Origin of the sequence: Vibrio sp. L3-7, assembly GCF_963898195.1 — a bacterium.
GTDB classification, from domain to species: Bacteria; Pseudomonadota; Gammaproteobacteria; order Enterobacterales; family Vibrionaceae; genus Vibrio; species Vibrio echinoideorum.
Genome location: NZ_CAWQUW010000023.1, coordinates 173,015 through 230,685 on the forward strand (window position 1 = coordinate 173,015; position 57,671 = coordinate 230,685).

The following is a 57,671-nucleotide window of genomic DNA, read 5'->3' on the forward strand; positions in this document are numbered from 1 at the left end:
GAAAGCTCTGGCAACAACGACTACCAATTCATTGCAGTTCGCCTTCCTTATGGCGAGCAAAAAGATGAAGATGAAGCACAACTTGCTCTGTCTTTCATCCAGCCTTCCCAATCTGTTTCTGTAAACATTAAAGCAGGCGTGGATGGGTTGCATGCGGCATCTCACGTGGCTTTAGAAGACACAGGTTTGCTTCCAACAGATTCTGCAAAAATCGACTTTGTAAAAGGTAATGTGAAAGCTCGCGCTCGCATGATCGCACAATACGAAATTGCAGGTTACGTTGGTGGCCTTGTGATTGGTACTGACCATTCAGCGGAAAACATCACGGGCTTCTACACTAAGCACGGTGACGGCGCATGTGATTTAGCACCTTTATTTGGCCTGAACAAGCGTCAAGTTCGTGAACTAGCAGCAACTCTAGGTGCGCCAGAGCTATTAGTTAAGAAAGTCCCTACTGCCGACCTCGAAGAGCTTGACCCACAGAAAGCCGACGAAGCAGCATTGAACCTTTCTTACGACCAAATCGATGATTTCCTTGAAGGCAAAGAAGTGCCTCAAGATGTATCCGATCGTTTAGTTGGTATCTACAAAGCAACACAGCACAAGCGTCAACCAATCCCAACGATCTACGATTAATCTTTTGAATTAGTCTCAGAATTTAAAAGGCCGGAAGTTCATTTCAATGATCTTCCGGCCTTTTCTATTTAATGCGTTTTTCTTTATGATCTAGCGAGCTATTAATCCACAACTTCGATATCAGTTTGCGGAACACTGCAACACGCCAGTATCTGCCCCATGTTACGCTCATGATCTTGCAACGCAGGTACATCTGGTTGGTGAACTTGCCCAGACTCAAGGGTCACTTTACACGCTCCGCAAAAACCAGCACGGCAGCTAGAAGCAATAGACACACCCGCCGATTCAGCCTGTTCTAGTAGCGTTGATTGGTTATTACCTTCAAACAAGTAACCATTAACACTCAACTGCAGTTGCTTCACTGTTTCTTCAGTTGATTGAGCCAAGCCAAATGCTTCTTGATGATAATGCTGAGGGTTGAGCCCCATTTGGATTAACAGTTTTTTTGCGTTATCCATAAAGCCGTCTGGGCCGCACACAAACGCTTGACGCTTGTGTAGTGCTTCAATTTTAGCAATATGCGACACGCTCAAACGACCAGATAAACCATCCCATTCTTTAGTTGGTTGGCTTAACGAGTAAATCACACGTAACCCTTTATGTTCGTTGGCAATCTTATCAATCTCAGCTTGATAAGGAATATCCTCTTCGCTACTGCATTGATGATAGAAAACCACATCATCAATTTGACCATGGTCGGCTAAGTAACGAAGCATCGACAACATTGGGGTAATACCGCTGCCTGCAGACAAAAGCAGTAACGGATGGGTTAGGTTTGCTTCTAAGTAGAACGCACCATCTGGGTTTTGAGCGACTAGAGTATCGCCCACTTGGAAATGATCATTGAGCCAGTTAGATATTTGACCATCATCCACTCGCTTCACTGAAATCGCCAAACGACCCGCTCGTGATGGGCTAGAAGATAACGTGTAACGACGCGAAATCGTCTCGCTATCAATCACCATCTCAATCGGCAGATGTTGCCCAGGCTGGTAACTTGGTAGTGAGTGGTTCTCTTTCGCAGGTTCTAACCAAAAAGTTGTAAAGTCACGAGCGATCTCTTCACGTTCAACACAGGTTAAATGCAATGATTCTACCCAAGTATCTTGGTAGTGCTCCTTCTCTTTGGTTTCTAGTACTTCAACAACATCACCGGCTTTAACTAAGCCTTCATTTTTAGCAACTAGATTTTGACCAAAGAAAACACCACCGCGCTCATTCGCTCTGAATTTAGAAAAGGTGTTAAGCGGCTCTTTTGTTTCTCTGAATTCTCCGCGTTCAACATCAACCGTTGTTAAAATACAGCGCTCACAAGGTTTAACGGCTTCGAATTCAACCTCACCGATACGGATACGCTTCCAGCTGTCTTCAGCAAAGGCTTCGGTATTAGAAACGACAAAGTTAGTGCGAAACTGATCCATTGAATGAGTTTCAGGGCTGCGGCGGTTTAACTCATCAAGCGATGCTTGGCTGATCACCAACATTGGGTAACCATCAGCGAAACTTACGTTGTGACCGAGCTTTTCACGAACACGATTCGATTGCTCACCTGAAAACAGGAGTTCAACTCGGACACCCAACACATCGCTAAACCAATCATCAGCTTCATCATTGGTGGTGTAAGCGGTAAAGCTGTCTTTCCAAACCGTTGCTGGTGCTTCTTGCATCTTGAAATTCGCATACTTTAGGCGTAAAGGCTCTTTGCCTTCATAAGTGAAGATCAAACCGTCTGGTTGCAAGCTTGAAGATACCTTCACCATTTTCGGATACTTACGCGCCGTGATCATTGAACCGTCTGCCAATGCCAACATAAAGCGTCTGTCGAAAGTTAGGCCTTGTTTTTCGACCCAAGCAGAAGAGAGTGAAATCCCGCCTACAGATTTAACCGGAAACACATTAATTTGAGATAGAGAAGACACTTGCTCTGAAGCCTTTTGATCTTGAGCTTTTTTATCTAAAGGTAGCTGCGACATAACGATTCCAATGTTTTGTTGTTTGTCCCAATGCTAACAAATGGTTATAAATAGATAAACTGGCAGGCATTAAACACTTGATACTAAGCTAATATCTTGAGATGTTTATCCTAGTGTCTTATCTACATAAAGACAGCAATGTATTAACACTCTCCATACGTTCTATAATTTGAACACGGTTACCGCATTGAACTTTCATTGAATAAAAAGGATTTATCATGAACAAACTTGTCATTATCATCTTATGTGTACTACTCCCTCCTGTTGGCGTGTTCTTCGCTCGCGGCGCAGGTAAAGATTTGCTGATTAACATCATCCTTACTTTCTTCTTCTGGGTACCAGGTATGATCCACGGATTATGGGTAGCCACTCGCTGACCCTTCGACCATCTCCGAGAATTAATACCGAATAAAATACTCATAAAAACAAGCTCCTAACCCTGAAGGGTTAAAAATAGGATGAAATGAAAGTGCTTTTCCACTATCATCCTGTCGCCTAAACGTAAGCGATTGCTTTCACAAATTTCGCTGAGTTTAGGCTCCAACTACACAACACTTCAAATGGTGGGAGCCTTCAATGACACAACTTACGATTACTCGTCCTGACGACTGGCACGTTCATCTACGCGATGGCGACGTATTAAAAGATACAGTGCGCGATATCAGCCGCTACAATGGTCGAGCGTTAATCATGCCAAACACCATCCCACCGGTAACCGATACCGAAATGGCGCTTGCTTATCGTGAACGCATCATGGCAGAGCAGCCAAGTGAACAATTCCAGCCTCTAATGGCACTTTACCTAACAGACAACACAACTCCTGATGAAATTCGTAAAGCGAAAGAGTCTGGCGCTGTTGTAGCGGCCAAGCTTTACCCTGCTGGCGCGACGACAAACTCTGACTCTGGCGTAACTTCTGCTCAAAAGATTTACCACGTATTAGAAGCCATGCAAGAAGTGGGTATGTTGCTGCTTGTTCATGGTGAAGTAACGGCTCACGATGTTGATATCTTTGACCGTGAAAAGCAGTTCCTAGACACAGTTCTAGCACCGATTGTTAACGACTTCCCTAACTTGAAGATCGTTCTAGAGCACATCACGACTGCAGATGCAGCGACTTTCGTTAAGAACGCTAACGAGAACGTAGCGGCAACCATTACAGCTCACCACTTGCTTTATAACCGCAACCACATGTTGGTTGGCGGCATTAAGCCACATTTCTACTGCCTACCAATCCTTAAGCGCAACACGCACCAATTGGCGCTTATCGAAGCAGCAACAAGTGGCAGCAAAAAATTCTTCTTGGGTACAGACTCTGCGCCACACGCAAAGGGCGCCAAAGAGTCAGCTTGTGGTTGTGCAGGTTCTTACACAGCGCACGCTGCGGTTGAACTGTACGCTGAAGTATTCGATTTAGAAGGCAAGATTGAGAACCTAGAAGCATTCGCGAGCCACAATGGCCCAGACTTCTACGGCATGCCACGTAACTCAGATACAATCACACTCGTTAAAGAAGAGTGGAATGTATCTGAAACAATGCCTTTCGGTTCAGACATTGTTGTGCCAATCCGTGGCGGCGAGACGATTGCTTGGTCTGTAAAATAAGCGCTTGGGCTGTTAAGTAAACGCCCTCCATTTAACGAAAAGGGTCACCATAATAATTATGGTGACCCTTTTTTGTTTCGATGAAAAGCTGTCTTATTACAAGAAATAGTTTAACGATTATTTACCACGAATTTTTCCAATAGCACTCCAAATCGCGACGACAATCAACCCTGAAAGAACACCAATCACACCATTTAATAGCGTTGGTACCACCGCGGTTGCAATCGAATGTCCACTGAAGTCCATAATAATCGGTTCAATTAAATGATGAATCGCAGGGACGTTGTGAACCACAATACCGCCGCCAACCAAAAACATCGCAGCCGTTCCAACCACCGCAAGCGTCTTCATTAACTTGGGCGCAAATGCGACTAGCCCGTTACCCAATTGGGTTTTAATGGCACTCCCATTCGATGTTCGCTGGAGATAGAAACCTAAATCGTCCAACTTCACGATCCCAGCAACTAAGCCATAAACACCAATCGTCATCACAACGGCTATCAAACTCACGACAAGAATCTGAGTAAGGATACTTGTACCCGTCACGGTGCCCAGAGCTATCACGATGATTTCCGCAGATAATATGAAATCAGTACGAATCGCGCCTGCGACCTTTCTCTTCTCATATTCCTCTATGGATTCGCCAGTACTCGTATCCTCTCCCTTTTCATCATCTTGATGAGAATGAGGAAACAGCTTCTCTAAGATTTTCTCCGCCCCTTCAAAACAAAGAAACAAACCTCCAATCAAAAGCAAAGGCATGATCAGCCAAGGAATAAAGGCACTGATCAATAATGCCGCAGGCACCAAAATCAACTTGTTTTTAAATGAGCCTTTTGCAACCGCCCATACCACTGGGATTTCTCGTTCAGCAGAAACACCGGATACCTGCTGAGCGTTCAGTGCTAAATCATCCCCCAACACACCAGCGGTTTTTTTAGCTGCCACCTTAGACATCAGTGCGACATCATCCAACACGGTTGCAATGTCATCCAGTAGCGTTAATAAACTTGCTCCAGCCATTTTATGGTCTCTTTTAAGGGATTAAACAATTGATAAAATGTAACACCATCAATCCACTCATCAAAGTTATGAGTCTGTAAAAAATAGAGTCACAAATTGTGTTTTCTATTGCTGTCTCTGTTAGACAGGAATAGTCTGTCTTCATCTTTCACGAACATAAAAGAAGAAGTATAGATGAAAAGTGAATACTCCTACCCAATCGGTGAGCCTGGAAAAAAATGGCAACAAGCAGAACGTCAAGCATGGTTCGCTCAAAGAACGGTTAAGCGTGAATATCAACAAGAAGTTGTGCCAAAAATCCAAGCATTGGCAGACCGCTTTGACATCGAGCAATACGGCGCACTGAGCTACGATGAAGCTCGTTTCCCGCTTTTTGCAATCAAAAGCAAAAACTGGGACGCATCAAAACCAACGATCCTTGTAACGGGTGGTGTTCACGGTTACGAAACCAGTGGTGTGCATGGCGCGATCAAGTTCGCCGCAACTCAAGCAGAACAGTACTCAGCACACTTCAACATTGTTGTTGCACCTTGTGTGAGCCCTTGGGGTTACGAAGTCATCAACCGTTGGAACCCAAATGCTGTCGATCCAAACCGCTCTTTCTACGATGGTACACCAGCAGAAGAATCAGCGAACCTACGTGCATTAGTCGCTTCTTTACCAGAAGTGTTGGTTCACGTTGATCTACACGAAACGACGGATTCTGACGAAACAGAATTCCGACCAGCACTCGCAGCGCGTGATGGCATTGAGTACATCGAAGGTATGATCCCAGACGGTTTCTACACAGTTGGTGATACTGAAAATCCACAGCCTGAGTTCCAAGCGGCGGTAATTGCTTCAGTTGAAAAAGTAACGCACATTGCGCCAGCAGACGCAGACGGCAAGATCATTGGTTCTGAAGTTACCCAACATGGTGTGATTAACTACCCAATGAATAAGCTTGGCTTATGTGGTGGTGTGACTGATTGTAAGTACGGCACAACCACTGAGGTTTACCCAGACAGCGACAAAGTGACAGACGAAGAGTGTAATGACGCTCAAGTTGCTGCTGTAGTCGGTGCTTTGGATTACGTAATTCAACATGAATTGAACGCGTAAGCTATTAGCTAATAGCTGCTCCCTAAAACTAAAAAGAGCCACAAGTGACGATTCACTTGTGGCTCTTTTTTTGTCTTATCTGCTTGTCTTTGATTTCTTCTTGGGCATAAAAAAGCTCCCTTGCACACAGTACAAGAGAGCTTTGAAATAATGCTTAATAAGGAGTAACTAGCGAACTATCTACTCCCCATACTTGATTACTTTATTTAGCGGTTTCGCTAACGTTTTCTTGTCCTTTATCTACTTCAGTCAGTAGACCTTTCAACAAGCTGAAACAACCAATCAGAAGAATGATCGTAAACGGTAGTGCAGCAATGATCGTGATCGATTGCAGAGCTTGGATAGATTGAGTACCACCAATCCACAACATCACCATTGCAATAGCGCCTGAGATAACCGCCCAAACCACTTTCTGTTTAACAGGAACTTCAAGCTTACCACCCGCTGTCATGCCATCGATAACGATAGAGCCTGAGTCTAGCGTTGTAACGAAGAACACGATGATCAGCGCGACTGCGAGAACCGACAGAATACTACCGAACGAGTAAGCATCTAGCATGTAGAACAAGCTTAGAGACACGTCTGTGATGCCTTGGTCGAGACCAAGTTGCCCTACATGATTAATTACTTGCTCGATAGCCACGCCGCCGAAGATAGCCATCCAAGCCGACGTTACCAATGTTGGGATAATCAGTACGCAAAGTAAAAACTCACGAACCGTACGGCCTTTAGAAATACGCGCTACAAACATGCCGAAGAAAGGTGCATACGCAACCCACCATGCCCAGTAGAACACAGTCCAGCCATGCAGCCATGTTGTGTCTTCACGACCAGAGCTTTGGCTCAACGCTACGATGTTATTCGCATAACCCGTCACCGCCGTTGCCACAGAATCAAGCACGGTTGTGAAGTTCAGAACAGCGATAAGACCAAGGAATACGAACGCAATAACCATGTTCAGGTTACTTAGGAACTTAACACCACCGTCCATGCCACGCATAACAGAGATGATCGCCAAGCCCATAATCAAAACGATAATAGATTGCTGAAGGTAGATGTTGTTTTCCAAGCCAAACACGTGGCTAATACCACTTGCTGCCTGCGTACCACCTAGGCCTAATGAAGTCGCAAGGCCAAACAGAGTAACCAGTACCGTTAGTACGTCGATCACATCACCTGTTTTACCCCAAACTCGTTCACCCAGTATTGGGTAAAACACAGAACGCATTGATAGCGGTAAGCCTTTGTTGTAAACAAAGTACGCTAGACAAAGCGCCGTCATGCCATAGATAGCCCATGCATGAAAACCCCAGTGGAACAGTGTCGCGCCAAGAGCGAGTTCACGGCCTGCTTCTGTAAAAGGTTCTGCACCGAGTGGCGTTCCGAACCAGTTCGTGAAGAACGCGGTTGGCTCTGCAACACCCCAAAAAATAAGTCCTATACCCATACCCGCTGCGAATAGCATTGCTATCCAAGATGACATGGAGTAATCCGCCGTCGCGTCTTCGCCACCTAGACGAATTTTACCCAAAGGTGAAAACGCGAGAACAACGGCAAACGCTAGCATGATGTTAGCTCCCCACATAAAGAGGAAGTCAAACTTTGATAAAACAGCACCCTTGATAGAATCAATAGCAGCTTTAGCATCTGCAGGAGGAAGAGCAAGAAGAGTGATGATGAAGAGAAGAGATAAGCCTACTGAGGCTACGAAGACTGTGTTATGGACATCCATGCCCCATTTACTGACGTTGTCTTGACCAACTTGATAGTCAGTAGAATCAATACTGTATTTTTTTGATTTAAAACTCATAAATTATGATGTTCGCATATCCGAATTAACGAATATAAGGACGCTCTCCATATCCAATTACTACTTGATTGGCTCGCCGCACCACCTAAATAAAAAGGCGATAAAAATCACAATGATTGGTGACAAATGGACTTATTGGCTCAATCCCAAGGCGCGGATTATAGCACAGCTCAAAGCATTTTGACTGAGTTTTAGCTCAATAGTCACCCAAACCACCGTCAATAGTGATAGTTAAGCCAATAAAAACAGAATAAAATAAACAAATAAAAATGTTTAAATACAGCACTTTAAATTAAAATAACGCACTGTAAAATCTCATTCAAACTTTCTAAAGATAAAATCAACAACAGCCTAATTTATTTATAGCTCTAACAAAAAAGCCCCGCTATAGGGGCGGGGAAATTACCAAAGGTAAAAGAGAAATCAGTATTCAAATGTCAGTGCTACGTCTAGCAGAGCAGCACTTCACATTTCAAGGACAGCACATTAGATCGCGAAGCAAAAACCTAGGTTATAGTCTTCGCCATTTTTTGCCGTGAACTCTTTATCTTCACTTGAAGCGTTCGGTCGACCGCTTTCATCGCCTTTCACTAAGCTCACCCAGTGACGGATGCCAGAAGAACGGTTCGCCTCTGTTTGGCCAAACGTAGTGCATGTCTCTAGTTGGATATCTTGAATATCAACTAATTCCAAGTGGCCAGTACCTTTGCGAGCACCGATTGTCACTTCAACGTGTGTACCGCTTTCGTCACGGAATAAGATTGCTGATGGTTTTGACTTATCACCTGTGTAAGCCACAAAGTGTTTAGCTCGTTTCAGGCCTGTGTGTTCACCGTTTTTGAAGTAAACCTGAACATGTCGATAATCAATCTCGTAGCTCACTGCATCTTCGTGTGAACCCGCCTCAAGAGGAAATAAAGTATCAAGCAACTGCTTCGCCATTTTCTGTTTTTCGAGTTGCTTGTCTGCTTTCACCATTTCGACGGCAAAGACAGCTTCAGCAATAAATGTTGAATGGTTTCTGTGAAGTTCTGTTTTGTCTAGTGTCAGCATATTCATAGTTTTTCCCTCTTACGGCTTTGAATTTCATGTAGGTCAAAAATCCTGATTGACCCTTTTCAAAATTGTTCTTTACTGTGTTGCTTCCATGTATTTCATACTACTTGTATTTTCTAAACAATTTCACAACAAAAATTTCACACTGTGAATTTTACTAAATTGCTTTTTTACACACACCGGCATTTTGAGCCCCTAGCCCTTGATTTCCCTGGGCTGAGGGCTCACTAGAACCACTATTACGTGTTGTTTGATTTTGTGTAATAACCGACACCAACCAACTTATTGTCGATTACTCGATAATAGGTATGCTTGGTTTCGACTTTGCTCGACAGCGGATTCAACCATCGGTAGGTATAAACTCCACGCCCGTTTTCTTTTGCGAGGTTCAACATCTCAGTAAGAATCGGTTTATCGTCAGGGCTTAGGATTTCGTTGTGTGATCGCCCGACAAGTTCAGGAGATACACCGTGTGCGAGCAGCTTTCCAGAGCTCATGTCCATCACGAACACATACAAGTCTCCTTCAACAAAGCGACCTTCGCTATTATTGAACTCGGTAATGCTGTCTTGTTCGGATTCGACTATCGCCGTCATGGCTCTTGCCAACAATCGCTTAGCTTCTGCGGCACTTGAGCGTTCAGGGTAGTAACCCACAGCCACAATCACATCGCCCACTCGTTCAAAGAAGGTGGTCTTAGGCTCACCCATGCGGTCAGTCGGATTTGTCCAATGGTACTGAACTTCGCCAAAACCGTTATGTACAGCCTTAGTGATCATTTCTCGGAAAAAAGGATTGCCATAAACATCTTGAGTGTCCAAAACGCTGTCGCCCACCAACACCATTGAAGATCCGCCACTGGCGAGGAATTGGCCATCAATCCCTAAAGCAAACACATAAAGCTCACCGTCTGTATATTCAGGGTCGCTCATGAAGTCACTCACACTCTCATCGCCATCCTTTTGCACATGTATCACCGCCTTCGCAAGCAGGGTTTTGGCTCTTCTTTCAGCGTCACTGACAACATGTGGTTCTGAAATGTCGAGCACATTGACTGGCTCGTTTTCTTTCGCTGTTTCTGAATGTTCGGCACGCAACCCAATGCCACTGATCACTGCAAATACGGCACAACCAATAAGGATAATTCTTGATATATTCATAGTGACCTCTCCTAATAGCCCACCAAGGACGGTAGCCAAAGTGTAATTTGCGGGAAGAAAGCGATAACGAACACGCCAATAACGGATGCAAGCACAAAGGGATGGATCTTAGCGGTGATCTGTTCGACCGTGGCTCCGCCTATCCCCGAGGCAACAAAGATATTTTCACCGAGCGGCGGCGTAGCAAATCCTATCGATAACGTACACACCACCACGATTCCTACGTGCGTTGGATCCGCACCGAGCATGTACATGATTGGCAACAAGACCGGCACGATGATCATGATCGCGGCCAAGGTTTCCATGAACATGCCAACGAAAAGCAGTAACACAATAGTCAATGCCCACACCATGTACATGTTGTCAGTGAACCCTAACAATGACTCCGCCACCACAACCGGAATTTTTTGTTCGATTAACAAGCGACCAAATACCGTTGCCGCGAATAGAATCAGCAACACACGTCCAGTGATCCATGTCGTTGTCGACAATGACTTAATCGTGCTTTTGAACGATAACTCTCGGTGAATAAACACTCCGACAAACAGTGAATAGAAGATAGCCACAACCGCCGATTCTGTGGGTGTGAACATACCGCTGTAGATACCTCCGAGAATCAAAAACGGAGCCAGTATCGACCATATACCTCGGCGCAACGAGTGTCTTACTTCGCTAAATGACCAGTTTTCAGTCAACCCTTTGTAGCCTTCACGTTTAGCAATAAAGTAGTTAGTGACGACGAGTGTCGACGCCATAATGAAGCCAGGCACAACCCCAGCAACAAACAGTTTTGGAATAGATAAAGAGGCAAACTGCCCGTGTTGAGCAATGGCCTCTGGCGGTGCCATTAATCCCATTGCGGAGATACCGAAAATAACCAAGGGAATTGAGGGTGGGATAATAATACCCAATCCCCCTGAAGCAGCAGTCACCGCGGAGGCGTAGCTCTTATCATAATCTCGCTTAACCATTGCTGGCACCATTAGCATACCTACCGCAGCTGTGGTTGCAGGGCCTGAACCTGAGATAGCACCAAAAAACAAACACGCCATCACGGTTGCAGCGCCAAGGCCACCCGTCACGGGTCCGGCTAAGCTCTCGGCTATATCCACCAACCGTTTCGAGATACCCGCCGCCTCCATTAATGCGCCAGCAAGAACAAAGGCCGGCAGCGCCATTAACGGGAAATTACCCACCGAAGTAAACGCGATCTGTACTAAAGCGATAGGATTTTTGTCGAGCAACATATAGGCCGCCATTGAAGCGCCGGCCAGTGATACGGTGATTGGTGCACCCAGAATTAACAGGGTTAAGAAGCCACCAAATAAAATTAGAGTTAAATAGGATTCCATTATTACATCTCTCTATTACGACTATTCTCTATGACGACTACTGTGATGATTTTTGTGCCGTCATTTTGCGCAGTTCTTTGACTTCAGGATCTTCGTTTTTAGCGCCTTTGAACAAACGCTCATAGTTGTTCCAGATAATTCGAATCATCATCAACGAAAACGCGATAGGCAAAATCATATAGAAGTATTTCATTGGGATGCCTGTTGTCTGAGACTTCCAAAACAGGTTCATTTTGTTGAACACGAAATCGTAGCTGAGGTAGACAAAGTAACCGTTGAACAGCAACCATAAGAAGTCAGCGATAGTTTCACAGACGGTCTGAACAATCGGTGGGAAAAACTTGAAGTGAAAACTGACTCGGTTATGCGCTGACATTTTTGCCGCCACAACGGCTCCTAAATAAGCAAACCAAACAAACATGTAAGTAGCCACTTCATCACCCCAAGGTATGGAGTAATCAAAAAACTGACGAGTAAGGATTTGTGTGAACAGCAATAAGACAAAGCTTGCTAACAACAGACAACAGGTATATTCCTCGATGTTGTTAAGGTGCTTTTTTATCGTTTTAGCGACTGACATATAACCTCCAATGTTGATTTCCACATGACAACCAATCGCTCGCGGTACTAAAAAGATCAGGTACTGAACAGATCAACGAGTAAAGCCATGTAAAGGCCCTATCTCACTGTTCTATCGCTAGGTGATTAAGTAGCGGAGAACAGCAGATAGGGCGTATCTAATCGTTACTTTCTACCTAGTAACTCAAGAACGTCGTCTAGCTTGTCTTTGCCACCAATGCTTGAATAGAACTTAGGCCAAACTGATTTCGTTACCTTGCTGATCCACTCTTGCTCATTGTCTGCTGGGTCTGTGAATACCATGCCTTTTGCTTGTAGCTCTTCACGGATCTTGTTTTCAGTATTCTCTAGATAAGCAAAGCTGTGTTCTGTTGCTTCCTGACCCGCTTCAAGAATGATCTTTTGCATCTCAGGTGTCTGTTGTTGGAAGACCGTTTCACTGACGATTAACGGCTCAAGTGAGAAGATGTAACGCAGGTTTGTTACGTACTTTTGTACTTCATTGAACTTCATCGCATGAACAGTGATATATGGGTTGTCTTGACCATCAACCACGCCTTGTTGTAGGCCAGTAAAGGTTTCTGACCAAGCCATAGGTGTTGGGTTTACACCCCATGCTTGGTACGAAGCAATCATGATTTCGTTACGAGGAACACGAATCACTAGTCCTTTTAGATCCGCTGGTGAAGCCACTGATTTTTTAGAGTTAGTCAGAACCCTAAAACCAGAATAAGCCCAACCTACGATGCGAACGCCTGCGTCACGGATAGTATTGTCGACAAGGTCTTGACCCACTTGGCCTTGAGTTAATAGCACCGCTTCTTCTGCACTTTGAATGACATAAGGCATGGTCAATAGACCAACCGTTGGAGAGAAAGGCGTCACGTTGTTGATCGCCAATACAGAGAAGTCGAGAAGGCCGATTGCCGCGTCGTTGACGGTATCTTGCTCATTGCCCAATTGACCATTCGGGAACAGGTCGATTTTGACTTTACCGTCTGTTTTTTGCTCCATCAATTCAGAAAATGATGTCGCTAGTTCCCACTGCGTACCACCAGCAGCATCGCCGATAGCCATTTTAAAATTTGCTGCTGCCGCGGTATGAGATAGCATCGCTGTTGCTACAATTGTGACGCCAGCAATAATTTTATTTTTAATAAATTTCATAGTCTTAACCTTTCATATCATACAGACTTCCTGCCTGTACTTTGCTCACAAGGTGACCTGGTACAACTTTCCTGGTCGTAGTTCTATTTCCCTATTTTGGAAACAATGTTCGAGTAGCTAAAGCACTTCATCCTTTAACGAATACCACTGATAAAGGAACTGTTGCCCTACTCTTCGAAATGGTGCAAACATCTCAGATTCCACCACTTCCCTTACGTTGGGGAACGGAAGTTTTGATTCAAATATTGGCAAGTCAAGCTTATGACCTTCACCTGCAATCCACTGAGCAAGGCGCTTGCCTGCTTGAGCGGAGTACATCACACCATTGCCGCCATACCCTAGTGCGTAGAATATGGATTGCTTTGGATTCGGCTGATAGATTCTTGGCATCATGTCGTGGCTAACATCTACCCACCCCCACCATGAATAATCGATTTTGATCTGATCGAGAGAAGGGAATTTTCGGGTTAAATCCGATCTCAACATATCTTCGTATTTCTTTTCAGGTGCGTTCTTGCCACTGATGGCACTGCGTGTACCTATCTGCACTCGGTTATCGGGTAACAAACGGTAGTAATGACGCAAGATCCTAGTATCAGTAATCACCTGATTGGTTTTGAAGTTGCACGCGGCGATTTCGTCTTGAGTTAACGGACGCGTCACCATCGAGTTAGAAAGTACAGGTAATAGGCGATTCTTCAGCTCTGAATGCAAACCTTGGCTGGTATACCCACCGGTACAAACACCGACAGAACGAGCCTTAACCACACCACCTGGTGTTTTCAGGTAATGCACACCGTTGCGAGTTTCCCATCCCATCACAGGGCTTGCTGGGTGAACTTTTACGCCGAGTGCTCTCGCCTTTCTTAGATAACCAAATGCCAGTTTCCCTGCATGAATGCCAATACCTTCTGGCTCATGCATTGCGCCTGCCGCTTCTTGGTCACCAACGTAATCACGCTTTACGGTTTCCGCATCTAAGATCTGCGCATCGTAATCAAACGTGTCACGCAGCAACTTGGCTTCTTTCTCAAGCGTTGCCATCACTTTTGGACGGTGAGCAACGTATAAGTGGCCACCCGGCTGCGGGTCACAATCAATGTCTTTGATTAGAGACTTAAACGTGTTCATGCCTTCGATGCACTCGCGGTGCATTTTCAGTGCGGTTTCGAGTCCCCAGCGTTCAATCCACTGAGAACGCTTCAAACGTCCTGACGCACACTGAGCCTGGCCACCATTTCGGGTACTGCAGCCCCAACTCAAACGGTTAGCTTCAATCACAGTCGCTTTAATGCCGTACATTTCAGCAAGGTGTATCGCGGTGCTTAAGCCTGTGTAGCCTGAACCGATTATCGCTACATCGACATCCATATCCGATGTAATTGGGCCATCATCTTCAGGTGGCGCGCCTGCGGTATCTACCCAATAAGTCGGGGCGTATTCCTTGCCGTGACCTGGGCTCTTGTCTTTAAGTGGATCGTATTTTGGGTCGTATCTTTCTTTTGCTTGGGTACTTTCTTGTGCTTGGGTGCTTGTCACCTTTGGCGGCACATCGGCTGCCGGTTGTTCCATTACTAAACTCATAATTCGACTCTCCTAGTCATAACACGTGGACTGATTTTGGTTTCGTGTCTAGCTCTTGGGAGTATTGCTGGGAGTCAAAAGAGGTCGTGTTTTACGGAAGGCATTTTTTACGCTGATTTTTCCATCTTTCAGGGTAAACACATCAACCATACGAGCTTCGATGACGGTGCCATCAGGGTTAGTCGCAGAGAACGTTGATTCGCTTACTGCGCGGTCACCACACACAAAGTGGACAGGGTCGCTCCAGGCTGCATCTGGAAAGTTCTGCCAAACCAATTCAAAGCTATTGCGAACGGCTTCGTACCCTTCGATAGTGTTTCCAAGTACGCCTTCCCCTGCCACGGTGTGGAAGACACAGTCTTCGGTCATAAACGACATTAGCGCTTCAATATCATGGTTATTCCATGCATCACTAAAAGACTGTAAAAAGGCGGTGTCGACTTGGTTTTCCAGCACGAATGTCGCTGCATTGGTTTGCATATTCATATTCCAGAATCCTTTATGTTTTCGTTATTGGTTTAAATTTCAGTAGCTTTGCGCCACTTTTTTATTAGAGTGTTTAAACTAGATCTGTGAAATTTAACAACTTGATAACAAGCTTCGCCACTCTAACTTCGAGTTACTTTATAAACAATCTTTAAGCTCACAGATTTCATCTTTTTATAAATTAATTAGTGTTCTAATTTTATTTACACAGTCACTCACTAGATTTATACGAGGTCTAAATAAAATAATTAGAAATATTAGACTTTAGTCGAAGTCAAAATCTTGATGGTACTTTCGGCCATACTGCTCAAGCTGGCGATCATGAGTATTAACTTGTAATTCGATATTACCCTCACCTTTATTAATTGCTTGATTACCATCTACATGGGCTTCATTTTTCAAATCAGCCAGTTTCTCTTCAATATATTCTGTCGGTTCATTTAAAACATTCATGGAGGTTAATTCCTTTATCAGGTTTACTTTCGCTGATGGAAGAATATGAACGGACACTAGACCGTTTGAATATTCTTTCTCATCGTACAAAGGCTGAATGGCATCATTGCCACCTTCCTTAAATGGGTGAATGGAATACCACTTATCCTTTCGTTGCTCTTGCTGATCACAATCAGCCACATTGAATATCTGAGTTCTACTCAGGTCACATGGTGAGTTAAAAACACTAACCTTATGATAATCAATGGCTTTAATAATATTGATACAATCTTTGCTTTGGCTATGACACACAGACCACAACGCATTGACCAGGTTATCTGTCCACTCAAGTAAACGGGTTGGAAACCCCTGTTTCTTGGCTAAACACATCAATAACCAATCGTTTATCTCGTGTGCACTCAACGAATGCCCGCCATAAACTCTCACGGTCGAAAGAAGCTCTTGTTCGACACGGCGAATATTCTTTCGATTTGAGCGACCTAAGCTTGGCATCAGGTTATTATTTTCATAATCACACACGTTATAAATCAAACCACGATGCCCACTACACTCTGTAATAAGTGAATCGATTATTTTATACAGCTCTTCGAGTGAGCTTATATAATGTTTATTTTTCACAACATGCATACTACGATTCACTTAATTTAAATTCGGTAAAATCCAAATATCAACAACCCTATCAATCGATGATAAAAACCAACCAATAATAACGATTGACCAATAGTCAACGAGTGTCGTTATTGTATTTTTCTAAAATGATAATAAGTATATATCTTCATAAACAAGTATCAGTATTAGAACCATTCACTAAGTAGCTATGAGTTAATGGTCGATTAATAATAACGAGTTAACAAAGTTTATATAGCTATAACCACTTATTTTCCTTATGAACATTTAATTAGTGTTCTAATGTTTAACTGGAAATTATTGAACTAAGCGTTTACGTTCTTCACCTAAGTCCTTTGCCAATACCCGTTGGTATTGCCCGACCACATTCTCGATAGCACTTTCTCTAACACTCTCGAGATTTCTGTGGCCGGACAAACTTCCTATGACTTATACGTAATCTTTGTATTTATCTAGGAAACGAACCGGTGTTGATAGTGCATCTCGGCGGAACGGGTCGCCCAACTCCTGAGTACACATGATTTCAATGATGGTTGTTTTGCCCTCGTTCATCTGCATGTCGATGGCTTTTTGCAAGGTTGGACCTACATCTTCAAGCTTATCAACCGTGATACCTTCAGCACCCATTGCTCGTGCAATCTCTGCAAAGCTTTGGTTTTCAAGTTCACCGGCAACAAAGCGTCGGTTGTAGAAGTCGACTTGGTTCTTCTTCTCCGCACCCCATTGACGGTTGTGGAATACCACGGCTGTCACTGGAATGTTATGGCGAACACATGTCATGGTTTCCATCAAGCTCATGCCCCACGCACCATCGCCTGCATAAGAAATAGCTGGACGATGAGGTGCCGCTGCTTTCGCACCAATGATGGTCGGGAATGCGTAACCACAGTTACCGAAACTCATTGCAGCAAAGAAGCTACGTGGTTTTTCAAAGCGTAAGTAGCTGTTTGCCACTGAGTTGATGTTACCGATATCCGTCGAGACCATTACGTCTTCTGGCATCGCTTTTTCTAGCTCACGCAATACTTGGCGTGGGTGTAGATATTCGCCACCAGAGAACGGAGTCTCGTGTGAGTTTTCCTCAATCATATCCAAGCTGAAAGAGTCACGTTCGTGTGTCCATTCATCAAGCTCTTTTTCCCAAAGTGCTTTCTCTGTTGCGACTGTGTCTTGACGAGCGCCTTTGTTGTCATCACACAACAGTGCACGACCTTCCAATCTTTCAGATAGAGCAACCGCAGCTGCTTTCGCATCACCACAGATACCAACCGAAATCTTCTTAACCAGACCAAGCATCTTGTTGTCAGCATCAATCTGAATGATTTTCGCGTTCTTCGGCCAGTAGTCCATGCCATGTTGAGGCAAAGTACCAAATGGACCAAGACGTGTACCCAAAGCGATAACCACATCCGCTTGAGCCATCAATTTCATTGCTGCTTTCGAACCTTGGTAGCCTAAAGGACCACACCATAATGGGTGACTAGCAGGGAAAGAGTCATTGTGTAGGTAGCTGTTCACTACAGGTGCACCTAGTCTTTCTGCTAATGCCGCACACTCTTGAACTGCATCAGCCATGACCACGCCGCCACCGGAAATGATGACTGGGAATTTCGCTTCAGCTATCAAGTCTGCTGCTTCATTCAGAGATTTCTCACCACCTGGACCACGGTCTAAGCGCGCGGGTTTAGGGATCTCGGTTTGTGTTTCACCGTAGAAATAGTCACGTGGAATATTCAGTTGAGTTGGACCCATTTCACTCATCGCACGGTCGAAGCATCGGCCTGTGTATTCCGCCATACGGTCTGGGTGCGTTACGTGTCCTTGATACTTAGTAAACTCTTGGAACATTGGAAGCTGGTTACATTCTTGGAAACCACCTAAGCCCATTGTTTTAGTGCCTGTCTCTGGCGTCACAATTACGACCGGGCTATGTGCCCAGAACGCCGCAGCAATTGCTGTTACACAGTTACTAATACCAGGGCCATTTTGCCCGATGACTACACCGTGGCGACCCGATACACGAGAATAGCCATCTGCCATGTGGGCAGCGCCTTGCTCGTGTACTACTGGAACCAATCGAATGCCAGCAGGAGCAAAGATATCCATTGCGTCCATAAATGCCGACCCCATGATGCCGAACATATCGGTAACATCATTAGCAACCATAGTTTCAACGAACGCTTCTGATGGTGTCATTGTTACTGTGCCGGAAACAACCGTACGTTTTTCTTGCTCGCTCATTCTTCCATTCTCCTTGAGTTAACCAAAATTTCATTTTTCGGAATGAATTGTCTCTTTTTCGAATTCATTTTCACCTTAGTAGTAGAATTTTTGCGCGTCAACTTTTTATATTAAAATGGAACAATTCATTCTAATTAATAAAACTGGATCACATTATTGGTAGTTTTTCGTACAAAAAGTGCCGTTAACTTAACTGGAGCTGTTAATAATCGATGACATATCGCGATAGCAGCGACAAGTAATGAGCTATATAGAGGGAAATATGATGAAAGAGGCGGAATTGGTACCAACGCAGCCGGTAAGCGTGAGAGAACGCTTTGGCATCGACAGCAACCTAACGGTGATGGCATTTGAACATCCGGGTGAATATGTGCCGAAAGTCGACCCAAATTACTGTTTTGACCCCGAAGTGACGCTGGCTATATTGGCGGGGTTCACCTCCAATCGTCGCACATTGATACAAGGCACACATGGAACGGGCAAGTCGTCTCACATTGAGCAAATTGCCGCGAGATTGAATTGGCCATGTTTGAGGATCAACCTAGACGGACACTTAAGTCGCTTGGATTTCATCGGTAAAGACAGCATCGTCATTAAAGACGGGATGCAAGTAACAGAGTTTAAAGAAGGCATTCTTCCTCAGAGCATTCAACAACCCATCGCACTGGTATTAGATGAATACGACGCTGGTCGCCCTGACGTGATGTTTGTGATTCAACAGCTATTAGAGCAAGACGGTAAATACACCTCTTTAGAACAAAACCGAGTGATCACTCCTCACCCTTCTTTCCGCCTGTTTGCTACCTGCAACACGCTTGGCTTGGGTAACTTTTCAGGTTTGTATTCGGGTACTCAAGTGCTTAACCACAGTCAGTTAGATAGATGGAACATCATCGCTACGCTCAACTATTTAGACCCACAACATGAAACCAAAATCGTGTTATCTAAGCTTCCAGAGCTGAATAATGAAAGTGGCCGACAACTGGTCGAGAAAATGATCGCAACCGCAGGATTAACGCGTAACGGGTTTCGGGCTGGCGACCTTTCGACTGTGATGTCTCCGCGAACAGTGCTCACTTGGGCTGAAAACATCCAAATATTCGACGATGTAGCGACCGCATTTAGGTTGTCATTCTTGAATCGCTGTGAAGACGAAGAGAAAGAACTGGTTAGCGAATACTATTTCCGTTGCTTTGGTGAAGCCTTGGAAACGCATACTCAAAACTATTCGCACTCGGAGTCGTAAACCATGGCCAATGTTTCTTCTCAGCAGAAAAAGATCCTCGATATTGGTGTGTCTGTCGCCAGAGCAATCAGTGGCGAACTCAATCTGAACTATCGAGGAGAACGTCTTTATAAAGGTAATAGGCCCTGTTATTACCAGTCCGCACATACTAACGATCTCACCTTTGTGTCTCGCCACGAGCTAAAAAACAGCAAGCTATCGATGCAGGGCAAGATCGATTCATCGGCACTGCGATTATTGCTTTCAGACGCTGACCTCCACTATTCACTACGCCCTCAAAACGAAATAGAACGTCTGCTTTACGACTTCTGCGAACAGGTCCGAATTGAATCTCAAGTCCCGCCTTATCTAAAAGGCGTGACCACCAATATCCAATTCAACTTTGCGTATTGGAGCGACCAATATCATCAAAATGGCTTTACCGAATCACGAATAGGCATGTTGCTGTTTACTCTGATGCAAGTCATCCACACCCGTTTAACTGGTGTTCCCGTTTCTGAGCCTATCGCTGAAACCATTGAATCGACTCGCGCCGGCATCGTGCCTACTTTTGGGCACAGCCTAAAACGTTTAAAGCAACATCGAGCCGACCAACAACTGTTTGCACACTGCGCCAACGAGTTGGCAGCCCTTGCACAAGAGCTCATCAACCAAGAGCAAGAGAGCGATAACTCGCCCACGCCAACCGTTGAAGAAGACATCAAGATCCTTGCGCAACTTGCCCTTATCGTTGATGGCGACATTCAAGATCAAGACGTCGATACTGACATCACAGGCAGTAGTAAGGTGTTCGAGCTTTCGGGCGCGAATTATCAGGTCTTTAATTCAGAATTTGATCAAATTGTCGCCGCAGATAAACTCGTCAGGCGCGCCCTATTACTCGAACTGAGGCAGAAACTCACCGATGACATCATGGCGAGACAAGTAAACACTCGCCGTTTAGCCGCGATGCTCACCAGCTTTGTCGCCACGCCACAAAGGAACCGACGTCAGGACCATTTAGAAGAAGGCATTGTTAACGCCACTACCATAACCAAGCTCATCACTTCGCCATTAGATCGCACTGTCTTTTATCAACCTGACATCGGCGCATCTCATCAATGTGCCATCACGTTTTTGATGGATTGTTCAGGTTCTATGCAAAAGCACAGTCACAAGTTAAGTTTGTTGATGGATACGATTCTCAAATCCGTAGGATTGGCTGATATCCCATTTGAGATCATTGGCTTCACTACCAACAACTGGAATGGTGGCAAGGTCTATCGACAGTGGCTTAAACAAGGCCAACCAAAGCACCCAGGCCGCTTGAACGAAGTTCGGCACATCGTGTTTAAGGATTTTGATACGCATTGGAGACGATCTCGCCTTGGTATTGCTAGCCTTCGTAAAGCAGACGTCTTTAAAGAAGGGATTGATGGCGAAGCGGTGCAGTTCGCTAGCCAGCGGTTGCAACAGCACACTGCTCAACGAAAGGTTTTGATCGTCTTCTCAGACGGCTGCCCAATGGATACCGCCACCAGCACCGCCAACGATCAGTTCTATTTGGATAACCACCTCAAACAAGTGATTGAACGTGAGTCGACCAAAAACGGAATTGAGATTCATGGCGTGGGGATGGGAGTGGATTTGAGCCCATATTACCGCAACAACATTACCTTGGACGTACAAGAGAGCTGCTTGTTCGGGCTATGTAGGAACGTATTTGAAATGCTAAAGCGTTAGGCTTTTTGTTTATGCGTGCACTCAATGAGAAGTGAAATTTCGGGGAGCAGTGAAGTATTGGCTAGCAGGCCGCTAGCCTTTTCTAGAGGATATTCTTAAGAGATAGCAGCAGCTAAGAGATAACAAGTAACTAGGAAATAGCGAGCAACTAAGAGATAGCAAGCAACTAAAAGACAGCAAGCAACGACCATGCAGACACAGCCATCAGATACCCACCAATCAACATCAGCACCGTAAACACCAGCTTTCTTAATTGGTCATTAGACAACGGTGGCGGGAAACGTCGAGCAAACATCGTGACAAGCGCCACCAAGGGGACAGCAATAGCGGATAGCCACAGTATGCTCGGTTCCATGTCGCCTGCAACGTAGACATTGACAGTACGCGACATCGACGTACAAGCGAACACCATCAGCAGTGTGCTTCGCACCAGATCGAGTGTAAAAGGTTGCCGATAGAGATGATAAACAATCGGAGGGCCCGCCATCCCAAATAACCCGCCCGCTAAACCAGAGCTAAATCCTGATATAAGGAATGATACCGTTGCCGAACGATCCTTTCTGGTTTTAGGTTTGAACATAAAACTCAAACCTGCGAATAGCACCATCGCACCCAATAGCCCTCGCAAGATATTGGTCGCAGAGTCACTCAACTCGTCCAGCAAAAACACCCCCATCGATACACCGGGAATAATACCGATGACTAACACCACCAGAATTTTGAGCTCCCCAAGCAGTGGCTTACCCATCAAAGCGACAAAGCAATTAAACAAAGTCACAATACTGACCACAGCAGCAATAACGGGTAAGGAAACCAGATTAAGACTGACCGTTAAACCAATTACAATGATCCCAAGACCAAACCCCGTGACGGTTTGGAAATAGGTACCCACCGCGATGGTGGCAAGAATGGCGAGTAAAACAGGTAACTCCATCAGCAATCCTAATTAGGTTGTTTAGGGTTTTATTTTGGGTGCAAGATTCAGTATTAACTTCGGGATCTAAATGTTAATACCTAAAATCAAACGTCGACTCTTCTCTTTCTTCAACATCAATATCAATATCAGCGTTAGAATCAGACACTTTCTCTTGCTGCGCTTGTACCGCGGTCACCGCGATCACATTAAAGATATCTTGCGCGCTACACCCTCTCGATAGATCATTGGCAGGTTGATTCAGGCCTTGTAATAACGGTCCAATCGCAACTGCCCCACCTAACCTTTCCGCAAGCTTATAACCAATATTGCCTGCTTCTAAATTGGGGAATATCAACACGTTCGATTGACCTTTCACCTCTGAATCTGGCAACTTTTTCGCGGCAATCTCAGTCACAATCGCGGCATCGAGTTGAACATCCTGATCGACGGCGATTCCGGGGCAACGTTGTTTAACTAACTGAGCCGCGTTACGAACCTTATCGACCGATTCATGCTTAGCACTGCCGTTGGTAGAAAAAGAAAGCATCGCCACCTTAGGTTGCTCCATCAGTAACGTTTGGGCACTTTTCGATGCGGCAACCGCAATGGATGCTAATTCCGCTTCATTGGGATCAATCACCAAACCGCAATCGCTAAAAATCAACCCACCCTTTAGATTATGGAAAGGCTCACACAGCATCATCAAAAAGAAACTGGACACCAGTTCGCTGTCTGGTGCTGGCCCGATGATTTGTAGCGCGGCCCGCACAACATCTGACGTTGTGTAAACTGCGCCATTAACTGTGCCATCGACCAGCCCCTCTCTGACCATCAAATTGGCAAAAACGAGTGGGTCTAGAACCAACTCTAACGCGTCATCGTAAGTCATACCTTTCGCTTTTCTTAGCGTATACAACCGCTCAGCGAGCACTTCTTTGAGTGATGACGCCTGTGGGGAAACAATATGAATGCCTACAAGATCAATGTGATGTAATTCTGCAGCAGCGATGATCGCTGGTTCATCCCCTACTAGGGTGATGTGAGCGAGCTGTTTGTCTATCGCCATTCTTGCGGCTGCTAGTACTCGCGGGTCCTCAGCTTCACTCAAAACCACTCGCTTACGATCTAAGTGAGCCTTATCAATAATCCGTTCAATCGCCTTCATCTTAAATTCCATTTATTGAGATCAATTGTTCCATAATTTATATTTATATTATTGGAATAATAAAAAAGGTCAAATTTTATTCAGATAATTGAAGAATAATGATTTGGTATGTACACTCTTAGGCATAGACATATCGCAAGGATGGATCATTATATGCAAACAGAAACACCACCAGTTCAAGGGGATACACCGACTCTCCGACTTTTTGCACTATTAGAGGTGATAGCGCAAAAAGACGAGTTTATTTCTCTTCAAGGATTAGTCGAAGAAACTGGACTACCAAAACCGACCCTGCACCGAATGCTTCAGCAGTTAGAAGCAGCAGGCATCATTCAAAGAGACGGCGATGAGAAGCACTACAGCTCAGGTATTCGACTCAGAAAGCTTGCCGAAAACCTACTGTTGAATAGCACCATGCACAGCGCTCGACGCACTATCCTTGAAAACCTGAGAGCAGAAGTCGGCGAAAGCTGTAACCTAACGGCGCTATCAAGTGGCGAGATCATCTATCTTGATCGTGCAGAAACTGAAGCCCCCCTTCGTTTTCACCTACACCCAGGCTCTCGCGTCCCAGTGCATTGTTCAGCAAGCGGGAAATTGTTTTTAGCGCACATGTCTAAGTCACAGCGTCGAAGACTGATTGAAAACGTGCCATTAACTCAATACACCTTAAATACCATTACCGACTATTCGACATTAGAGAAAGACATCGAAGAAGCGAAAATCCAAGGTTTTGCAATTGATGACGAAGAGTTTTTGCCGGGCTTAGTCTGTATCGCCGTGCTGATTCCGTCATCTACGGGTCAATCAAACCTCGGCCTCGCAATACAAGCACCTGTCATTCGATTAAGACCAGATGAAGCGATTAAATTCTTACCAGCGCTTCAAAAAGCGGCAAAAGCGCTCGCAAAAATAGAATCTGATAATTGGGGTTAGTTTTGATAATTTCAGCTTAACTGTAGGATCTGGCTTTAAGTACATATTGAAGCCTGTTGCCCCGTTGTCACTGTATTCGGCTAAACGGTATTCGGCCAAACGATGTTTGGTCGAAATCATTTTAACGCCCGCATTTATCATAAACAGCAACATACTTAAGTAATCACGACAAAGGAAACACGATGCTAAACATTAACAACAAGCACTTACTCTCTTTTATGGTGACAGAACCAACAAACGCTGTTTCGGTAACAAACCCGGCAACTGGGGAACTCGTAGGGCACGCACCTATTTTATCTGAGTCTGAATTAACAAGTGCTATCGAACGCGCTCACATAGCACAAAAAGAGTGGGCTCAAGTACCTGCTAAATCTCGCGCCGCATTACTTCATCGCTGGCATCAGCTGATCCTCGAAAACAAAGATGATCTTGCTCGGCTAATGACGATTGAACAAGGCAAACCGTTAGCCGAAGCAAAGGGCGAGATCGTTTATGGTGCGAGTTTTATAGAGTGGTTCGCCGAAGAAGCGAAGCGAACCTATGGCGATTCAATCCCGAGTACAGTCGCGGGCAAACGCTTAGTTACGATCAAGCAACCTATTGGAGTGGCTTGTGCCATTACCCCATGGAACTTTCCAACGGCGATGATCACGCGTAAAGCCGCACCTGCCTTAGCCGCGGGTTGTAGCTTTGTCGTGAAGCCGTCAGATGAAACACCGCTTTCTGCGTTTGCCGTGGTTGAGCTCGCTTATCAAGCCGGCATCCCCAAGGACCTACTTCAAGTCGTACTCGGTGAAAGCCCAGAGCAAGTGGGTGGTCTTTTCACCTCACACCCACTGATTAAAAAAATCTCTTTTACTGGTTCTACCCGAGTCGGCAGTATCTTGATGGCTCAAGCGGCGAAAGGCATTAAGCGTACTTCAATGGAACTGGGCGGCAACGCACCGTTTATCGTGTTTGACGATGCGGATATCGACGCTGCCGTTCAAGGCGCAATGGCTTCAAAATTCCGTAATGCGGGACAAACCTGTGTCTGTGCAAACCGATTCTACGTACACAGTAAAGTACACGATGAGTTTGTGGCTAAGTTCGACCAAGCAGTACAGCTGCTTAAAATTGGAAACGGTTTGGACGAAGGCGTAACGGTTGGCCCTGTTATCAATGAAGGTGCTAAGCAAAACATCCAAGGATTGATAAACCGAGCTATTGAACAAGGTGCTAAACCTGTGACGCCACTTCAACAACTTGATGGACTCTTCCTTCAGCCCGTTGTTCTTAAAGATGTAAAACACAGCATGGACATCGTTCAACAAGAGATTTTTGGCCCAGTCGCACCCGTGATGCAATTCGATACCGACGAAGAGCTCATCGAGATGGCCAACGATACAATTTACGGTTTAGCATCATACTTCTATAGCCAGAATATCCACCGTGTATGGAAAATCGCAGAAGCGCTTGAGTACGGAATGGTCGGCATCAATGATGGATTGATCTCTACCGAAGTCGCCCCTTTCGGTGGTGTTAAGCAATCAGGTATTGGCCGTGAAGGTGCCAAAGAAGGCATCGATGAGTACATGGACATTAAATATCTGTGTTTTGGTAGTAACTAGATTTTGGCAGTAACGAAGCCTTATCGACAATGAAGATTTAGCGACAAAGAACATTTAATGGTTACAACGTTTTAGTGGTAAAGAAGCTTTGGTGATAACAACGTTTTAATGACTACGAAACTTTGATATTAGCGATTCCTAATTCTTAAATCTCAAAAGCTTTAAAGCACCTACCCCTTCAAAAAAACTCAAAAAAAGCCGCGCTATAAAGCGCGGCACCTTGGGCTCGGTTTAAAAGGGTGTTTCTTTTCTTAGTGGTTTTATTATTTAGTGACGTTGTTATGTAATATCGTTTACTTTTTTATTTAGCTACTCAGCTATTCCAGTGTTGAACTATTTAGCAGTTTTGGTTATGTAAGTGCTTTCAACTTCAAACGCATCGCATGCAGCACTGGCTCGGTGTAACCACTTGGTTGAGCACAACCTTCGAATACCAACTGACACGCGGCTGAAAAGGCAATGCTGTTTTCAAAGTCAGGTGCCATATTACGGTAGCTCGGGTCACCAGCGTTTTGCTCATCAACCACTGCGGCCATACGCTTCATGGTTTTCATAACTTGGGCTTCATTACAAATTCCATGGCGTAACCAGTTCGCAATATGTTGGCTCGAAATACGCAGCGTAGCGCGGTCTTCCATCAAGCCTACATCATTGATATCCGGCACCTTAGAACACCCGACACCTTGGTCAATCCAACGAACTACGTAGCCAAGAATACCTTGTGTATTGTTGTCCAATTCGTTTTGGATGTCTTGAGCGGTCAGCTTTTGTTTGCCTAATAGCGGAATAGTCAGAATATCGTCGACGTTCGCTCTCACTCGCTCACGAAGCTCTTTCTGACGACTTGGTACACTCACCTTGTGATAGTGCAGAGCATGCAAAGTCGCCGCAGTTGGAGAAGGAACCCAAGCAGTATTTGCGCCTGCTTGCGGATGACCAATTTTCGCATCCATCATCTTCGCCATATTGTCTGGTTCTGGCCACATGCCTTTACCAATCTGGGCTTTACCTTGCAGACCACAAGCCAAACCAAGATCGACGTTTTGATCTTCGTATGCACCAATCCAAGTCATGGTTTTCAGCTGTGTTTTAGGCGCAAACGGGCCAGCTTCCATGCTGGTGTGAATTTCATCACCGGTTCGGTCTAAGAAACCGGTATTGATAAACACAACACGGTCTTTAGCCGCTCGAATACATTCTTTAAGGTTAACCGAAGTACGACGCTCTTCGTCCATGATGCCAACTTTGATCGTGAATCGATCTAAGCCTAATGCATCTTCAATGCGGCCAAATAATTCATTAGTAAACGCCACTTCTTCAGGGCCATGCATCTTAGGTTTTACTATATTGATGCTGTTCGCTGTCGAGTTTTGGTAAGCGCTGTTGCCTTTTAAATCATGCATTGCGATTAGCGAAGTGACCATGCCATCCATAATGCCTTCAGGTACTTCATTACCTTGATCATCAATGATGGCTGGGTTGGTCATTAAGTGGCCCACGTTGCGTATAAACAACATACTGCGACCTTTAAGCGAAATCTCACCACCGGTGACACTGGTGTATTGGCGGTCTGGGTTCAAACTACGAACGATGGTTTTACCATTTTTCTGTAACGACTCTTGCAAGTCGCCTTTCATCAAACCGAGCCAGTTACTGTAAGCCAGAGCTTTATCTTCACCATCGACTGCGGCAACGGAGTCTTCGCAATCCATAATGGTGGTGAGTGCCGCTTCCACTAGCACATCTTTAATGCCAGCAACATCAACGCTGCCAATTGGTGCGCTCGGGTCAATTTGAATTTCAATATGTAGGTTGTTGTGCTTGATCAGAATACTTGAAGGCGCACTCGCATCACCTTGGTAGCCAATGAACTGGCTATGATCAATTAGAGTGACTTCTTCGCCGTTATCTAGTGTCGCCGTCAGCGTGTTACCAATGCTCACGTTGCTGATACTGTATTTGGTCACGTCTTTATGAGAAACACCATTTAACGGCGCAGCATCATCAAGGAACTCGCGGGCATAAGTGACAACTTTGGCGCCGCGAACTGGGTTAAAGCTGCCACCTTTTTCTGCACCATCACTTTCGCTGATGACATCCGTTCCGTAGAGCGCATCATATAAGCTACCCCAACGTGCGTTTGCGGCATTAAGTGCAAAGCGCGCGTTCATAATAGGTACAACAAGCTGCGGCCCTGCTTGTGTAGCAATTTCAGGTTCTACGTTTGCAGTGGTGACTTGAAAATCATCGCCTTCAGGGACTAAGTAGCCAATCTGTTGTAGGAACTGTTTGTACTCTGCTGCATCCAATGTTTGTCCTGCACGCTCCTGGTGCCAAACATCAATTTGGTGTTGAAGGTCTTCACGCTTAATAAGCAATGCGCGATTCTTTGGAGCCAAGTCTGCAAGGATATCTGCAAAAGATTGCCAAAAGTCTTCTGCGATAATGCCCGTTCCAGGAATGACCTGCTCATTAATTAATTGGTAGAGGGTGCTATCAATGTTCAAGCTTCCCTGTTGAATACGACTGCTCATAAAATCTCTCTCAAACTAACTGATGACTACTCAATAATTCTACGTAACTGGCTTAAATTTACGTTACTAACTCAAATTTACGTTACTAGCTTAAACTTACTTAACGGGCATGAATTTAGCTAATTTATGCCGTTTATACTGGATATTCATATAAAAAATACCCTACAAACTGTGTTATTCCGTCACACCACTCTCTATTTCATTGGCAACACTTTTAATCAATCGACGCATCCACTGATGGTCTGGATTGGTTTGTAACAATGGGCTCCATGCCATCTTCACCTCAAAGGGTTCAATAGCGAAAGGTGCTGGTTTGATTAACAACCTAGGATTGTTGCGCTGTAACTGTGCCGCTTTGGTTGGAATGGTAAGGATCAGATTCTTTTGTTGAGCGAAGAGAATCGCCGACAAATAATGTCGAGTAAATACCGTAATATTTCGGGTTTTACCGATACGCATTAGTGCTTCATCAATCCAACCCAGCTTTTGTGCTTCGCTTGGGTTGATCCCAACACCTGTGCCCATCCCTGTCTTACTCACCCAAATATGTTGCGCCTTTAAATAAGACAAAATATCAAAGTTATCAGCAATCGGGTTATCACAGCTAAATAAGCAGGAGAACCCGTCGTGCCAAAGGCTCATCTGGTGAAACGACTGTGGAATATCATCAAATCGGTTGATGATAATATCAACAGTGCCTTGTTCCACATCCTTATAGCTCACATCACTTGGCGTCATGATATCCAATCGAATTTTCGGAGCTATTTCACTCAGTTTTTTAAGCAATGGCTGAATAATGGTCGATTCTGCATAGTCACTCGCCATGATACGAAACACGCGTTCGCTGTCTTCCGCATTAAACTCAGTTGTGGGTTGTAGCGTCTTCTCTACATTCGCCAATATATTACGGATCAGTGGTTGCAACTTATGTGCGCGCTCGGTTGGTACCATCCCTTCACTTGTTCTCACCAACAATGGGTCTTCAAACAGATCCCTTAATCGGCGTAGGCCATTACTCATGGCGGGTTGAGTAATTCCTAGCTGATTTGCCGCACGTGTTACGTTTCTTTCACGTAGCAACATGTCTAAATACACAAGTAAATTAAGGTCTATACGAGCAATATTCATATAAAAAATACCGAATATAATAACTATAAATTAACAAAATTATCACATACATGGTTATTCTTTGTCCATGGTTAGATTTAGTCCAAATCAAATGACCTCGCCAAATTGGCCAACATGTCCACGAGAAACTAAGGAATAGTTATGTCGCAAATTACACAAGATATCGAAATGATTGAAGTTGCAAAAAGCGCTGCTGGTGCTCCATGGGATGCAATCAACCCTGAATCTGCAGCTCGTATGCGAGCTCAAAACAAATTCAAAACAGGTCTGGATATTGCGCAATACACGGCAGACATCATGCGTGCAGACATGGCGGCCTACGACGAAGACAGCTCTCAGTACACGCAGTCTTTAGGTTGTTGGCATGGTTTTATCGGCCAACAAAAGCTGATTTCTATTAAAAAGCACTTCGATGGTAAAACCGATCGTCGTTACCTATACCTTTCGGGTTGGATGGTTGCTGCACTTCGTTCAGATTTCGGTCCACTACCAGACCAATCCATGCATGAGAAGACATCGGTAGCAGGCTTAGTAGAAGAGCTATACACCTTCCTACGCCAAGCTGATGCTCGTGAACTGGGTGGTTTATTTCGTCAGCTAGATGCTGCACGTGAAGCTGGCGATGTTAACCTGCAAGACCGTCTCCAAGATAAAATCGACAATCATGTGACTCACGTAGTGCCAATCATCGCTGATATCGATGCAGGTTTCGGTAACGCAGAAGCGACCTACCTAATGGCTAAGCAAATGATTGAAGCGGGGGCATGTTGTCTACAAATCGAAAACCAAGTAGCCGATGAAAAGCAATGTGGCCACCAAGACGGTAAAGTAACGGTTCCGCACGCTGACTTCCACGCGAAACTTCGCGCACTTCGTTACGCTTTCCTTGAACTAGGCATCGACAACGGCGTTATTGTTGCTCGTACCGATTCACAAGGTGCTGGCCTAACAAAAGAAATTGCAGTAGTGAAAGAGCCAGGCGACCAAGGCGATATCTACAACTCATACCTAGATGTTGAAGAGATCGATGTTGCAGATATGGCTGAAGGTGATGTTTGCTTTAACCGCGACGGCAAGCTAGTTCGTCCTAAGCGTCTACCATCTGGCTTGTACCAATTCCGTGAAGGTACTGGTGAAGACCGCTGTGTATTTGACTGTATCGAAGCTATCAACGCAGGTGCTGACTTACTTTGGATTGAGACTGAGAAGCCACACATTGGTCAAATCAAAGAGATGATGGACGGCGTACGTGAAATTCACCCTAACGCGAAACTGGTATACAACAACTCTCCATCATTCAACTGGACGCTAAACTTCCGTCAACAAGCATACGATACAATGGCAGCAGAAGGTAAAGACGTATCAGCTTACGACCGTGCAAGCCTAATGAGCGCGGAGTATGACGAAACTGAACTTTCTGCAAGTGCAGACGAGAAGATTCGTACGTTCCAAGCCGATGCGTCTCGTGAAGCCGGTATCTTCCACCACTTGATTACTTTGCCTACGTACCACACAGCGGCACTGTCTACCGACAACCTTGCAAAAGAATATTTCGGTGACCAAGGTATGCTGGGCTACGTTGCGAATGTTCAACGTAAAGAGATCCGCCAAGGCATCGCATGTGTTAAACACCAAAACATGTCGGGTTCAGACATGGGTGATGATCACAAAGAGTACTTTGCTGGTGAGAATGCACTAAAAGCAGCGGGTGAAGCGAATACATCAAATCAATTTGATTAATTGTTAACAGCTTTCCCCCAATAAAATCTCCCCCTCCTCATTCCCTGTTAGGTTTTCGGAGGGAGGAGGTTTTGAGATGAAGCTTGTACTGCCAGCTTCATCTCAAAGCCTCAGATTTGTGTTCCATACCACTGTTACGCTAGAAAATTCTGTTTAAGCTAACTATATTCATATTTTTTGATATTCCTGTTTATTGATATTCCTATTTGTTGAGAGTGCCTATGACTTCAATACCGACACACCTACAAGATGCAAAAACGTTGCTATCAGAAAATGGCTTCGCTACTGGTGATACTTGGTATCACGGCACGTCTTCTGCCTTACTCGCATCAATTCAAGGTCAAGGCCTCAAACGCTCAGGCGACAAAGCCCTCAATGAAGCCGCTTTAAAAACCATGTCAACCATCGGCAACAACTACACAGAATCAGTAGAGCCTGTATTTCTTACTCAGAGCAAAGAACTCGCATATTACTGGGCTCAACAAACCGTGAGAGAGCGTAGCGTTCGTTTCGAAGGCGAAGAGCACCCTATCGTGTTAGCAGTCAGTCTATCTGAAAAACAACAAGCAAAAGTAAAACCGGACGTAGGCGCAATGAGCCTATTAATGATGAGTGTTGGTGAGCAATTCATGGTTCATTTAGCTCAAGTCTATCAAGAGAACAACATCTCAGGTCCAGATATTGAACTGCGAACGGCTGACCGTATGGACTACTTGAATAAACTTGGAATGGCGTACATTGATGAAGACATCAGCCGTGCTTGTGTTCAAGAGTTATTGGAACCCGAACTGACCAGCTAATACCGTTCAATCAACCGACCTTAATTAGAATTAAAAATGGCTCCCAATACGGAGCCATTTCTACTTTCTGTATACAAACATAAGTTACCTAAAAATATAGGTAGTGAAAATATCTATACTATAGACACAGACGGCCTTGCTGCGCAGCTTGCATCATTTCGATATCACCTTGTAGCGAACGATAAACGACGGTATTCCACACCTCACCATTATCCATTTCAAACTCGATAGCATAGTTCAAACCAGCGACGACCTGAGTTCGAACACTCAAGATTTGTTTGAGCTCGGCAGCGGTATTCATTTGACCAAGAACCGCGTTTAAAGCTTGCTCAGCTTGAGGTGTGATATCACTTTTCGACCAACCGCCAGTAAGGTTCTGAGTACTACAGATTGGATTCGCCTTCTCTTGTGATTGAGTCATCACTTCGCCCTTCTGACTGCATCCAGCTAAAACTACGACACCTACCAAAGTAACCAATAATGCTTTTCTCATAAATCCTCACTAAATAATTCATTCAGCCATTAACGAGTGCTTACTCGCAAAGGTGTTTCATATGCCTTCAAGATTAAACCTCAAATGTCATCACTTCATCAGAAATCATGGTGTCGCTAACCCATAAACACAGAACAGTGTCAGAAAAAACAAAGCCGGACATTCATGCCCAGCTTTTATCCACCGGATATTGTGACCCTTTATAGGAGTAACGTTTTAGATGGTGTTATTTGTTAATGCCATTTTATCTAGTGCTATGTTGGTTAATGAAAGTACACCAACATCTCGACATCATCCCCTTGTTGTTCTGCACTCAGTAAGAAGTGTAAATAGCCTTCTTCTGTTACAGGGATTTGCAGATACTCATTACTGCCTACGTAGTTAGACGCATACTCGTGCTGCCCTGCGGTTGGCCAATATGTACTGCTAGCAAACAGATCGACATTACCAGTATCTGGTTGAGCGGTGTTTTTGTCCGTTAACCACACTCGCACCTCTTGCACACCTTCTGGAACATACACCGCAGCATAGCGACGTTGATGAACAGTCAGGATTTGAGCTTTACCAGATTCAAAGATCACTGGCGTTAAATCATCTTGTTCTTGGATTGGTGGTGTTGGCGTTTTCGTCTCTACGGATGCCACCAACGTCACACCACTAAAATCGGTGCGACCCGTGATGCTCATGTAGTAACGACCCGGTTTGATATAACCCGATGAACCAGGTTCGAACACCACAACTTCATTGCTGCCATTGCCGTATTGGCTAAACTCGAAGTCGTAATAATGCGCCTCTTTACCGTAACTCATATAGAGGTCAGCATCACCTTGGCTTTGGCCCAGAGCATTACCTTCAATCGAAACCTCAAAATGCGTGGTGTTCTCTGGTACATCAATGTAGAAAAGCTGTTCGCTATAAGCCGTGCCGGTTAACAGCACATCTTGGTTTGAGACAAGCACAGTGACTTGATCTGTCGGCTCTGTGGGATCAGTCGGCTCTCCTGGGTTAGGATCTGGATTTGGTATTTCTGATTCAGTTGAAACTGATTCTAACCAACGTTCAAACTCACCATTGTATTGCTGACCCAACACTTTTACCTGTTGCGCCCATTCGGAAAACTGGCCAGATCGAGACAGTGCCAACAAGCTCTGCACTTCTTGAGGATGTTCTTCCATCATAAAGCGCACCGCCAAGTAGCCCCAGCGATAGATACGATTAGAATCATGGGAGTAAGTGGTTGCAAGCACATCCGATAAGCTCATCTTCCCGCTGTTAATCAAGCTTACCGCAGCCTCGTAGCCTTGCTTGTAATGCATGTACTCTGCAAAACCTTCTAGCCACCACACGACGTAGCCATGCGCCAAATTGTCGTTAAACGAACCATATTGGTTAAAGCGGGCATCGAGATAGTGAGTGTACTCATGCTCTAAATTGAGAATTGAAAGGTCATCTCCGTTAGCGTAACGATAGGCGACGAAACGCGCCACGTTGCCTACCTCTGATGGGTTTCCTTCTAAGTACTGACCACCGTTGTCTGTGGTGTTACCAAATAAGAAAGCGGAGTAATCCACATAGCTGCCTTTGCTCCCGAACACCGCGACTTCTACTCGGTTGTTGTTATCGTCTGCGACGGGTTGTTGACCAGTATTTGCCACTTGATGAAAATCCGCCTCTTTCGTTGCCAACACATCACACGCTTCCATAGCTTGTGACTGGCTTAAATCTTGAGAACGAATAATCGCAGGCCCTTGGCATTCATGACGGTTAGGAAGTACACGCATGGCTAGATCGCGCTTGGCTTGCTCAATATTCAAGCCATTTAGACCTTCCGGTGCGAAATAGCTCATCATTTCTACTGCCGCTAACCAAAGTTTGTCTTGCTCACTGCCAAGCGGGTTTTGTACCATCACTTGCTGCATCACTCGCAGTGCTTTGTCTTTAGTTTCTTTGTTTGGGCTTGCAAGCAAGCGACCTGTTTCACGGACTGCGTTATAAACAAGGAAGCTCGCATCAGTATCTAACGCCCACGTGTTATCACGAGCAAACGCCGCAAGCGTATCGATATGCTGAGTATGACTCGCCATATAATCGTAAAAATCATCTCTAGCCGCATGACCTGCCATCGCTCGAAACAAATTGTTTAGCCCATCGACCCATTGCGAGTCTTGCGCAGTTTCTCGGTTAAAGTGGCGAAGTGCCGCAAGTTGCGCATCCATAGTCAGTGGCAGCTGCTTAACATTGTCGACCATAAGAGTCAGACTTTTCATTGCACCAGTTTGCTGTCGGCCTTGGTTTAAAGCATTAGGGTTAGCGAGGAACAAGTTGGTCGACTGTGCAAAACGTTGGCTCAGCACATCAGAAAAATCTTCCGCTTGCGCGTTATAGCGAACGTAATAAGCGGCGCGAACAAACTCGCCAAGGTTTTCGAGTTTACGAGCTTGTTCTTCTTCGCCTCGATAACCGGCAATTTCTAGGTTCAGCGTGGCTTGAATGCGGCTTAAGCTCGCTTCACTGTAAATATTGTTTAATGCATTTTCAGATGCAGAGAACCAAGAACCATAGCAACTGTAGTCCGCCGTAGAGACAGAAAGAGCGAGATCAGAGGCCAACTGAAGATCAGAAACATCACATTGATTTTCGGCAAAAGAGAAACTGGAAACACTGGCAAGCACACAAGCGATCGCCAAACGATGACGTGGGAATAAACGGGTATGAGACATACAACACTCATTAGTTAATTATATATTTTGGGTCGCCGTTATATTCCTTACGATTAACAAGGTGAATTCAGTTGCTTATGATTTATGAGGTTGGTTCAAAAAATAGATATTTTGCGTTATTTTATAAATTCAAAGGTTTATGCTCGACAAGAACTCATAAGCTCAAAACACTATCGAATAATACAAACTACTGATAATAAGGTAGTTTATTTGATCATTAATTGATTTAGATATGGCAAGGCTATGTTGTTAAGGATGACCGCAAGTAGTAAACTTGCGACCGATTATGCAACTTATCTCTCAAGTCATAGGCTCAAGTAACGTTACGGCAGACTCGCTCCAAGTAACATGACTCAAAAAATACTAAAAAATTTGTGTCCTGTAGACAGTGCAAATCGAATAAAAATAATTATATAAACCTAGGCTAGGTTCGGTTAATCAAATGAAAATAACGTCGTCTTTAGGCTCACTGTTGGCTAGCAGTCTGTCTATCGAAAAAAAACAGCGAGCGCTGATAGAGCTCGTTATCAGTACTTATCAGCCACAAGAACGCACTGCTCTTTTCCAAACCATTACAAAATATCGCACAAGCCAGCTGGAATTGCTTTTCCCTGAGCATCAAAATAACAGCTTCTCAGTGCTATTTGAATTGATGGACTATCGTGATCTCATCCAACACTATCCAAACACTTTATCGACAGAGATGACGTTGCTGGAAACGGCAGCCGGCGATTGTTACACACATTGGTTAGACTTTTGGTGTGAATGTGAAATTGCCGCAATAAAAGCGAAATCACCATTCGATGCGAGTGTATCCTCTCATATAGAACTCCCTATCAAAGACAGCGCTTACTACGGTGCCATCATTGAACAGATAGAGAATGATCAGCTTATGGTGCAAACACCCTGTCACCCTCAAGCCATGCCAATCAGTGATGCCATCGCGTTGAGTAATCTTGAGGTTTTTATCAAGGGAGAGAAATGGTTTGAGATGCTACCTTTACTCCACCTTTCACAAACGGGTAAGCACTTTATTTTACTCAAACACCCGACCGATGAAGCTTTCCCAACCCTAGTTTCTTCTGCGTTGATTCAAGATTGGTCTAAGAATGAAACTTGGTTAAGTTACGCGCCACCGTTCAGCAATGAACAGTGGCAATACTGTTTACCCGATCATGGTTACGATGATTTGGCTGGGTTACAGATATTCACACCGTCTACACTGTCAAAATGTCATTCTCTCCTAGAATTTGATAATAAGTTTCAGTTACAATTGTCTGACAAAAGTGCCATATGTGAAGTGCTCCGCCTGACAGTAAGCGGTAATACTCCACAAAGACTCTATTTCCTCTATCTCGCCCAAAAAGAACTAATGAGTGTATTGCACCAAGTAGGGTACAAAATCGGCTTCACCATTATCGAGCAGCCTTTCATGCTCCAGTTTTATCAAGCTATCGATCCCAAAGCGTATTTCCATTCCGGATATTGCGAGTTGAATGATGACGGTACAACCATTTATCGTGGATTGTGGAATTTCGAAGTGATGGTCAAAGTATTTAATAACACCGATTTTCGTCGCTACAAACGCGCAGTGCGTGAGAGTAGAAAGCTAGGCTCAGTAAAAAAAGTAAGCTCGATAGAAAAACTAAGTTCGGTAAAAAGAGATGAACATGTTTGATTTCGGCCTAGAGGCGATCATCTATGCCAAAGCGATAACGCTTCTTATGACGGCAGCAATCGTAGTGATGTGGTTACTCTACTATTGCTATCGTCTGAAGCAAAAAAATGAAGCCATCGCGGGCACGCACCATGTGCCTTACATTGCTTACTCGGTTTGCATTGTTGCGTGGATCAGCAGCAACGCGTATTTCCATACCGACTTATTACCTGAGCTTGGCGCTTCGGCCGCGGTGTTGGCGGCAAAATTTGCCAATCTCGCCTCTTTCTTTGCGTTTGCATTTGCCTACTACTTCTCGTGTCAGCTCGCAGCCGAGCAACGCAATGGTAAAGTACACATATGGCAACAGGCTATTTTTGTCGGATCATCAGTCTATGCCCTCTTTATTAATTTAAGTCCGGGGTTAACCGTTGAACACGTCGACATTGTCGGCCCAAGCCAATTCGTTATTGAGTTTGGTCCTCATACGCCATATTTCTTTATCGGACTGGTGAGCTTTGTTGTCCTGACCTTAACCAACCTTGTGGCCATGCGAGCTAATAGCAGCAAATTAATACTCGCCAAAACCAGTTACATGATTGCGGGTATCTTAGTTTTCATGCTTTCTACCGCAACCATTCACCTTGGCATGACATACTTCATGCATGATTTCTCACTAACCTGGTTACCACCAGCGTTGTCTATTAGTGAGATGCTGTTCGTTGGTTATGCTCTGCTGACCTCTCGCTTCTACAGTGTTAAATACCTAGCTTATATGAGCCTTAACGCGCTATTGGTGTGTGCAATTTTAGTGATACCTTTCGGCGCAATATTCATCCCATTGACCGACAACAACCAATGGCTAATCGCAATACCTATCTGTGCGCTTATCGGCATCACTTGGCATGTACTCTACAAACGCGTGAGCCATTACGCCTCTTTATTGGTTTACAGAAACAAGAAAACGCCTGTACAGCAAATCCTTGCTTTAGAAGAAGACTTCAAACTATCGATTGATGACGCGATGCGTCGCTTGGGCAACCTACTGCAAATTCCAGAGGACAAATTGCGCCTCGTTAACAGCAACTACAACGAGACCTTCTACGAAGACTACCTTTCAACAAATAAGTCCGTTTTGTTATTCGATGAACTTTCTGAAGAGTTAGATTACGCAGAGCCTACGAAAAGCTCGATCAGGGCGCTTTATGACAAGATGAGCTCGAATAACACTGCCTTAGTTATGCCTTTGTTTGGTCAAGGGCAGTCTGTCTCGCACTTATTGATATCATCACACAAGAGCAACGACCAGATGTTTTCTAATGAAGAGATCTTGGCACTGCAAACCCTGTTAACTCGTGTGCAAAGTACCATCGAAGCTGATCGACGCATTCGTCAAAGCCGTGCACTAGCGAACTCAATTGCTCATGAGATGCGTAACCCGCTCGCTCAAGTACAATTGCATTTTGAAGTACTAAAGCAGCACATTGATAACCAAGCACCAGCAAAACAGATACTGCTTGATATTGAGAACGGCCAAGCTGCCATTCAACGTGGGCGACAATTGATTGACATCATCTTGCGTGAGGTCAGTGACAGCTCACCGGAGCATGGGCCGGTTGCGATGACCTCCATTCACAAAGCTGTGGATCAAGCAGTAAGCCAATACGGTTTTGAAAACGAGAAGATTATTGAACGAATTCGTTTACCACAACATGCTGATTTTGTCGCAAAACTCAATGAGACCTTATTCAATTTTGTCATTTTCAACCTGATACGTAATGCGATCTATTACTTTGATTCTTATCCAGAGAGCCAAATTGAGATCAGCACTAAAACCGGCTCTTACGAGAACATTCTCATCTTCCGAGACACAGGTCCGGGCATTGACGAAACCATTGCTCATAAGATTTTCGATGACTTTTTCTCGTATCAAAAAAGTGGTGGTAGCGGCTTAGGATTAGGTTATTGCCAACGCGTAATGCGCTCATTTGGCGGTCGAGTTGAGTGCCACTCTAAACTGGATAAATTTACTGAATTCCACCTGTATTTCCCAGTGGTACCTAATGCGCCCAAAGCAGACGCGCTTCGTACGCCTGATTTCAATGATTGGAAGCAAAGCCAATCAACGAGTGAAGATAAAACCAAAGCGGATATACAAGCAGGTTTACAAACGAGTCAACATGCTCCAAGTAGCGTTCAAGAACAATTAGACCACCTCGCACCCACCGTGCTAATCGTCGACGACAAAGAGGTACAACGCACGCTTGTTCAGATGTACCTGAGCCGACTTGGCGTAAATAGCTTGCAAGCCAAAAACGGGGAAAATGCTGTCGATCTGTTCAGATCACACAAAGTTGATTTGATCTTAATGGACGTACAAATGCCAATAATGAATGGCTTTGACGCAAGCCAGATCATCAAGGCGCGTTCACCTCAAACACCCATCATTGCTTTGTCTGGGGAGTCGGGACAACACGAGTTAGATATGATCAGCAAACTGATGGATGGTCGCCTAGAGAAGCCAACCTCTTTGAAAGCACTGCAACATGTACTCGATAACTGGCTGAAGAAAGACATGAGATCGAACGTTTCTAAAGAAACACAAAGTGAAGACTAGATGCAATAAAGTCGCTAATCCTATGAGAACAACGACTCGATAAGTAAACCAGCAATTGGACAACCCAGTGATTAATTAAAAATCCCCGCAAGAGCCTTTCTTGAGGGGATTTTAAAATTCAAAGGGCTTGGTATCAATAATTGACTAAAGCTCTTTAATCTCGATTTGGCGCAATGCTTCCATGTACTCTAGAGTCTCGTTTACATCGATTGGTTCGTATAAGCGCAGTACTCCCGCCCAACCTTCAGAAACTTCAAAGTCATATTCAGCACCAGTATCACAGTTGAACGTGACCGAAACGGTACCATCACCGTTGTCACGCATGGACTCGCCAGACGCATAGAATTGCTCAGAATCAATCCAACCGTTTGCGCCATAAGTGGTCAAAGAGTAATAACCACCACGACCTTCAAAGTCTAGGTTCGGTGTTGGAATAGTCCACTCTTGGCAGGTAGTTTTACCTTGGCCGGGAACACGCTCCAAATATTGCGCTGTATCTGCCGGTAGCCCTGCATAGCCAAACGCCGTCACATATTTAAAATGGTGATCTTCCAAGTCATCTAACGTGGCGCCAAACCCTTTCAAGCCCTCAATCGGTGCGCCATGTTTCATCACGTTGTTGATCAGTTTTAAACGATAATCTTCAACGTCGCTTGGGTTGTAACCTTTGCCTTGATAAGGCGTGGCTGAGTTCGCTTTTATAGAGAGTAGACTCTGGCGACGCTTAGTATCTTCAATGGATTCTGCAATGCGTGTTCTCGCTAATACATGGACATGAGTACCGTTCGTCAGATCATCAGCGGTTAGAGTTAGCGTTTCGCCACGGCGAACCACTTTATGCAGAAGATGATTTTCGTCCATGATATGAATGATCTGGAAATAATCGTTATCTTCTTTTGGTACATGGAACGTTGCACCTTCTGATACGTCAACCACCATCGTCGAGTAAACGACATCACGATTTGAGCGAATCACCGTTTGTGCATCTTTGGATACTGGGTCTGCGTGCAGCCAATGGTTTACGCCCACTTTGTTTTGTAATCCAAGGAAGTTCCAATCAGACTCGGCTTCAGGGTAGTTATCCCAGTTAACACCACCAACGGCAGCATGGTCATAGGTAGATGAACGATTGTTGTCCTCTGCCGTTACACCAAATGCGGTTAATGCTAGTAGCGTCGCTAACGTCGTTTTATTCATGATGGTTTCTCGTGTTTGTTTCGATGAGCTCAGTATGTAGATGCGCCGTGATATACTCCAATTGATTATATGAAAACAAGATATACACTTTAGGTATATCTAATCATCTTTGTTCTGGATCCCACAATGATAATAAGTAACCGCTTTAAGCGCTTAGACCTCAACTTACTTAAAGTATTGAAGGTGTTGATCGAGGTAAAAAACACTCGAAAGGCGTCAGAACTCCTGTTTACGAGCCAACCCACAATCAGTCGTTCATTACAAAAGCTACGCGACTACTTTGACGATGAGCTGTTCATACGCTCACAACATGGTTTAGAGCCGACCGCTAAATTACTTGAAATTAAACAAACCTTGATGCCAGTGTTACTACAATTAGAACAAGTGCTTGAACCAGAATCTGAGTTTGATGTCGCTCAATTTGATGGCACCGTGAACATTGCTATCAATGGGTTCATTGCCAATAGCATCTCGGCGAAGCTGATTAATATTCTGTTAGCACAAGCCCCGAAGGTGAAAGTGAACATCGTCGATTGGGGAGTAAATACATCGGACTTGATGACCTCTGGTGAAATCGACTTAGGAATCAATTACTACCCATTAGAATTATCTAAGCAGGTATACCAAAAACGAATAGCGAGTGATGACTTTGTCTTGATCTGCCGCTCTGGGCATCCGCTTGCTGACTCATTATTACCACAAGATCAGGAAGAGCCGCTTCAATTAGCAAGCTTAGTAGTGAGTGATTGGAACGAGAATATTGCACTTGCCCCTAACGTGCTCGCGGACGTCGGAATCAATACTGAAGTGAAAATACGATCGACCTATCTACACAGTTTATTGTCAATCGTAAAACAGAGTGATGTGTTGTTCCCTTGCTCTAAATTACTAGCGAACTCACTATCTGATGAGTTTTCATTTGTGAAATTCCCTCACATACCCAATATGCCGAACAGTGATATTGGCATGACCATTGGACGTAAGCACCGTAACCAATCCAAAATACGCTGGCTTGAATCGTGTATTGAAGAAGTGTTCACAAGATAACGGTGTGCTTGTTATCACCGACAAAAACAAACCAGACTAGCTATTACGAGTGATTAGCATCCACCATCGAAGTTTCGATCAAATCCAGTAGCCATTTGTATTTTGAGGAATGTTGGTTTTTCTTGTGAAGATAGGCGAATACCTCCATTTCCTCAGCCCCCTCCTCTAATCCTTCAATCACGATTGAGCGCAATACTCCCTTATGTTGTTCAATCACTGGAGGCATACAAGGGGCAATAATGTTGGAGTGCTTGATCGTTTCGATGAGTCCAACAATTGACGTGGTTCGAAGCGCCATATTGATCGACTTGCCTTGGCTTAAAACTTCTTCTTCCAATCGCGAGTGCTTGTTTTGGTCGAAGTAAGCGAGGTCAACATGAGCGAATGGAAAGGACAACAAATCATCAATTGTAGCGATAGACGCCTTGAAAGGGTGATCAGCCCTCACGGCCAATACAAACTTTAAGGTCACGAGAGGCACGGCAATGATCTCGGCAGGCAAACTCTCCGCTTCAAAATGAATAACAAAATCAACGTCGTCACTTCGAAGTCTTTCTAACGAGTTTTGGGAACTAGTATGGCTTATCAGCCTAGAAAGCGGGCTTTCCATTGAGAGTTGATGGAAGAGAGCTGGTGTTAACCAAGGCAAAATATGAGGGTTCGCCTCTATCTTAAAATCTTCGTTTAGATCGGCAGGAGCAAACTGCTTGCCCTCCTCTATCGCCGTGACTAATCCGTCCAATAGTGGAAAAACACGTCGATACAAATCATCGGAATAAGGCGTTGGTAGAAACTGCTTATAAGACAAAACAAACAGCTCTTCACCTAACGATTCCTTGAGCTTTTTGATGCTTTGGCTTACCGCGGGTGTCGAAACAAACAGTTTTTCGCCGGCTTTGCGCAAGCTCTTTTCCTGATACACCACCACAAAAACTTTCAGTAAGTTCAAATCGACATTGTTCAGTTTCATAACACAACCATAAAGCACAGATTAACGAGTGGTTAAGTTTATATGAATTAACTTAACAATGTCCACTTTGTATAGTTATCCCACATTCACGAGTTACACGGACGTAGTGAGATAAATTTATGAGGCAACTATGTTATTACACCGTTCAATCCTTTCTCTTACTTCTTTCCTTTTCGCTGGTTTAGCTATCGCGGAAGAAACCGAAATTCAAGATATGTCCGACCCTCTGGCGGTGTATACACAAGGTGGCTTTGGTTACACAGATAAAGGCCTAAACCTAAAAATAGGCCAAACCTACGATACTGGTAGCGACACAACCATGGGCATGAATGTGTTCGAAATAAAAGGCATCGCCGGTGAAGCCGTTGGTTGGAACAACCGAGGCGCAGACGACAGTATTGATTCGATTCGTTTTAGAAACTTCGGTGTGGATTTAACCAATGGCCGAGGTACACAAGTCGATATGTCTTGGGATTTCGATAGTAATCAAGGTAGTGCGTCTTACAGCTTTATTCAGGCGCTACCACAGATGGGCATGTTTAACTTCTATCCGCTTGCTGGTCTCGGTATCGCTGCGGGTGAAGAGTTGGTTGAAGGGACGGGAGGCGACCTCGATGCCGCGCAGCTCAGCGATCGCTACAACATGCACGGTACTTTCTACGTAGCGGGGATGTACGCCAAGATGCAACTTACCGACAAAATTTGGCTGAACTATAACCCTATGTATTTAGGCACAATGTCTGGTTCTTCAACGTTCAAAGATCATGGCTTTGAAGGCAGTGATTCTGTACTCGCGCATGAGTTTGCAGCAAGTTACCAAATTAACCCAAGAGCCAACGTTCGTTATTTCGCAAACTGGACAGAAAACACCAGTATCGAAGACGGTGATCACCGTATCGAATTTAACTATCAGTTTTAAGCAGTAATTTTCTGTGCGGATAAGCTCTTGCAGCCTTAACCCATGATTTCTGTTTGACGAGCTATTTCAGTTTTAACGAACAATTTTGAGTTTTTGAGGACACATTATGAATATGATATCTAAAGCCTTTGTCGGAAGTTTCACTTGCCCATTACGATCTGCTGCCATGCTCGTTTCTGTAACGGCTTTATTTTCAGCAGCGGCGATAGCCGGAAACGATGACGCAACAGAAACGATCCAGACGCGTGCAGGTGACTTTACTTTCGAAACCGACTTTCTTCACGGCATTCCAACACAAGCAAGCTCAGAGAAGCTATTTGAATTAATGGATTATCAACGCGCGTCACAAGCGTACATTTGGTCGGTACCTTTAGTCTCGAACTACGCGTGGAAAAAAGCGTATGCAGATATGGGAGCAGAAGATGGCCAAATCACCTACGTTGAGTCTCATGAATCCAAGCTGGGCGGCTTAACTTACAATACCTCTACGCCTTATGCGATTACCTGGTTTAACGTAGAGAAAGAACCAGTAGTGATTGAGATCCCGACGGATGAGTTGCGTGGCGCAGCACACACCATGTGGCAAATTGGCATTTCTCAGATGACAGAACCGGGTGTCTATGTTGTAAAAGCGAAAGGTTCTGAAACGCCGAGCAACCTTCCAAAGGGTGCGAAGGTATTTGAGTCTGACACAAACAATGTTTTCTTCGGTGTTCGCTTAATGGCTAAGTCAGAACAACAACGTATGAAAGATTTAGAAGCGCTAAAAATCACAGACCTCAGTGGCAAACTACTTAGCAATAAAGGGGTGAACTTCCCTGAGCGTGGCGAAGATGCCAAACACCCACGTGGTATGGCATTTTGGGAAACGCTAAATGAAGCAATCCAATCTGAGCCAGTAGCAGAGCGCGATCGTATGATGCACGACATGCTGCGCCCATTAGGCATTGAGAAAGGTAAAGCGTTTACGCCATCAGCTCAACAACGTGAGATTTTAGAGCAAGCTGTCGTCATGGGTGAAGCTATGGTTAAGAACATCGACTTCAACAAAACGGAACGCTTGCCACACGCAGCTTACGGTAATGAAGGAAATTCGTGGGAAATAGCAACCGCTTCGACTCCGAACCAAGATCGTGACTACGGTATGGATCTCGATGGACGTGCGGCTTGGTTTTATGAAGCGGTGACCAACGATATTGCGATGCACGGTTTTGAAAACGGCGGTTGGGGTCAGATCTATCTAGACAATTACCGTGACGATAATGGCAACGGACTTAATGGCAGCAATCACTACACTTTGACACTGGATGGGGATGTAAATTTTGCCGATTTGTTCTGGACAATTACCGTCTACAACGTCGAAAACCGTGCCATCATCGACAATCAGATTGAGCGTGCCGATGTCGGTTCAAACATAGAAGGAACGGTTAAAGATACACAAGGTAACTACACGTTCCACTTCTCACCAACAAAGCCAAATGGTGTAAATGAAGCGAACTGGGTTCAAACCCGAGAAGATGAAAACTGGTTTGTTTACTTCCGCGCTTATTCACCAAGCAAAGGATTTGTAGAGCAGCAGTCTGAAACCTTACTGCCTAACTTTAAGCGTGTGGACTGATCATCTAGAACGAATCACAGATCATTTATCTATGCGTCTAAAAACTAACAGGTTCATAGAGCAAAAGAAAAGAAGAGCCTCAGTGCTCCTCTTTTTCTTTTCTATCTTCATCTAATAACTAGGTAAGACCTTGATAGATTTAATCTAAAACCGAACGAACATAATCAGCAATGTCTTGGTTTTGGCAATTATCAAAGAAACATTGCTGGAAACGCTCGCTGCCAACCGCTGTCTTCACTAACTCTTGATCGATCGCTCTTAGCGAGTCAATAAAGTTATCTTTCACTACCGCCGCTTTCACCTCATTTAAAAGCACAGCATTACGCTGTTGCGGCTCTGCTCGCTCTAGTGGGTAACCTTGACCACGCTCGCCAGTGAAAGCTTTTTCAAAAATGTAACGAACGTTGAGTTCACCTGCCCAACCAAAGCCTTTTGCAAACGCAAGCGCGATAGCATTGCCGTTATTGATTTGATTAAACAAGAACGCATCTGATGGCTCTAAACAGTAGCCACAAACCACACCCGGATGTAGGTTCAGTGACATTAAAGCACCTTGACCAGTTCCACACCCAGTCACAATGAAATCAACAGCTTTTGAGTTGATAAGAATACTCGCCATGATGCCTAAGTGGATATACGTTAAATGATGATCGTTCTCGTCTGTCATACCTAAATTGAACACATCATGGCCAAGGCCACCAGCTACTGACTCTAGTTCAGCAGAAACCATTGCATTCTTACCTGCTTGGCTGTTTTCCATCATTAGTGCGATTTTCATTTACGTTCTCCTACTATATTGCTGCAAATTTAATAATTTCTAACCATCTAATAATACAAGAATAGTTAGCGTGCTAACCAACCACCATCGACAGCAATAGTGTAGCCGTTGATGTAATCCGATGCTGACGATGCTAAGAACACACATGGGCCAGCCACATCTTTCGGTGTACCCCAGCGTTCGGCAGGAATACGTTCAAGAATCGCTTGATTGCGGTCTGCATCTTCGCGCAATGCTTGAGTATTGTTCGTTTCCATATAACCAGGGGCAATCGCATTTACATTGATATTGTCGCGAGCCCATTCGTTCGCCATCGCTCGGGTAATACCCATCACTGCACTCTTAGATGCAGTGTAAGAAGGCACACGAATACCACCTTGGAACGAGAGCATCGATGCAATATTAATGATTTTACCGCCAGTACCTTGCGCCTTAAACTGCTTCGCAACAGACTGAGACATAAAGAAAACAGTCTTGGTATTGATGTTCATTACGTCATCCCAGTTTCGCTCTGAGAACTCAATGGCGTCTTCACGGCGGATGATGCCAGCATTGTTCACAAGGATGTCGATCTGACCAAACTCAGTCAAAGCTTTCTCTATAATGCCTGGAATGCACTCTTGCTTTAGAAGGTCGGCACGTACATCTAAAAACGTGTGACCTGCGGCATTCATTACCTCAATCGTCTCTTTAGGCTCAGTACGATTAACGCCAACAACCTTACAACCAGCTTCAGCTAAACCCATTGCAATACCTTGTCCAAGGCCAGTATTACAACCAGTCACTATCGCTACTTTTCCTTCCAGATTGAATGACTCTAGCATCGTATTCTTTTCCTCAGTTATGTTTGGTGTTGTGGCGTCACTGCTTATATCTCTCGGTCATTTAATCATACAATAAAACATAAAGATGGGACTAACGTTAAAGAAGTCCAAACTTAGGTAAAAATCATACAAGTAGGTAGCTAAGTAAATAAATAAATAAGTAAATAAATAGATAAGTAGGAAAATAGCGGTACAAAATAGGTGTGTGATTTTAGAAGAGAAAAGTGTAGCTATTCACTGAGTCAAAGGGAGTGACGACAAACAAGCCGATTGCCCGCAGTAAAAGCGCAGCACGCCGCTTCTCTAAAACAGATATTTCAGCTATTTGGCAACAATCCCATGATTTAAAAGGCTAAACGGTATATACATAATAATGTGTTATTAAAAGTACTGAATTATCATGACGCTCAAAGAGATCCTTAACATTCCCAATGTCCGCTACTTCTTAATGTTTCGAAGCAGCTACTTTGCGCGTTTTTACTACCCTATATTCACCCTACTCTATTTAGATTACGGGCTAACCCTCTCTCAGTTCGCGATGCTGAATGTGGTTTGGGCTGCCACCATCGTACTTGCAGAAGTACCATCAGGAGCGTTCGCAGATACCTTGGGGCGCAAAAAGCTTGTAGTGCTGTCTTCGATTGTGATGTTTGTTGAGATCGCGATGATCGCCTTAGTGCCAACCGGAAACCCTAACTTGGTGTTCATTGTCTTTCTGATTAATCGGATTCTCAGTGGCTTAGCGATGGCACTGGCCAGCGGCGCCGACGAGGCATTGGCTTACGACACATTAAAAGAACAAGGTAATGAAGAGTTGTGGCCGCGAGTGTTACAAATCCAACTTCGTGTCGCCTCAACCGTCGGCATCTTTATCACATTGATTGGTGCAGCGATGTACGACGTGAACTTTATGGCGAACATCTTTCATTTCCTCGGATTAGCCGAGCCAGAAAGCACCAAAGACCTGATGCGTATTCCCGTGTTCGCCACCTTATTTGTCGCGATGATCGCCATTTATGCGGCTATAAACATGCGAGAAGAGAAAAAAACCCTACCAAGCGGTCAAACCAAGTTAGCTACATCTATAGCTAGCCTTAAACTAACTGCCGACACCGGTAAGTGGGTACTCGCTACGCCTTATGTGTTTTTTATATTGCTCTACTACAGCCTCTTCGAACACACATCGCGAATGTTCTTAACCATGAACAGCCAATACTATCTGGCCATTGATATCCCCATCATTTATTTTGGTTTTATTGGCGCGGGGATCAGTTTACTCAAAATCATACTGGCAGGACAAAGCCGCCGATTAGCGGAAAGTATGGCGCCCAAAACGTTTATCGCAGTCATGGGTTTTGCCACCATGGCGACTTATTATTGGATCAGTTTGGAGTGGTCAATCTACGGGGTAATTCCTGCACTGGTGTTAATATTTATTATCATGACGATGAACATTTTCATTAGTTACCACCTAAACAAAAAGACCGAATCGCACAACCGAGCCACTGTTCTTAGCTTTAAAGGCCTGATGTTTAATCTCGGATACGGTTTGATCGGTATTTTGTACGCTTACTACTACAAGTTGGTATCTCAAGGCTACACCGAACAAGAGATAGAGCAGAACCTCGCTTTCTTGGCTTCATTGTCTTCGTTCTTCTATTACTTCACGTTGTTGTTCGTTTCGATCAGCGCGTTGTTCTATTTCAAAAACAAGAAAGAGCCTATCTTTTGAAGAAAACGTCGACCTTTTCAAGAACGCTCTGATACCAAATAGAGCGGAAAGGTGAGCCTCTGGTTATAAATAGACCATGTCGCTTCTTATCATGATATTTTTTGTTAAGATAATCATTAATTTACATAACACATGGAAGCGTCATGTCTTTTAGTTGGATAGCTTTTACTCTTCTCGCAGCCTTCAGCCAATCTTGGCGCAATGCATTTCAAAGTAAACTAGCTGGCACCATGAGTGTGGCAGGTGTGACGCTGGCTCGCTTTATTTGGGCTGGCCCAATCGCACTTATTTATCTCAGTGCACTCTATCAATGGCAGCCAGTTGCTATTCCTAACTTTTCCGGCGAGTTTGGTTTTTACATCGTTGCAGCAGCGATCATGCAGATCCTTGCGACAGGGTTAATGGTGATGCTATTTAAACTCGAAAACTATGCGATTGGAGCCGGACTTGCTAAGTGTGAAGCCCCCGTTTCGGCGGTTCTTTCTGTATTGTTCTTTGGCACCGCTTTAACGATGACCGGCTGGATAGGGGTTCTTATTGGTACGTTAGGCGTGCTAATCATGAGTAGCTCTTCTGGCTGGCGAAGCCTCTCTCCCAAGGTTTTTCTTTTAGGCATGGCGTGCAGCACCGCCTTTGCTTTAACGTCTCTTTGGGTACGTGAGGCCAGCTTGAGCATCGGCCTCCCCTTCCCTCATAGCGCCGCATGGGTACTCTTCCTAGTCATTTCCCTTCAGACCGTGATTATCTGTACGTATCTCTTTTTCAGAGAACGCGACACATTACGCCAAATATTTACCAAGTCGAAACTGGTGGTGATGACAAGCCTAGCAAGTGTGATTGGTTCCCTTGGCTGGTTTAGCGCGATGTCACTTCAAGCCGTGCCTTATGTAAAAACACTCGGGCAAGTCGAAGTGATCTTCATGGTCTTAATATCCTACTTCTGGCTGGGGCAAAGTATTGCTCGCAAAGACATTCTTGCGCTCATCTTGCTTTCTATCGCAGCGGTCTTGGTGATGTGGCAGTAAGTTGGCCCACACTACCGGCTATGAGTGTAGAGCGAGCGGGAATTAGCAAGTCATCTTGCCCACATACCCAAAGCTATATGTTCAAAGCCATATAGCTAAAGCCATAACCTCAGTAATATTGTTGTGCCGCCGTATAAGTTTTACGGTGGCGTAAAATGATAAGAACCATTTTCACATAATTTCTATAGTGCACGTATCAGCTATTCGTAATCTCCGCTTACCCAATAGGATACAGTCAAATGAAAACACTCGCTCAAATCGCACTAGCAACAATCGTATTTACAACCTCACTAATGGCATTCGCTGAACCCACGACGACAAATGAAGCCCAATCAGAAGTGGCAACCATAACCGTGAAACATGAAGCAATGACGGTGACGCTAACAGATAAGCATTTTACGTCTCCAGACAAAGTTGAAAACACTACCCCTCAAAAGCTCACGCAAAATCACAAAACAAACTCAGCGCCACAACCTGCGATATAGTGGCAACATCATAACAAGCAACACTCGGCACTAATGTATAACCATCTAGAACGTTTACATCGACTTAGGTGTGAACAGCAGCGATCAAACAGGCGTACTACTATCTTTGACACTGAAAAGCATCAATCTGAAGTTAGTCAGTAACGTGCCGAAGCTGGTACGAAGGGGTCTACAAAACAAGTTCCGTACGCACTGAAGTGGTATTAGCTAGCCAGACAAACTGGCGGTGTGTAACAGCGAGTTCCATTGCCGAAAAAGTGTCAAAAAACGATAGATATTGAATTGTTGAATTGTTGAATTGCCATTTTCGACTGAGCCGGTGTCCATGTATATAACCTGGCATCATTCTCAACGTAACGACAACGCCATAAATGGTTTCGCGATGTCCTAATTACTGCGACTCCATCTTTAAACTAAACGATACCTTCTTATTTAATTAAGCAAAACTGCCTTCTCAATTAAGTAATACTTAAATGTCATTTAACCTTTACCCTATCGATTGGGTAAGGGTTAACTTTTATGCTTTCTCATACTGCTGAAATTAATGGTCAATTTCATCCGTAATAGAGAGAACATTATGAACCTTACTTTAGATTACTTATCTTTGGGTATTCTGATCCTCGTACTACTGATCCTAGTGTACGGCCTCATTATTATTCACGATATTCCTTATGAAATTGCTGTAAAACGCAATCACCCCCATCAAGATGCCATCCACGTAGCGGGTTGGATCAGCCTATTTTTCTTACACATCATGTGGCCACTACTCTGGGTTTGGGCCATGTTGAGTGAGCCATTGAGAACGACGAATACAGAACAATCAAAGCTCGATGAGTTAGAAAAACGTATCGATGATCTGCAAGCACAAAGCGAGGAGAAACAGTAATGGAAACGTTAATAATTCTAAGCTACGTTGCACTGTGTGTGATTGTATTTCGTGTATTAAAACTGCCTAAAAACAAATGGACGATTACAACCGCAACTGTGATTGGAGCCTTCCTAGTCGGTTGGATATTCTTATACATGGCGATGTACCAGCCAGTAGCAAGAGTGGCCGGTGTGTATAGTGTGACCACCCCAATCACCTCAGAAGTTTCAGGTGAAATCACCGATGTTTTCGTACAAGGCAATATTGCTTTGAAGAAAGGCACCCCTTTGTACCAAATCGATCCGACCCCATTTCAAGCAAATGTAGAAAGAGCCAAAGCGGAAGTGACCGCGACTAAAGCTGCCATTAGTGAGCTACTTCTATCAAAGCAAAACATCCGCGAATCCATCAAGAAAACACAAGCTCAACTTGTTTTCAATGAAAAGGAATTGAGCCGTTTCAATGCGTTGGCAAAGAGCGATTTTGCCTCTCAAACAAAAGTAGACAAATTTACTGACTCCATAGCGGAGCTCAAAGCGGTTCAGGCACAAAACCGCATTCAACTGAATGTCGCTGACTCAAAGATTGCACAGCAACTGGCCGAGAAAAAGGTTCACCTTGCCGAGCTCGATAAAGCTCAGTTCGATCTGAATAAAACATTAGTGGTAGCTCCGACAGATGGCTATGTCACACAGGTAGCGTTGCGCCCAGGTATGAAAAGCCGTGTCGTTCCTTTCCAAGGAAACCTAACGTTTGTGCATGACGAATCTAAAACCATAGTCGCGGCATTCAAACAAAACCCAGCGCGCTATATCAAACCCGGCTACGAAGCAGAAGTGACCTTCAAAACCATTCCCGGCCACGCTTACCGAGCAAAAGTCGTGGATGTATTGGACATATTCAAACAAGGTGCCGTCACACCTTCAGGTAATCTAAATGATCCTCTTCAGAGAGTCGGAGGTCGCGTATTAGTGAAAGTTGAGCTTGTTCAACCTGAGTTATTGGATGGTCAACCTATCCCCGCAGGTACAGACGCGCATGTCGCCGTGTATTCACCGAAATGGGAAATGTTCTCTATCGTGCGTAAAGTGATTCTACGTATGCAAAGCTGGCAAAACTGGGTTTTTGAAGGTTAGTCATCAACTTAAAAGCAGTCGTTTTAAAGCCATAAGTTGAAAACAATCATGTTGGTTATGCCAGTATGATTGTAATTCAACAGCGTTTGATACTCTGACGCGATAAACATTGAATTTAGGGAACGTAGTAATAGTTAAGTTACTTGGTTGAATGACGCCTGTCTGGCATTATGCGCTCAAGAAATCCGTGGTTATTAAGCGGTATAGAATGAACGAAGGTAGTCAGTGGTAGAAAACAGCCAACAATTAAGTAACCAATACGACGAAGATGGTTACTTTGTTATTAGAAATTATTTCGATGAAGCTCAGATTGCTTCGCTTAGAAAAGTCGTGTTGAAATTCCATGAATCATGGAAGGCCGACAATGAAGAGTTCTATCAAGAAGAAGCGTTTAACTCGTCTCTAATTACGGGAAGCGAATACTTACCCGCAGATGATAGAACCGCACTCTTTGATTTCATTAGCTCAAAAAAAGTCATGGACGTAGTTGACGCGGTAATACCAAACAACCCGGCATTCATGAACACGCAACTGTTCTTCAACCCGGTAAATCCTCAACAGAAAGACTTTTGGCATCGTGACTGTCAATACGACTATGACATTGATGACCAGATGAGAGTGATACTAGAAACGCAAGTATTACACTTGCGCGTGCCCTTATTTGATGAACCCGGAATGGAACTCATACCCGGAACGCACAAACGCTGGGATAACGAAGAAGAGTACAATGTTCGCCAAGAGGTCAATGGCAAAGAGAGCAGTGATGACATCTCTGGCGGTAAGCAGATACCGTTAGCGGCGGGCGACTTATTGGTATTTTCAGCGGATATGATCCATCGAGGTAGATACGGATTGGATCGTTTGGCCCTAGATATTTTGATCTTTGATTCTGCGGCCGATTATGTCGACTACGTCGATGACGATTGCTTACCAACTCCATCAATGTTGAACAAGATTACCGACCCAAGATTGTTTATGAACACGCTTCACCTAAAGTCGATGCTTTGCTCGTAAGCGATTAAAACAGTTGCATCAAAAGTCACGTGACTTGAAAATAATAACAAATATGTTCACATTTAATTCATAACGCTCGCAATAAGATAGCTTCATATTCAATATTCGAGATAAGCAATATGAAAAAACTAATTACTAGCATGTCACTACTTACAGCACTTGTTTCGGGTGCTGCTTTAGCCGAAGTGAATGGTGAAGATTTTAACGAATTCCCTAAGCAAGATGCGGCTCACTGCTTTGGTTGGGCGGCAGGCTTAGATAAAAACCAAGATTACGCTAAGTTTATTGTCGAGCTATCGAAAGATCGCACAGTGAGTGTCAAAGAAGATCCTTATATAATGGAAGAATTCGGCACTGCAATGGGTTATTCAGAAGCGATGTTAGAATTTGCTGGGAAAGAAGCAGCGGACGCAAAATATAAACTAGTCTGTGAGCCAATCAAACAAAGCTATGGTTTTTAATCGCGGAATTTCACAGCTACGCCAAGTAAGTTTGGTGAATACTTTATATAAAGGCTCCACATGGAGCCTCTAAAATGTACTAATTCAATTCTGAATTCCAGATAACTCAGGCTTGTTTATAAACTTCAGTGGTTAGCAGTCCATGCACTTAACTCAATCAAGCACAGATTCTAATTGAACCAAGCAGCGACTCTATCTTTGAAGCTCGCATTCTTACGCCAAATCCAATACAAGCCTTCTTCTAACTCTTCAACACTCATACGACTTGGTTGATAAACCGGGTGACTACCATCGTACTTAGACCAATCTTTAGTGAGAAGTCTCCCCTCTCGCTCTAAGTTATTAAAAGACTCTGAACCCGGAAACGGAATCATATAATGCGGGATGACCTTATCAACCTTGATATCTTCAACGAACTTCTGGGTTTGCTTGAAGATTGAAGTATCGTGTTCATCAAAACCGAACAAGAAATCTCCCCATACCTCAATGCCATGTGACCTTATCTCAGCAATGTACTCTTTCATCTTAGAGGGTTTCACAAAGCCTTTCTTTTGTGCCTTTAATGCCTCTTCAGAAGGCGTTTCTATCCCTAACAATACCGCCTTGAACCCTGCTTTCACCACAGCACTAAGCAATTCTGTGTCGGGAGCAATCAAGACTGTCGTTTCCCCGTAGAAACTCATCTTAAGAGGCTCAATAGCTTTAAACAACGCTAAGGCATATTCTCGATCATGGGTGAGATTGTCGGAGTGCAACTCGACCCACTCAATACCTAATGTCTTAAGGTGCTCTAACTCGCTGACGATATTTTCGATTGGCCTTTTCTGGAACTTATCAAAGAACCTTGGTACCAAGCAAAAGTTACATTTGAATGGACAACCTCTTGTCACGACTACTGACCATGTATAATTGTACACTTCTGGATTGATGATATTTGTTGGGTATGGATTAAGTACACTGAGATCAACAGGCTCAGAGCTCTCATAAATAGGCTGTGGTGAACCAAACTCGGCGTCACGTAGCAGCTGAACCCAGTAGTTCTCAACTTCTCCCATCGCCAAGCAATCCGCATATTCTGCCGCTTCTGTTGGGTTAAACTGAGTATGTAACCCACCGAGTATGACTGTTTTGCCCTTTTTCTTATATTTAGAAGCGAGCTCGTAAGCCCGATAAGCATCAGGGGTCGACATAAATATCACCACCAGATCGGCCTCGGTATAGAGATCGGCTTTTGCACCTATGGTTTCATCCACCATATCTAACTGGTACCACTTTGGTGTGGCAGCAGCGGCCGCAAATATGTTTTGTGGAGGGCCACCTGTCGAAGCTTTGTATTTTGAGTAATCGCTGCCAGCAGAGGCTTTAATTAAATAGATTTTCATAACGTATCCTAATTATTAACTTTTGCTTAGCTACAGAGAGCTAAAAAACTCATAGACTCTATTGTCCATATAGAAATAAAGCCCGCCCATCACAAACCAACTGATGATGATCAATGTGAACAAAACTGGATGCTCTTTAAGCTCAATACGTTCAACAAAGAAGGCTTCTTTAACGCGCAGGTTTTCCCACCCCCAAAACCAGCAGAATAGCCCCCAAATCACAAGTAGATGAAACTTAAAAGCCAACAAGGCCATGGTGAGTGCCAGCAATGTTTTCCATTTAGACATTACTTTGGGCATGCTCATCTTTCTTAACTCCTAGTAATGAAACTAGGCATCATTGTAGAGAAGCGTTGGTCAACTTTTGGTTACCTATTTTCAATTTGAATAATAGATTGCCAGCAGTTCTATTTTGCAATTAAATCAATTGCATATAAATTGTGTTTTATAGAGTATGAGGGAACTCATCAATGGTGGGTCATTAAAACAATAACAAGGATATTAAAAACAATGAAAATGCGTCTAAATTTAAGCCTTTTCCTTATGTCTACAGCTCTTAGTCCAATTGCGCTTGCTGATACAACATACCCTGACGACTATTACCTAGAAGCCCAAGGATTAAACGGAAATGCTTTAAAAGAAATGTTGAGCGTTATTGCTGCTCGTGGGCAAAAACAATTATCGTATACAGAGGTATGGTCGGCATTAAAAGATACAAACGAAGACCCAAATAATTCGAACAACGTTATTTTGTATTACAGCGGTCGTTCACAATCTAAAGATTTTACTTCATCGGGCAATAACAACAAAAATGCATGGAACCGTGAGCACCTTTGGCCGAAATCTTTTGGTTTTAAGCGTAAAGACCAATGGGGCTATACCGATATTCATCACTTACAGCCAACGGATGCAGAAATTAATTCAATCCGCTCAAACAAAGACTTTGATTTTGGTGGTTCGCCATTGCAAAAGGCACCGTTAAATAAAACCGATAACGATAGCTTTGAACCTAGAGATGCAGTGAAGGGGGATACCGCTCGTTCGATTTTCTACATGGCCGTGCGTTATCAAGGAAGCAACGCAAAAATGCCAGACTTGTATCTGGTTGATGATACTTCGAGTACGTCGGGTAAATCTAAAGTTGGGAAGTTATGTACATTACTTCAATGGCACAACGCAGACCCAGTAGACGACTGGGAACGTAACCGCCACGAAAAAGCAGTGAACTGGCAAGGAAACCGAAATCCTTTCATTGATAACCCGAATTGGGTCAACAATATTTACGGTAGCCGTTGTAATAACATAGAGTAACAGCGACGTATTTTTGTATGGTGAATAAAAAGTAAATTAGTGGCCGTTTCACAGCCCATAATGTTACCTTTAATCATCAAGGGTGATTCGAAAAATCAAAAAATTGACTTCGTATGTTAGAAGAACCTCTATCGACTGGCTCTCAAGCTGAACACTCACACCGAGTCACAGTGTGAGTGTTCAAAAACATAAGCTAAAGCAATATTGTTAATTAGATTGAACTGCCAGGATGAGCTTCAATAAATACCTGAGCATCGAGCAGTTGTTGTTCAGTACCGTCAAGCATGACTAGGTACTTATCTGTTTTTATTGCGGCTTCATATTTAATGATGCTGTCTTTCGGAATTCCAATGCTCGCTAATGCACCGCCCAATGCTGAGAACCCACCAGTGATGACCGCCCCTTCAACTGCCCCTGCTAACGTAGCAACAAATGGACCTGCAGCAAGTACAGCACCAACACCAGGTAACCAAAAAAGGCCAGAACCGACAAGCGCTCCCCAGATACCGCCCCATAAGCCGCCAGTTTTACCCCAAGTTTTGACTCGGTCACCAATGTTGTAAAAGCCTGTAGCATGCTCTTCCGTTTCATAGCCTTTGCCGATAATCGACATTTTATCAATAGGGAAACCCTGCTTTGATAACTGAGTGACTAACTGTTCTGCGTCAGCATGAGTATGTGCGATAGCGATTGTTTTATTTGAGTTCATCATTTAGTCCTAAAGTGCTTTTTCAATTTTTTTAGCATTTGCTTTTGCTGTTTGTTGT

At 44.2% G+C, this 57,671-nt stretch carries 49 protein-coding genes (2 of these 49 running past the window's edge); 23 read left to right on the forward strand and 26 right to left on the reverse strand.

From position 1 onward, the window contains the following. Positions 1–636: the 3' portion of an ammonia-dependent NAD(+) synthetase gene (gene nadE, locus AACW75_RS15855; protein ID WP_135457403.1), read on the forward strand. It extends 195 nt beyond the left edge of the window; the window shows 636 of its 831 coding nt (coding positions 196–831); its start codon lies off the left edge, out of view; the stop codon is at positions 634–636. Positions 637–737: 101 nt separating this feature from the next. Here the strand turns inward: nadE and AACW75_RS15860 are convergent, their stop codons facing one another. Next, positions 738–2,609 (reverse strand): hybrid-cluster NAD(P)-dependent oxidoreductase, encoded by a 1,872-nt coding sequence (locus AACW75_RS15860; protein WP_145569026.1) that lies wholly within the window; start codon positions 2,607–2,609, stop codon positions 738–740. A gap of 218 nt (positions 2,610–2,827) precedes the next feature. Here AACW75_RS15860 and AACW75_RS15865 point away from each other — a divergent pair, with 218 nt between their 5' ends. Then, on the forward strand, positions 2,828–2,986 hold the full coding sequence (locus AACW75_RS15865; RefSeq protein ID WP_004731890.1) for a YqaE/Pmp3 family membrane protein: 159 nt from the start codon (positions 2,828–2,830) through the stop codon (positions 2,984–2,986). Positions 2,987–3,185: 199 nt separating this feature from the next. Beyond that, the gene (gene pyrC, locus AACW75_RS15870) at positions 3,186–4,214 is read left to right on the forward strand and encodes a dihydroorotase (RefSeq protein ID WP_017074747.1); all 1,029 of its coding nucleotides are present in this window, start codon (positions 3,186–3,188) and stop codon (positions 4,212–4,214) included. A gap of 117 nt (positions 4,215–4,331) precedes the next feature. Here the strand turns inward: pyrC and AACW75_RS15875 are convergent, their stop codons facing one another. Further along, the gene (locus AACW75_RS15875) at positions 4,332–5,237 is read right to left on the reverse strand and encodes a DUF808 domain-containing protein (RefSeq protein ID WP_145569024.1); all 906 of its coding nucleotides are present in this window, start codon (positions 5,235–5,237) and stop codon (positions 4,332–4,334) included. 174 nt (positions 5,238–5,411) lie between these two features. On the opposite strand from AACW75_RS15875, the gene AACW75_RS15880 reads away from it, so the two are divergent. Continuing rightward, positions 5,412–6,338 (forward strand): M14 family metallopeptidase, encoded by a 927-nt coding sequence (locus tag AACW75_RS15880; RefSeq protein WP_017087367.1) that lies wholly within the window; start codon positions 5,412–5,414, stop codon positions 6,336–6,338. A gap of 202 nt (positions 6,339–6,540) precedes the next feature. Here the strand turns inward: AACW75_RS15880 and AACW75_RS15885 are convergent, their stop codons facing one another. From AACW75_RS15885 to xsc, 10 genes are all read right to left on the reverse strand, one after another. Next, positions 6,541–8,148, reverse strand: a complete 1,608-nt coding sequence (locus tag AACW75_RS15885) for a BCCT family transporter (RefSeq protein ID WP_004731897.1) — start codon at positions 8,146–8,148, stop codon at positions 6,541–6,543. A 486-nt stretch (positions 8,149–8,634) separates the two neighbouring features. Continuing rightward, positions 8,635–9,207 carry a hypothetical protein gene (locus AACW75_RS15890; RefSeq protein ID WP_145569023.1) on the reverse strand — a complete coding sequence of 191 codons (573 nt, stop codon included), beginning with the start codon at positions 9,205–9,207 and terminating at the stop codon, positions 8,635–8,637. 236 nt (positions 9,208–9,443) lie between these two features. Continuing rightward, positions 9,444–10,364: a cache domain-containing protein gene (locus AACW75_RS15895; protein WP_017074742.1), complete on the reverse strand. Its 921-nt coding sequence runs from the start codon at positions 10,362–10,364 to the stop codon at positions 9,444–9,446. An 11-nt stretch (positions 10,365–10,375) separates the two neighbouring features. Further along, positions 10,376–11,716, reverse strand: a complete 1,341-nt coding sequence (locus AACW75_RS15900) for a TRAP transporter large permease (RefSeq protein ID WP_017074741.1) — start codon at positions 11,714–11,716, stop codon at positions 10,376–10,378. Between the two features lie 37 nt (positions 11,717–11,753). Beyond that, a complete protein-coding gene (locus AACW75_RS15905; protein ID WP_017074740.1) occupies positions 11,754–12,296 on the reverse strand; it encodes a TRAP transporter small permease in 543 nt (180 codons plus the stop codon). Positions 12,297–12,460: 164 nt separating this feature from the next. Further along, positions 12,461–13,462 (reverse strand): TRAP transporter substrate-binding protein, encoded by a 1,002-nt coding sequence (locus tag AACW75_RS15910; RefSeq protein WP_102513168.1) that lies wholly within the window; start codon positions 13,460–13,462, stop codon positions 12,461–12,463. 117 nt (positions 13,463–13,579) lie between these two features. Then, positions 13,580–15,046: an NAD(P)/FAD-dependent oxidoreductase gene (locus AACW75_RS15915; RefSeq protein ID WP_145569021.1), complete on the reverse strand. Its 1,467-nt coding sequence runs from the start codon at positions 15,044–15,046 to the stop codon at positions 13,580–13,582. 48 nt (positions 15,047–15,094) lie between these two features. Continuing rightward, positions 15,095–15,532, reverse strand: coding sequence for a nuclear transport factor 2 family protein (locus tag AACW75_RS15920; RefSeq protein WP_004731912.1), 438 nt, complete (start codon positions 15,530–15,532; stop codon positions 15,095–15,097). A 264-nt stretch (positions 15,533–15,796) separates the two neighbouring features. Next, positions 15,797–16,612, reverse strand: a complete 816-nt coding sequence (locus AACW75_RS15925; protein WP_145569019.1) for an FRG domain-containing protein — start codon at positions 16,610–16,612, stop codon at positions 15,797–15,799. 429 nt (positions 16,613–17,041) lie between these two features. Next, a complete protein-coding gene (gene xsc, locus AACW75_RS15930; RefSeq protein WP_004731917.1) occupies positions 17,042–18,853 on the reverse strand; it encodes a sulfoacetaldehyde acetyltransferase in 1,812 nt (603 codons plus the stop codon). Positions 18,854–19,115: 262 nt separating this feature from the next. On the opposite strand from xsc, the gene AACW75_RS15935 reads away from it, so the two are divergent. Both AACW75_RS15935 and AACW75_RS15940 read left to right on the forward strand, forming a co-directional pair. Continuing rightward, on the forward strand, positions 19,116–20,099 hold the full coding sequence (locus AACW75_RS15935; protein WP_017077362.1) for an AAA family ATPase: 984 nt from the start codon (positions 19,116–19,118) through the stop codon (positions 20,097–20,099). A gap of 3 nt (positions 20,100–20,102) precedes the next feature. Next, positions 20,103–21,821, forward strand: a complete 1,719-nt coding sequence (locus tag AACW75_RS15940) for a cobaltochelatase CobT-related protein (protein WP_145569017.1) — start codon at positions 20,103–20,105, stop codon at positions 21,819–21,821. A 166-nt stretch (positions 21,822–21,987) separates the two neighbouring features. Here the strand turns inward: AACW75_RS15940 and AACW75_RS15945 are convergent, their stop codons facing one another. Together AACW75_RS15945 and pta are read right to left on the reverse strand one after the other, a co-directional pair. Then, positions 21,988–22,755, reverse strand: coding sequence for a TSUP family transporter (locus AACW75_RS15945; protein ID WP_102363544.1), 768 nt, complete (start codon positions 22,753–22,755; stop codon positions 21,988–21,990). A gap of 73 nt (positions 22,756–22,828) precedes the next feature. Beyond that, positions 22,829–23,902, reverse strand: coding sequence for a phosphate acetyltransferase (gene pta / locus AACW75_RS15950; protein WP_237297463.1), 1,074 nt, complete (start codon positions 23,900–23,902; stop codon positions 22,829–22,831). 153 nt (positions 23,903–24,055) lie between these two features. Between pta and AACW75_RS15955 the strand changes: the two genes are divergently transcribed. Further along, positions 24,056–24,838 carry an IclR family transcriptional regulator gene (locus AACW75_RS15955; RefSeq protein ID WP_054545780.1) on the forward strand — a complete coding sequence of 261 codons (783 nt, stop codon included), beginning with the start codon at positions 24,056–24,058 and terminating at the stop codon, positions 24,836–24,838. Positions 24,839–25,020: 182 nt separating this feature from the next. Beyond that, entirely contained in the window at positions 25,021–26,448 is a 1,428-nt protein-coding gene (locus AACW75_RS15960) for an NAD-dependent succinate-semialdehyde dehydrogenase (RefSeq protein WP_237297464.1), read from the forward strand. A 350-nt stretch (positions 26,449–26,798) separates the two neighbouring features. On the opposite strand, the gene AACW75_RS15965 is transcribed toward AACW75_RS15960, so the two are convergent. Both AACW75_RS15965 and AACW75_RS15970 read right to left on the reverse strand, forming a co-directional pair. Then, positions 26,799–28,982 carry a malate synthase G gene (locus AACW75_RS15965; RefSeq protein ID WP_237297465.1) on the reverse strand — a complete coding sequence of 728 codons (2,184 nt, stop codon included), beginning with the start codon at positions 28,980–28,982 and terminating at the stop codon, positions 26,799–26,801. Positions 28,983–29,156: 174 nt separating this feature from the next. Then, positions 29,157–30,110 carry a LysR family transcriptional regulator gene (locus AACW75_RS15970; protein ID WP_054545783.1) on the reverse strand — a complete coding sequence of 318 codons (954 nt, stop codon included), beginning with the start codon at positions 30,108–30,110 and terminating at the stop codon, positions 29,157–29,159. Between the two features lie 141 nt (positions 30,111–30,251). Here AACW75_RS15970 and AACW75_RS15975 point away from each other — a divergent pair, with 141 nt between their 5' ends. Both AACW75_RS15975 and AACW75_RS15980 read left to right on the forward strand, forming a co-directional pair. Next, on the forward strand, positions 30,252–31,850 hold the full coding sequence (locus AACW75_RS15975) for an isocitrate lyase (protein WP_017074729.1): 1,599 nt from the start codon (positions 30,252–30,254) through the stop codon (positions 31,848–31,850). A 221-nt stretch (positions 31,851–32,071) separates the two neighbouring features. After that, positions 32,072–32,650: a hypothetical protein gene (locus tag AACW75_RS15980; protein WP_029225019.1), complete on the forward strand. Its 579-nt coding sequence runs from the start codon at positions 32,072–32,074 to the stop codon at positions 32,648–32,650. A 118-nt stretch (positions 32,651–32,768) separates the two neighbouring features. On the opposite strand, the gene AACW75_RS15985 is transcribed toward AACW75_RS15980, so the two are convergent. Next, a complete protein-coding gene (locus AACW75_RS15985) occupies positions 32,769–33,143 on the reverse strand; it encodes a cystatin domain-containing protein (RefSeq protein ID WP_017074727.1) in 375 nt (124 codons plus the stop codon). 263 nt (positions 33,144–33,406) lie between these two features. Continuing rightward, a complete protein-coding gene (locus AACW75_RS15990; RefSeq protein WP_237297466.1) occupies positions 33,407–35,863 on the reverse strand; it encodes a M9 family metallopeptidase in 2,457 nt (818 codons plus the stop codon). A gap of 442 nt (positions 35,864–36,305) precedes the next feature. On the opposite strand from AACW75_RS15990, the gene AACW75_RS15995 reads away from it, so the two are divergent. After that, the gene (locus tag AACW75_RS15995; protein WP_237297467.1) at positions 36,306–37,541 is read left to right on the forward strand and encodes an acyl-homoserine-lactone synthase; all 1,236 of its coding nucleotides are present in this window, start codon (positions 36,306–36,308) and stop codon (positions 37,539–37,541) included. Next, the gene (gene luxN / locus AACW75_RS16000; RefSeq protein WP_237297468.1) at positions 37,534–40,137 is read left to right on the forward strand and encodes a quorum-sensing autoinducer 1 sensor kinase/phosphatase LuxN; all 2,604 of its coding nucleotides are present in this window, start codon (positions 37,534–37,536) and stop codon (positions 40,135–40,137) included. Before AACW75_RS15995 ends, luxN begins: the two co-directional genes overlap by 8 nt. Before the next feature lie 144 nt (positions 40,138–40,281). Here luxN and AACW75_RS16005 read toward each other — a convergent pair whose 3' ends face one another. Further along, on the reverse strand, positions 40,282–40,572 hold the full coding sequence (locus AACW75_RS16005) for a hypothetical protein (protein WP_029225018.1): 291 nt from the start codon (positions 40,570–40,572) through the stop codon (positions 40,282–40,284). An 888-nt stretch (positions 40,573–41,460) separates the two neighbouring features. On the opposite strand from AACW75_RS16005, the gene AACW75_RS16010 reads away from it, so the two are divergent. After that, on the forward strand, positions 41,461–42,381 hold the full coding sequence (locus AACW75_RS16010; protein WP_237297470.1) for a LysR family transcriptional regulator: 921 nt from the start codon (positions 41,461–41,463) through the stop codon (positions 42,379–42,381). 43 nt (positions 42,382–42,424) lie between these two features. Here the strand turns inward: AACW75_RS16010 and AACW75_RS16015 are convergent, their stop codons facing one another. Then, on the reverse strand, positions 42,425–43,351 hold the full coding sequence (locus tag AACW75_RS16015; protein WP_237297471.1) for a LysR family transcriptional regulator: 927 nt from the start codon (positions 43,349–43,351) through the stop codon (positions 42,425–42,427). Positions 43,352–43,481: 130 nt separating this feature from the next. Between AACW75_RS16015 and AACW75_RS16020 the strand changes: the two genes are divergently transcribed. Both AACW75_RS16020 and AACW75_RS16025 read left to right on the forward strand, forming a co-directional pair. Beyond that, positions 43,482–44,270 (forward strand): hypothetical protein, encoded by a 789-nt coding sequence (locus tag AACW75_RS16020; RefSeq protein WP_054545795.1) that lies wholly within the window; start codon positions 43,482–43,484, stop codon positions 44,268–44,270. Between the two features lie 106 nt (positions 44,271–44,376). Then, positions 44,377–45,888, forward strand: a complete 1,512-nt coding sequence (locus AACW75_RS16025; protein WP_237297472.1) for a DUF1214 domain-containing protein — start codon at positions 44,377–44,379, stop codon at positions 45,886–45,888. 139 nt (positions 45,889–46,027) lie between these two features. On the opposite strand, the gene AACW75_RS16030 is transcribed toward AACW75_RS16025, so the two are convergent. Both AACW75_RS16030 and kduD read right to left on the reverse strand, forming a co-directional pair. After that, on the reverse strand, positions 46,028–46,666 hold the full coding sequence (locus AACW75_RS16030) for an RpiB/LacA/LacB family sugar-phosphate isomerase (protein WP_017074718.1): 639 nt from the start codon (positions 46,664–46,666) through the stop codon (positions 46,028–46,030). A gap of 65 nt (positions 46,667–46,731) precedes the next feature. Beyond that, entirely contained in the window at positions 46,732–47,490 is a 759-nt protein-coding gene (gene kduD / locus AACW75_RS16035; RefSeq protein WP_114634776.1) for a 2-dehydro-3-deoxy-D-gluconate 5-dehydrogenase KduD, read from the reverse strand. Between the two features lie 400 nt (positions 47,491–47,890). Between kduD and AACW75_RS16040 the strand changes: the two genes are divergently transcribed. The 7 genes from AACW75_RS16040 (at position 47,891) to AACW75_RS16070 (ending at position 54,211) form a co-directional block, all read left to right on the forward strand. Next, entirely contained in the window at positions 47,891–49,222 is a 1,332-nt protein-coding gene (locus AACW75_RS16040; protein ID WP_237297473.1) for an MFS transporter, read from the forward strand. A 143-nt stretch (positions 49,223–49,365) separates the two neighbouring features. Beyond that, a complete protein-coding gene (locus AACW75_RS16045; RefSeq protein ID WP_237297474.1) occupies positions 49,366–50,247 on the forward strand; it encodes a DMT family transporter in 882 nt (293 codons plus the stop codon). Between the two features lie 239 nt (positions 50,248–50,486). Further along, positions 50,487–50,732, forward strand: a complete 246-nt coding sequence (locus tag AACW75_RS16050) for a hypothetical protein (RefSeq protein ID WP_017074714.1) — start codon at positions 50,487–50,489, stop codon at positions 50,730–50,732. 577 nt (positions 50,733–51,309) lie between these two features. After that, the gene (locus AACW75_RS16055) at positions 51,310–51,618 is read left to right on the forward strand and encodes a DUF3302 domain-containing protein (protein WP_237297475.1); all 309 of its coding nucleotides are present in this window, start codon (positions 51,310–51,312) and stop codon (positions 51,616–51,618) included. Continuing rightward, positions 51,618–52,736, forward strand: coding sequence for an HlyD family secretion protein (locus AACW75_RS16060; protein WP_237297476.1), 1,119 nt, complete (start codon positions 51,618–51,620; stop codon positions 52,734–52,736). Before AACW75_RS16055 ends, AACW75_RS16060 begins: the two co-directional genes overlap by 1 nt. A 225-nt stretch (positions 52,737–52,961) precedes the next feature. After that, positions 52,962–53,750 carry a phytanoyl-CoA dioxygenase family protein gene (locus AACW75_RS16065; RefSeq protein WP_017074711.1) on the forward strand — a complete coding sequence of 263 codons (789 nt, stop codon included), beginning with the start codon at positions 52,962–52,964 and terminating at the stop codon, positions 53,748–53,750. Between the two features lie 119 nt (positions 53,751–53,869). Further along, on the forward strand, positions 53,870–54,211 hold the full coding sequence (locus tag AACW75_RS16070) for a hypothetical protein (RefSeq protein WP_145562337.1): 342 nt from the start codon (positions 53,870–53,872) through the stop codon (positions 54,209–54,211). Between the two features lie 170 nt (positions 54,212–54,381). Here the strand turns inward: AACW75_RS16070 and AACW75_RS16075 are convergent, their stop codons facing one another. Then, positions 54,382–55,593 carry a B12-binding domain-containing radical SAM protein gene (locus AACW75_RS16075; protein ID WP_145568981.1) on the reverse strand — a complete coding sequence of 404 codons (1,212 nt, stop codon included), beginning with the start codon at positions 55,591–55,593 and terminating at the stop codon, positions 54,382–54,384. Between the two features lie 30 nt (positions 55,594–55,623). Beyond that, on the reverse strand, positions 55,624–55,899 hold the full coding sequence (locus AACW75_RS16080; RefSeq protein ID WP_017074708.1) for a hypothetical protein: 276 nt from the start codon (positions 55,897–55,899) through the stop codon (positions 55,624–55,626). A gap of 204 nt (positions 55,900–56,103) precedes the next feature. Here AACW75_RS16080 and AACW75_RS16085 point away from each other — a divergent pair, with 204 nt between their 5' ends. Continuing rightward, entirely contained in the window at positions 56,104–56,904 is an 801-nt protein-coding gene (locus tag AACW75_RS16085) for an endonuclease I family protein (protein ID WP_145568978.1), read from the forward strand. Positions 56,905–57,115: 211 nt separating this feature from the next. Here the strand turns inward: AACW75_RS16085 and AACW75_RS16090 are convergent, their stop codons facing one another. After that, a complete protein-coding gene (locus AACW75_RS16090) occupies positions 57,116–57,613 on the reverse strand; it encodes a DUF1269 domain-containing protein (protein ID WP_017074706.1) in 498 nt (165 codons plus the stop codon). Between the two features lie 9 nt (positions 57,614–57,622). Further along, positions 57,623–57,671, reverse strand: partial view of an HdeA/HdeB family chaperone gene (locus AACW75_RS16095; RefSeq protein ID WP_145568976.1) — the final stretch only. It continues 326 nt past the right edge of the window; only the last 49 of its 375 coding nucleotides appear in the window; its start codon lies off the right edge, out of view; its stop codon occupies positions 57,623–57,625.

Excerpts from the sequence above, each read along its gene's own strand:
- AACW75_RS15915 (WP_145569021.1), bottom strand. The coding sequence starts at position 15,046 with ATGAGTTTAGTAATGGAACAACCGGCAGCCGATGTGCCGCCAAAGGTG.
- AACW75_RS16055 (WP_237297475.1), top strand. The coding sequence starts at position 51,310 with ATGAACCTTACTTTAGATTACTTATCTTTGGGTATTCTGATCCTCGTA.
- AACW75_RS16015 (WP_237297471.1), bottom strand. The coding sequence starts at position 43,351 with ATGAAACTGAACAATGTCGATTTGAACTTACTGAAAGTTTTTGTGGTG.
- AACW75_RS16040 (WP_237297473.1), top strand. The coding sequence starts at position 47,891 with ATGACGCTCAAAGAGATCCTTAACATTCCCAATGTCCGCTACTTCTTA.
- AACW75_RS15885 (WP_004731897.1), bottom strand. The coding sequence starts at position 8,148 with ATGAGTTTTAAATCAAAAAAATACAGTATTGATTCTACTGACTATCAA.
- AACW75_RS15990 (WP_237297466.1), bottom strand. The coding sequence starts at position 35,863 with ATGTCTCATACCCGTTTATTCCCACGTCATCGTTTGGCGATCGCTTGT.
- AACW75_RS15970 (WP_054545783.1), bottom strand. The coding sequence starts at position 30,110 with ATGAATATTGCTCGTATAGACCTTAATTTACTTGTGTATTTAGACATG.
- AACW75_RS16025 (WP_237297472.1), top strand. The coding sequence starts at position 44,377 with ATGAATATGATATCTAAAGCCTTTGTCGGAAGTTTCACTTGCCCATTA.
- AACW75_RS16010 (WP_237297470.1), top strand. The coding sequence starts at position 41,461 with ATGATAATAAGTAACCGCTTTAAGCGCTTAGACCTCAACTTACTTAAA.
- AACW75_RS15920 (WP_004731912.1), bottom strand. The coding sequence starts at position 15,532 with ATGAATATGCAAACCAATGCAGCGACATTCGTGCTGGAAAACCAAGTC.
- AACW75_RS15925 (WP_145569019.1), bottom strand. The coding sequence starts at position 16,612 with ATGCATGTTGTGAAAAATAAACATTATATAAGCTCACTCGAAGAGCTG.
- AACW75_RS15975 (WP_017074729.1), top strand. The coding sequence starts at position 30,252 with ATGTCGCAAATTACACAAGATATCGAAATGATTGAAGTTGCAAAAAGC.
- AACW75_RS15955 (WP_054545780.1), top strand. The coding sequence starts at position 24,056 with ATGCAAACAGAAACACCACCAGTTCAAGGGGATACACCGACTCTCCGA.
- AACW75_RS15985 (WP_017074727.1), bottom strand. The coding sequence starts at position 33,143 with ATGAGAAAAGCATTATTGGTTACTTTGGTAGGTGTCGTAGTTTTAGCT.
- AACW75_RS15935 (WP_017077362.1), top strand. The coding sequence starts at position 19,116 with ATGATGAAAGAGGCGGAATTGGTACCAACGCAGCCGGTAAGCGTGAGA.
- kduD (WP_114634776.1), bottom strand. The coding sequence starts at position 47,490 with ATGCTAGAGTCATTCAATCTGGAAGGAAAAGTAGCGATAGTGACTGGT.
- AACW75_RS16080 (WP_017074708.1), bottom strand. The coding sequence starts at position 55,899 with ATGAGCATGCCCAAAGTAATGTCTAAATGGAAAACATTGCTGGCACTC.
- AACW75_RS16060 (WP_237297476.1), top strand. The coding sequence starts at position 51,618 with ATGGAAACGTTAATAATTCTAAGCTACGTTGCACTGTGTGTGATTGTA.
- AACW75_RS16090 (WP_017074706.1), bottom strand. The coding sequence starts at position 57,613 with ATGAACTCAAATAAAACAATCGCTATCGCACATACTCATGCTGACGCA.
- AACW75_RS15965 (WP_237297465.1), bottom strand. The coding sequence starts at position 28,982 with ATGAGCAGTCGTATTCAACAGGGAAGCTTGAACATTGATAGCACCCTC.
- AACW75_RS15960 (WP_237297464.1), top strand. The coding sequence starts at position 25,021 with ATGCTAAACATTAACAACAAGCACTTACTCTCTTTTATGGTGACAGAA.
- AACW75_RS16045 (WP_237297474.1), top strand. The coding sequence starts at position 49,366 with ATGTCTTTTAGTTGGATAGCTTTTACTCTTCTCGCAGCCTTCAGCCAA.
- AACW75_RS15995 (WP_237297467.1), top strand. The coding sequence starts at position 36,306 with ATGAAAATAACGTCGTCTTTAGGCTCACTGTTGGCTAGCAGTCTGTCT.
- AACW75_RS15980 (WP_029225019.1), top strand. The coding sequence starts at position 32,072 with ATGACTTCAATACCGACACACCTACAAGATGCAAAAACGTTGCTATCA.
- AACW75_RS15865 (WP_004731890.1), top strand. The coding sequence starts at position 2,828 with ATGAACAAACTTGTCATTATCATCTTATGTGTACTACTCCCTCCTGTT.
- AACW75_RS15875 (WP_145569024.1), bottom strand. The coding sequence starts at position 5,237 with ATGGCTGGAGCAAGTTTATTAACGCTACTGGATGACATTGCAACCGTG.
- AACW75_RS15910 (WP_102513168.1), bottom strand. The coding sequence starts at position 13,462 with ATGAAATTTATTAAAAATAAAATTATTGCTGGCGTCACAATTGTAGCA.
- AACW75_RS16075 (WP_145568981.1), bottom strand. The coding sequence starts at position 55,593 with ATGAAAATCTATTTAATTAAAGCCTCTGCTGGCAGCGATTACTCAAAA.
- xsc (WP_004731917.1), bottom strand. The coding sequence starts at position 18,853 with ATGAGCGAGCAAGAAAAACGTACGGTTGTTTCCGGCACAGTAACAATG.
- AACW75_RS15945 (WP_102363544.1), bottom strand. The coding sequence starts at position 22,755 with ATGGAGTTACCTGTTTTACTCGCCATTCTTGCCACCATCGCGGTGGGT.
- pta (WP_237297463.1), bottom strand. The coding sequence starts at position 23,902 with ATGAAGGCGATTGAACGGATTATTGATAAGGCTCACTTAGATCGTAAG.
- AACW75_RS15900 (WP_017074741.1), bottom strand. The coding sequence starts at position 11,716 with ATGGAATCCTATTTAACTCTAATTTTATTTGGTGGCTTCTTAACCCTG.
- AACW75_RS15860 (WP_145569026.1), bottom strand. The coding sequence starts at position 2,609 with ATGTCGCAGCTACCTTTAGATAAAAAAGCTCAAGATCAAAAGGCTTCA.
- AACW75_RS16085 (WP_145568978.1), top strand. The coding sequence starts at position 56,104 with ATGAAAATGCGTCTAAATTTAAGCCTTTTCCTTATGTCTACAGCTCTT.
- AACW75_RS16070 (WP_145562337.1), top strand. The coding sequence starts at position 53,870 with ATGAAAAAACTAATTACTAGCATGTCACTACTTACAGCACTTGTTTCG.
- AACW75_RS15895 (WP_017074742.1), bottom strand. The coding sequence starts at position 10,364 with ATGAATATATCAAGAATTATCCTTATTGGTTGTGCCGTATTTGCAGTG.
- AACW75_RS15940 (WP_145569017.1), top strand. The coding sequence starts at position 20,103 with ATGGCCAATGTTTCTTCTCAGCAGAAAAAGATCCTCGATATTGGTGTG.
- AACW75_RS16050 (WP_017074714.1), top strand. The coding sequence starts at position 50,487 with ATGAAAACACTCGCTCAAATCGCACTAGCAACAATCGTATTTACAACC.
- pyrC (WP_017074747.1), top strand. The coding sequence starts at position 3,186 with ATGACACAACTTACGATTACTCGTCCTGACGACTGGCACGTTCATCTA.
- luxN (WP_237297468.1), top strand. The coding sequence starts at position 37,534 with ATGTTTGATTTCGGCCTAGAGGCGATCATCTATGCCAAAGCGATAACG.
- AACW75_RS16030 (WP_017074718.1), bottom strand. The coding sequence starts at position 46,666 with ATGAAAATCGCACTAATGATGGAAAACAGCCAAGCAGGTAAGAATGCA.
- AACW75_RS15880 (WP_017087367.1), top strand. The coding sequence starts at position 5,412 with ATGAAAAGTGAATACTCCTACCCAATCGGTGAGCCTGGAAAAAAATGG.
- AACW75_RS15905 (WP_017074740.1), bottom strand. The coding sequence starts at position 12,296 with ATGTCAGTCGCTAAAACGATAAAAAAGCACCTTAACAACATCGAGGAA.
- AACW75_RS15890 (WP_145569023.1), bottom strand. The coding sequence starts at position 9,207 with ATGAATATGCTGACACTAGACAAAACAGAACTTCACAGAAACCATTCA.
- AACW75_RS16020 (WP_054545795.1), top strand. The coding sequence starts at position 43,482 with ATGTTATTACACCGTTCAATCCTTTCTCTTACTTCTTTCCTTTTCGCT.